Raw genomic sequence first — 55,526 nt, forward strand, 5'->3', positions numbered from 1 at the left:
CCAGCCACGGCCCCAGGGTAAAAACGAGCCCCCTACTCGCGGAGAAACCGCAGGTAGGGGGCTTGTTTTGGTCGAACTACTTCTTCTTGCCCTGGTTCTTCACTGCCTCGATAGCCGCCTTGGCCGCGTCCGGGTCGAGGTAGGTGCCGCCCGGCTTCAGGGGGCGGAAGTCGGCGTCCAGCTCGTAGGCGAGCGGGATGCCGGTCGGGATGTTGAGGCCCGAGATGGCGTCGTCGGAGATGCCGTCCAGGTGCTTCACCAGGCCGCGGAGGCTGTTGCCGTGGGCGGCGACCAGGACGGTCTTGCCGTCGAGGAGGTCCGGGACGATGCCGTCGTACCAGTACGGCAGCATGCGCTCGACGACGTCCTTGAGGCACTCCGTGCGCGGGCGCAGCTCCGGCGGGATCGTCGCGTAGCGCGGGTCGGCGCTCTGCGAGAACTCGGTGCCGTCCTCGAGTGCGGGCGGCGGGGTGTCGTACGAACGGCGCCAGAGCATGAACTGCTCCTCGCCGAACTCGGCGAGCGTCTGGGCCTTGTCCTTGCCCTGGAGGGCGCCGTAGTGGCGCTCGTTCAGCCGCCAGGAGCGGTGCACGGGGATCCAGTGGCGGTCCGCGGCTTCCAGCCCGAGCTGGGCGGTGCGGATCGCGCGCTTCTGGAGGGAGGTGTGCACGACGTCGGGGAGCAGGCCGGCGTCCTTGAGCAGCTCACCGCCGCGGACCGCCTCCTTCTCGCCCTTGTCGGTGAGGTCTACGTCCACCCATCCGGTGAACAGGTTCTTCGCGTTCCATTCGCTCTCGCCGTGGCGGAGGAGGATCAGCTTGTACGGTGCGTCGGCCATGGGTCCGAGCGTAATCGAACCCGTGCGGCCTTTGCGCGCTCGGTCACAGGGCGGACACGGGGCGGGGAGGCGAACCGACGATTGACGGGCGGCGTCAATCGAGTGGCGGTCGGCGATTCCGCTTTCGTAATGTTCGGACAGTGGTCGGGCCGCTTACATGGCCCGGGCGCGCCGAATCCGTACGCGTACGCCCCGGGGGGAACTTCCTATGTCTGTCGCCGGTCTCAGAAAGGCGGCACACGAGACGGTCGCCGGTCTCCCCAGGGAGTTCTGGTGGCTGTGGACCAGCACACTGGTCAACCGTCTCGGGGCCTTCGTCGCCACCTTCATGGCTCTCTACCTGACCCTGGACCGGGGCTACTCGGCCTCGTACGCCGGTCTCGTCGCCTCCCTCCACGGGCTCGGCGGGGTCGTGTCGTCGCTGGGGGCGGGGGTGATGACCGACCGGCTCGGCCGACGGCCGACCATGCTGATCGCCCAGCTCTCCACAGCCGTGTCCGTGGCCGTGCTCGGCTTCATGGTCCATCCGCTGGCGATCGCGGGCGTGGCCTTCGTCGTGGGCATGGCCAGCAACGCGTCGCGGCCCGCCGTCCAGGCGATGATGGCCGACATCGTCCGGCCGGAGGACCGCGTCCGCGCGTTCTCGCTCAACTACTGGGCCATCAACCTGGGTTTCGCCGTCTCGTCGGCCGGAGCGGGGTTCATCGCCGAGTACAGCTACCTGGCCGGCTTCATGGGCGAGGCCGCACTGACGCTGCTCTGCGCCGTCGTCGTGTTCCTCAGGGTGCCCGAGTCGCGGCCGCAGGAGGCGCCCCGGGCAGCCGGGGCTCCCGCCCCGGACGACGTGCGGCTGAGCACCGTGCTGCGCGACGGGCGCTACATGGGTGTCGTCGGGCTGTCGTTCCTGGTCGCGCTGATCTTCCAGCAGGGGTACGTGGGCCTGCCGGTGGCCATGGGGGCGGACGGGCTGTCCAGCTCCGACTTCGGAACGGCCATAGCGGTCAACGGTGTGCTGATCGTGGCCCTGCAGATCCCCGTGACCCGGTACATCCAGCACCGCGATCCGCGCCGGCTGCTGGTCCTCTCGTCGCTGGTCGCGGGGTACGGCTTCGGGCTGACCGCCTTCGCGGGATCGGTCGGGGTGTACGCGCTGACGGTGTGCGTCTGGACCCTGGCCGAGATCGTCAACGCGCCGACGCAGACGGGCATCGTCGTGCAGCTGTCCCCGGCGCACGGCCGCGGCCGCTACCAGGGCATGTACACGATGTCCTGGTCGGTGGCGGGGCTCGTCGCCCCGCTGATGTCGGGCTTCGTGATCGACCGCTACGGCGCCGCCTGGCTGTGGGGGACCTGTGCGGTCCTCGGCACGGTGGCGGCGCTCGGCTACTGGCTTCTCATGCGGAACCTGGACCTGTCGGAGCCGAAGGCGGCTCCGATCCCGGTGCCGACGCCCGTGGACCGGACGGTGGCCGAGCCCGCGCTCTGAGAGGACACGCACGTCGGCGGTCCGGCGGTCCGGGGGTCCCCTCAGGACGTGCCGTAGTGCCCAGGACATACCGAAGGTGCCCCCGGACGCGCCGAAGGTGCCCCGGACACAACAGGGGTGCCCCGCGCCGGACAGATGTCCGGCGCGGGGCACCCCCGGGGCGGCAGTCGGCCCGGTTCAGCCACCGCACTGGCAGGGCGCACCGGACTGGCAGCCGCACCCGCAGCCCGAGCCGCAGCCGCAGGCCCCCAGCAAGGGCAGATGCACCACTTCGGTCGGGGTCTCCTGCTGGGGTTCGGTCACGGGGGAATCGGCCATGGTCCCTCCTCAGGGGGGTACGACTCGACGGCGTACGGCACATGCGTGGAGCGCACAGCCGACGGCGGGGGGCGTACGGGCATGGCGTGTCGCCCCCGCACCCATTGCATGCCCACCCGGGAGGGCGCATCAACGGCGCACGAGTGCGGGAACGGATGTACGACGGTTGCGGCAAGCGCGCCCTTCCGCGCCCCCGGCCGATGACGGCGTTACGCCCCCTCCACCGATGCCGCCGCCTGGATCTCGTCCGCGTGCTCACCCGTGACCAGGTAGACGACGCGCTTGGCGACCGACACGGCGTGGTCGGCGAAGCGCTCGTAGTAGCGGCCGAGCAGGGTGACGTCTACGGCGGTCTCGATGCCGTGCTTCCAGCGGTCGTCCATCAGGTGCTGGAACAGCGTCCGGTGCAGCAGGTCCATCTCGTCGTCGTCCTGCTCCAGCTGGAGCGCCAGGTCGACGTCCTTAGTGATGATCACCTCCGCGGCCTTCGCCATGAGCCGCTGGGCGAGCTGCCCCATCTCCAGGATGGTGGCGTGCAGGTCGTGAGGCACCGCCGACTCGGGGAAGCGCAGCCGTGCCAGCTTGGCGACGTGCTGGGCGAGGTCGCCGGATCGCTCCAGGTCGGCGCTCATCCGGAGCGAGGTGACCACGATCCGGAGATCGGTGGCGACCGGCTGCTGGCGGGCGAGCAGCGCGATGGCGCGGGCCTCCAGGTTGTGCTGGAGGTCGTCGACCTTCTGGTCGGCGGCGATCACGCTCTCGGCGAGCTTGAGATCGGCGTCGAGCATGGAGGTCGTGGCCCGGCCGATCGCCGAGCCGACCAGCCTGGCCATCTCGACCAGGTCTTCGCCGATCGAGTCGAGTTCCTCGTGATAAGCGTCGCGCATGGAAGTCCCTCTCCAGATCCTTACTGAGGCCGGGGTCCGGTGCCGACCCCCACGCTGCCACGGTGCGGTCCCAACGCGTCGGGATTCGTCCCCCGAAGTGAACCGGCACTTTCCCCTTGGTGAACTCTGGGCGACGAGTGTTCGAGATGGCACCCGGATGGCTGGGAGAGTGTCGGCGCGCCCGCATAACCTTGAGGCATGGACGTGAACGCGGCTGTCGCCGCAGCTGCAGCGATTGCCGGGTTGTGCACCGGTGTGATCGCCATGCTGGCGTTCCGCTGGAGCGAACGCGAGCAGAAGCGCCCCACGCGTACGTCCCTGCGGCCCGACGGCAACGCCGCGCTCCCCCCTGGGGTGGACACGGTCCTCTCCGTGCTCAGCTCGTCCGCCGTCGTGCTCGACGAGAGCGACAGTGTGGTCAAGGCCAGCTCCGCCGCCTACGCGCTGGGCCTGGTCAGGGGCGGACGCCTGTCGGTCGAGCCGATGCTCCACATGGCCAGGGACACCCGGCGTGACGGTGAGATACGACAGGTCGAGCTGGATCTGCCGCGCCGCGGCACGGGCCGCGGCGAGGCGCTCGCCGTCTCCGCCCGGGTCGCACCGCTGGGGTCGCGCCTGGTGCTGCTGCTGGTCGAGGACCTCACGGAGGCCCGCCGCATAGAAGCGGTACGGCGCGACTTCGTCGCCAACGTCAGCCATGAGCTCAAGACCCCGGTCGGCGCGCTCTCCCTGCTCTCCGAGGCCGTCATGGACGCCTCCGACGATCCGGAGGCGGTGCAGCGGTTCGCCGGCCGCATGGAGATCGAGGCGACCCGGCTGACCAATCTCGTCCAGGAGCTCATCGACCTCTCCCGGGTGCAGAACGACGACCCGCTGGAGGACGCCGAGCCGGTGCGGGTCGAGGAGCTGGTCGTCGAGGCCATCGACCGGTGCCGCCAGCAGGCCGGATCGAAGCAGATCACCATGGCTTCGGGCGGCGCCGCGGACCTCTTCGTCTGGGGGAACCGGAGCCAGCTCGCGGCCGCCCTCGGCAACCTCGTGGAGAACGCCGTCAACTACAGTCCGGCGCGCACCCGCGTCGGCATCGCCGCCCGGAAGATGGCCGCGCCCGGCGGGGACCTGATCGAGATAGCCGTGACCGACCAGGGCTTCGGTATCTCCGAGAAGGACCGCGAGCGCGTCTTCGAGCGGTTCTACCGCGTCGACCCGGCCCGCTCACGGGCCACAGGCGGCACCGGTCTCGGTCTCGCCATCGTCAAGCACGTGGCCGCCTCGCACGGCGGGGAGGTCACCGTATGGAGCTCGGAGGGACAGGGCTCCACGTTCACCCTGCGACTGCCCGAGTCGGGCGTCGTACGGGGTCGTACCACCGGCGGACCTCTCGTCGTCAACGGTGCTGTTGACGACGACGGGCCCTTCGGGACCGATTCTTTTGAACCATTTCCTGCCCCGGAGGCCCTTCCGTGACCCGAGTGCTTGTCGTCGAGGATGAGGAATCCTTCAGCGACGCCCTGTCCTACATGCTCCGCAAGGAAGGCTTCGAGGTGGCCATCGCGGCCACCGGCCCCGACGGCCTCGACGAATTCGAGCGCAACGGCGCCGACCTCGTGCTGCTCGACCTGATGCTGCCGGGCCTGCCCGGCACGGAGGTCTGCCGCCAGCTGCGCGTCCGCTCCAACGTCCCGGTGATCATGGTCACCGCCAAGGACAGCGAGATCGACAAGGTCGTGGGCCTGGAAATAGGAGCCGACGACTATGTGACCAAGCCCTTCTCCTCGCGGGAGCTGGTGGCCCGCATCCGCGCGGTCCTGCGCCGCCGCGGCGAACCGGAGGAGGTCACCCCGGCCGCGCTGGAGGCCGGTCCGGTGCGGATGGACGTGGACCGCCACGTCGTCACGGTCTCCGGCGGCAAGGTCGACCTCCCGCTGAAGGAGTTCGACCTCCTCGAGATGCTCCTGCGCAACGCGGGGCGCGTGCTGACGCGCATGCAGCTGATCGACCGGGTCTGGGGCGCGGACTACGTCGGCGACACCAAGACCCTGGACGTCCACGTCAAGCGGCTCCGGGCCAAGATCGAGCCCGACCCCGGAGCGCCGCGCTACCTGGTGACGGTGCGGGGCCTGGGCTACAAGTTCGAGCCGTAAACCGAGAGCTGCCGGCTGCGTGGGGGGCGTCTCCGCCGGAGGCGCCCCCCACGCGCTCAGTGTTCGGCGGCCGCGTCGTCCGAGGGCGTGGCGGAGCCGCTCGGCGTGGCCGAGGGGCTGCCCGACTCGCCCGGCGTCTCGGACGCGGAGCCCGGAGTCTCGGACGCGGAGCCCGACGGTGTGGCCTTGGGCTCGGCCGACGGCAGCGCGCTCGGGCCGAACTTCTCGAAGAAGCTGGTCGCCGGGACGATGGCGGCACCGAGCTCGATGTCGCCCGTCTCGCTGAACGTGAAGGCGACGGTCTGCACGTCGCCGTTCGTCCCTGCGCGGCGGCCGTCCTCGATCACGGCCGAGGCGTTGTTCTTCCCGCCGATGATGACCCGCCCGCCGGCCGGGACCACGAGCGGTCCCTTGCCCTTGGCGGCCTTCAGCTCCACGGTCGTGCCGGTGCCCGGCAGGGCGATCTTCTCGACGGTCTCCGGCTTCGCGCCGTCGTTGAAGAGGGTGGCGGCGATGACCGCCGGGCCCTCGGCGTCCGGCTCGGGCTGGGTGATGATGTTGAGGTTCTGGATCTTGATGGAGTCGACAGCGGTGGCTGCGTTGTCCGGCCGGACCTGAAGCGTCTGTGCGTCGTTGCCGGCACTGCACGCGGACAGGGCGGCGATCGAGAACACGAGGGCAGTGGCGGCGAGGGCGCCGTGTCGAAGGCTGCGGCTCACGGCGGCGGCAACTCCTTGAACGTTCGGACTGCGGACTTCGGACTCTGCGGACAGGAAGGCCCGAGCGGCCGTAAAGCCGCCCTAAGTGTGTGTCAGCGGCCTCAGGTTACCGAGCCGTCGTCGCGGGCCCGCACCCGACCCGCCCCTCGGGCGGGCCGACCTGTGAGCCGGCCGCGGGCCGGTACGCCCCCGTCGGGGCGCCGATGTCCTCCGGCCGCGTCGCAGCCGTCTCCGCGGCCTCGACGATTCGCACGGTGTTCACGAAACACGCGGTGAGCTGTGCCGTTGATCGGCTGGTGATCGATTTCCCGGCGCCGGCGCATTTCCCGCGCATAATCCACCGGGTCACGAGCCGTTGATCAATTTCAATGACCATCGACACTAAGAGCCGTACGGGTGATCGAGATCCGAACGGAGTACGGAAAGTTCACCATCCTGAAACCGGCAAAACGGGACTTTCGGCCCCTTCTGGAGGGCTTCCGGCATGTGTGACGCGTGTGTTTCAGCTCGGCCGTACGCCTGCTCCGACCTGCGAATATCGCCTTCCGGAAGGCTCTCGCAGCACGTTCGTGTTGCAGTTGTCAAGCCCCGAGATATGCCCTGACCTGCGAAAACGCCATTCAGGAGATGCCGTTCTCGTGTTACTCTGGATAGCCACGGAAGGGGTACCTGTCACATGACGTTCAAGGTTGGCGACACCGTGGTCTATCCCCATCACGGGGCCGCGCTGATCGAGGCTATCGAAACTCGCCAGATCAAAGGCGTGGACAAGACCTACTTGGTGCTCAAGGTCGCCCAGGGCGACTTGACGGTTCGTGTACCGGCGGACAATGCGGAGTTCGTCGGTGTGCGCGACGTAGTCGGGCAGGAGGGGCTGGACCGGGTCTTCGAGGTGCTGCGCGCGCCGTACGCCGAAGAGCCGACGAACTGGTCCCGTCGCTACAAGGCAAATCTCGAGAAGCTCGCCTCCGGCGATGTCATCAAGGTCGCCGAAGTGGTGCGTGACCTGTGGCGTCGTGAGCGCGAGCGTGGACTCTCCGCAGGTGAGAAGCGCATGCTCGCCAAGGCCCGCCAGATCCTGGTGAGCGAGCTCGCTCTCGCGGAGAACACGAACGAGGACAAGGCCGAGGCCCTGCTCGACGAGGTTCTCGCGTCCTGAAACCGGACGACACCGGTTGACCGGATGACGCCGGCGAACTGAATCCGGTCGTACGAAATGTGCCGCGGTGCCCGCTGACCAACCGTCTCGACGGTGAGTCGTCGGGCGCTGCGGCATGTTCGGATCCGCGCATGGGTCCGCCCGGAAAGCGATCCGGCACACACCTGTGCCCTCTTCTGCGGCAACCTCCACCGAGCCCTGCGGCTTGGCCGACCGGGGGTCACGGAAGGGGTCCCGGTCAGGTCAAGGCGTCGCGCCCGGCCCTCCCCCGAGCCACGGTCGGGGGCACGCCCAGGCCATACCCATGTCGGCCGTGGAAACAAACCTGCCGAAGCTTCGGAGTGCTACGGATGTCATCGATGTCACCGACGCCTGCTGAACCGAGCCCCTCCCGCACCGCGGCGGTGATCCCCGCAGCGGGCCGCGGTGTCCGGCTCGGCCCCGGTACCCCGAAGGCGCTGCGCGCGCTCGGCGGTACTCCCATGCTGATCCACGCCGTACGGGCCATGGCCGCGTCCCGCGCCGTCTCCCTCGTCGTCGTGGTCGCGCCCCCGGACGGCGCGCCCGAGGTGAAGAACCTCATCGACGGTCACGCGCTGCCCGAGCGCACCGACTACGTGGTCGTCCCCGGCGGTGCGACACGCCAGGAGTCCGTGAGCCTCGGCCTCGACGCCCTGCCGGACGACATCACCGTCGTGCTCGTCCACGACGCGGCACGGCCCCTGGTGCCGGTCGACACCGTGGACGCCGTCATCGAAGCCGTACGGGGCGGGGCTCCCGCCGTCGTCCCCGCGCTCCCTCTCGCCGACACGGTCAAGGAGGTGGAGCCGGGCGGGCCGGGCGTACCGGAGCCGGTCCTCTCGACTCCCGTACGGGCGCGGCTGCGGGCGGTGCAGACGCCGCAGGGCTTCGACCGGGACACGCTCGTGCGGGCGCACGAGAGCGTGGCCGTCGACGGTGAGGGTGCGACGGACGACGCGGGCATGGTCGAACGGCTGGGATCGCCGGTCGTCGTCGTGCCCGGACACGAAGAAGCGTTCAAGGTGACCCGGCCCCTGGACCTGGTGCTGGCAGAGGCAGTTCTCGCACGGCGGAGGGCCAACGATGGATTCTGAGGCAGTCGAGCAGCGGCCGGCTCCCGTGATTCCGCTCGTCGGCATCGGGACCGACATCCACGCCTTCGAGGAGGGCCGGGAGCTCTGGTGCGCCGGGCTGCTGTGGGAGGGCGAGGGCCCCGGCCTGGCCGGGCACTCCGACGCGGACGTGGTGGCCCACGCCGCCTGCAACGCGTTGTTCTCGGCCGCCGGGCTCGGTGACCTGGGGCAGCACTTCGGTACCGGCCGCCCGGAGTGGTCGGGCGCCTCCGGTGTGACTCTGCTGACCGAGGCCGCCCGGATCGTACGGGCCGCGGGGTACGAGGTCGGCAACGTCGCCGTGCAAGTCGTCGGTCTGCGGCCGAAGATCGGCAAGCGGCGCGACGAGGCACAGAAGGTGTTGTCCGACGCGGTCGGCGCGCCGGTCTCGCTCTCCGCCGCCACCTCGGACGGGCTCGGGTTCACCGGCCGGGGCGAGGGCATCGCGGGCATCGCGACCGCGCTGGTCCACCGCGTCTCCGGCTGACGCGCGGGCCCGCCCGCCGGGGAGCGGCAGCGCCGTCCCGGCGGGCGGCCGTACGGAGCCCCGCCGCCTTATTGCACATCACTCGCACGTACGCTGATGTGGCAAGTGGTGTGCCGTACGGGGCCGAGGGCGAGGGTGAGTGTCAGTGGTGAGCGCGACCGCCGGGGCGACGAGGATGCCGGACGCGCCGGCCGGTGCCGACGGGTACGTCCTGCGGACCGCCACCGCGGAGGACGTCGGGGGCGCCCGGGCCGTCATGCTGGACACCGTCTACCACGACCTGCGCTCGGGCTACGTGCCCCGCTGGCACGCCGACATCATCGACCTCGAGGGTGCCTACCTGCGCCCCGCGCGCTGCACGCTCCTGGTCGTCGTGCTCGGTGACGAGGTCGTGGCGACGGGCGCGGTGCGGGACCGGGGTCCGCAGGCGCCACCCAATCCGCAGTGGGTCGCGGACCGCTTCCCCTCCGGCTCGACGGCCCAGCTGTGCCGGATCTACGTACGTCCCGCGCACCGTCGTCACGGCCTGGCCCGCGCGTTGGTACGGGAGCTCGGGGACTTCGCCGCAGGGGCGGGCGGCTACACCTCGCTCTACCTGCACACCGATCCGGCCGTGCCGGGCGCCGAGCCGTTCTGGCGTTCGCTCGCCCATGAGGTCTGCGACGAGCGTGCGCTGCCGGACGGTGGCCAGGGCATCGTCCACTTCGAGCTGCCGATGCCTGCTCTCCCCGGATCCTCCACCCCGAATATCAGATGATAATCGTTTTCATATAGGGTCTCCGTCATGCCTACGTCCCGAACCCGCCGCTCCTCGCTGCCGGTCGTCGCCGCCGCCCTGCTGCTCCCGCTCGCCGCCTGTTCCTCGTCGAGCGGCTCCGGAGCGTCCGGCGACGCGCAGCGGCTCCGGGTCGTCATGGCCTTCCCGCCCGCCCAGGCCATGTCGCCGTACGGGGACGACGCGGTCACCCTGAGCAGGCTCTCCGTCATCGAGGGCCTCACCACCCTGGACAGGAACGGCGCCGCCGAGCCCGCGCTCGCCGCGTCCTGGAAGCAGGAAAACCCCACCACCTGGACGTTCACCCTCCGCAAGACCGTGTTCCAGGACGGTGCGAAGGTCGACGCCGCCGCTGTCGTCCGGTCGCTCACCGCGGCGGGCAAGGCGTCCCCGCTGCCCCGGGTCCTGTCGGACACGACCCTGAAGGCGACAGCGGTGACGGGCGGGCGCGCGGACGCTGTACGCATCGTCACCGGGGCGGCGGACCCGCTGCTGCCGCAGCGGCTCGCCAACCCCTCGCTCGCGATCCTGTCCGCCGGCGCCTACAGGAACGGCAAGGTGAACCCCGCGGGGCACGCCACCGGCCCGTTCACCCTGACCGACGTCAAGGGCGCGGTCGCCGCCACCCTCCAGCGCAACGCCGACTACTGGGGTGACAGGGCGAAGGCCCCGGGCGTCGACGTCACGTTCGCCGCGGACGGCACCGCCCGCGCCAACGCGCTGCGGACCGGGGCCGTGGACGTCGCGGAGTACGTACCGATCTCCCAGGCCTCCCTGCTCGGCGACTCGTTCGTCCATGAGTTCCCCTCCGCCCGGACGAACGGCCTTTCGCTCAACACCGGACACGGCGTCTTCGCCGACCCGGCCATGCGCGCCGCCGCCCGCGAGGCCATCGACTCCGGGGCTCTGGTCGACGGGGTGTACGAGGGCCGGGCGGACACCGCGAAGGGGCTTCTCGGGCCCGGCATCCCGTGGGCCGCCGAGAAGCGCACGGCGCCCACCGGACGCACCCCCGCCGCGAGTCGCGCGGAGGTGGCCAAGACGAAGGAGATCGTCCTCGCCACCTACACCAACCGGCCCGAGCTCCCCGAGGTGGCGACGCTCGTCCAGCAGCAGCTCCAGAAGCGAGGCTTCACCGTCAAGCAGGTGGTCCGCGACTACGCGCAGATGGAGGCCGACGCCCTCGCCGGGAAGTACGACGCGTTCATACAGGCCCGCAACACCCTGCTGGACACCGCCGACCCCGTCTCGTACCTCTCCTCCGACTTCACCTGCGACGGCAGCTTCAACATCTCCCAGCTGTGCGACAGGAACGTCGACGCGGCCGTGGACAAGGCCGCCTCCCTGCGTGCCACCGATGCCCGCCACGGCGCCGAGATGACCGCCGAGGCCGCCGTCCTCGGTGCCGACGCCCTCGTGCCGCTCGTCCACGAGCGCTTCGTGCAGGGCTACGACGACGCCCGCGTCGAAGGCGTCGCACTCGACCCGATGGAGCGCACCCTCGTCACCGCCGACACCCGCGTCGGGTGACCGCGTGAAGTACCTGGCCGGACGGCTCGGCGCGCTCCTGGCCGTCGTCGCCGTCATCGGCCTGCTGCCCGGGCTGACCCGCACCGACCCGGCCCTGACGATCCTGCACGCCCGCTACGCCGACCGTCCGCCCACCCCGGCCGTGCTCGACGCGATCCGAGCCGAGACCGGGCTCGACGGCGGGGCGCTGCACGTCCTCGGCGCCTGGGCCTCCGGACTCCCGCGCGGCGACCTGGGGGAGTCCTGGGTCTCCGGGCAGCCGGTCGGCCCCGACGTGACGTCCGCGCTCGGTGTCTCCCTCACCCTCATGGGGGCCTCGCTCGCCGTCGCCGTCCTCCTGGCGCTCGCGCTCGTCGCCGGCACCCTCCGGCGGGGTGCCGGGCGGAGGCTTGTCACCACCCGGGCGGGCGTCGGCGCGGCCGTGCTCGCCGCGCTGCCGGAGTTCCTCCTCGCCGCGGTCCTGGCGACGGTCCTCTCCGTGCAGCTGGGCTGGTTCCCCGCGCTCGGCTGGGGCGAGGCCGGCCAGGCCGTCCTCCCCGCCCTGGCCATGGGCCTCCCGGCTGGCGCGCTGCTCGGGCGGCTGCTCGACGACGCCCTCCCCGCCGCGTTCGCCGAACCCTGGGCGCGCGCCGCCACCGCGCACGGGATGCCCGCCCGCCGGATCGCGGCCCACGCCCTCGGCCGCGCCCTGCCCGCACTGCTGCCGCAGCTCGGCCTCGTCGTCGTCGGGCTGACCGGTGGCGCGGTCGCCGTCGAGGCGCTCTACGCCGTACCCGGGCTCGGTGGAACCGCCCTGGCCGCCGCCGTCGCCCAGGACCTGCCCGTACTCCAGGCCTGCGTGCTGCTCCTGCTGCTCCTCGGAGTCGCCGCCGGACTCGCGGCCCGGCTCGCGTCCAGGGCCCTGCTCGGCCCCGCCCGCACCGACGGCGCGCTGCCCCCGCTCGTCGCGCCCTCCCTTCCCGTCCGGCGCGCGGTGGCCGTCGCCGCCGTGCTCCTGGCGGCGCTCCTCCTCGCCGTCACCGTCGCGGGGCTGCTGCGCGACCCGCTGCACGCCGACGCCGCCGCCCGCCTCGTGCCGCCCTCGGCGACCCATCCGCTGGGCACCGACTCGCTGGGCCGCGACGTGCTCGCCCGGCTCGGCCACGGGGCGGCCACCACCGCCGTCACGGCGGTCGGCGTCGGCGCCGTCACCCTGCTCCTCGGACTGCTCGCCGGGGCGGCCCGCGCCGGGGCCCTCACCGAGACCGCCAACGCCCTGCCCGCCGTACTGGCCGGCCTCGTCGTCGCGGGCGTCGTGGGCCCCGGCCCCTGGAGTGCCGCGGCGGCCGTCGCGGCCGTCGCCTGGGCCCCGCTCGCCGCCCACACCTCGGCGCTGTACTCCCAGGAACGGTCCGCCCCGCACGTCGCCGTCGCCCGCGCCCTCGGCGCCGGGTCCTGGCACCGGATGCGCCGCCACGTCCTGCCGGGCGTCGTACCACCGGTGGTCCGCCACGCGGTCCTGCGCATCCCGGCCATCGCCCTGGCGCTCGCCTCCCTGGGCTTTCTCGGCCTCGGGACCCCCGCCCCCGCGCCGGAGTGGGGGCGCATGCTGTCGGAGAACATGCCCTACGCCGAGCGCGCCCCCTGGGCCGTCCTCGCCCCCGCCGCAGCACTGGCGGCCCTCGGCGCCCTCGCGGTGCTCACCTCGGCGGCCGTACGCGGCAGGGGGCGCGGGTGACGACGGCCCGGGCGGGCACCAGGCCCGGCGCCGCCCCGGACCTCAAGCCCTACCTCCGCCTCCTGACAGTCACCCAGTTCGCCTTCAACACCGGTTTCTACGCGGTCCTGCCCTACCTCGCGGCCCACCTCGGCGACGGACTCGGGATGGCGGGGTGGCTCGTCGGGCTCGTGCTCGGCCTGCGCACCTTCAGTCAGCAGGGCCTCTTCGTCGTCGGCGGCGCCCTCACCGACCGCTACGGCCCCCGGCCGGTCGTCCTCGCCGGCTGCGTCCTGCGTATCGCCGGCTTCTGCTGGCTCGCCGTGGCGGGCTCCACCGCCACCGTCATCGGCGCCGTCCTCCTCATCGGCTTCGCCGCCGCCCTCTTCTCGCCCGCCGTCGAATCCGAGACCGCCAGGACCGCCGTCGCTCACGAGAGGGGGACGGGGACGCCGCGCGCCCAGGTGCTCGCCGTGTTCTCCGCCGCCGGCCAGGCCGGGGCGTTCCTCGGCCCCCTGCTGGGGAGCGTGCTGCTGCTCCTGGGCGGCGGCTTCCGGACGGCGTGCCTCGCCGGGGCCGTGGTCTTCGTCGGCGTACTCGCGGGACACGCCCGCCTCATGCCCCACCGGCCGCGCCGCGTCAGGCCCGCGAAGGCGGGCACCGACCGCCCCGCGCGCCTCTTCGCCAACAGGCCGTTCCTCGTGCTCTGCCTCGTCTTCAGCACCTACCTCGTCTCCTACAACCAGCTCTATCTCGCCCTCCCGGAGGAGGTGGAGCGGGCCACCGGCTCGCAGGGCGCGCTCGGCGGGCTCTTCGCTCTCTCCTCCCTCCTCGTCGTCGTCGCCCAGCTGCCGCTGACGCGCTGGTCCGCCCGGCGCATCGCGCCCCGGACCGCCCTCGTCACGGGCCTCGCCGTCGTCTCCGCCGGCTTCGCCGCAGTGCCCCTCGCACCGGACGGGCCCGCCGGCCTGCTCCCGGCCGCCTCCCTCGTCGTGCTGCTCACGCTGGGCCAGATGCTGCTGGTCCCTGCCGTCCGGGGGCTCGTACCGGACCTGGTGGACGATCAGCGGCTGGGGCTCGCCACCGGTGCGCTCTCCTCGGTCTCCGGTCTCGCCGTCCTCGTGGGCAGCGCCGCCACCGGAACCCTCCTCGACACGCCCGGCCCCGTCCTGTGGACGGTGCTCGCCGCCGTCCCTCTGGCCGGCGCGGCGCTCGCCCTCACCCTGGCCGGCGGACAGCGCACGCCGGAGCCCGCCACCACCGTCACCGATTAGTTGTGACACGTTTTCCACAGGGGGCGCTGGGCACTGGTGCGGGCCCACTACCCTTGAGGCGTGACTATTCGCCTGTACGACACCGACGCCCGGCAGATCCGTGACTTCGTCCCGCTCACAGCGGGTTGTGTCTCGATCTACCTCTGTGGCGCGACTGTCCAGGCCGCCCCGCACATCGGGCACATCAGGTCCGGTCTGAACTTCGACATCATGCGCCGCTGGTTCGAGCACCGCGGCTACGACGTGACGTTCATCCGGAATGTCACCGACATCGACGACAAGATCATCAAGAAGTCCGCCGAGCAGGGCCGCCCCTGGTGGGCCATCGGCTACGAGAACGAGCGCGCGTTCAACGCGGGCTACGACGCCCTGGGATGCCTCCCGCCCACGTACGAGCCGCGGGCCACCGGCCACATCACCGAGATGATCGAGATGATGCGCGGCCTCATCGAGCGCGGCCACGCCTACGAGGCCGACGGCAACGTCTACTTCGACGTCCGCTCGTACGAGGGATATCTGGAGCTCTCCAACCAGGACCTCGACGACCTGCGCCAGCCCTCCGGCGACAACGAGACCGGCAAGCGCGACAAGCGTGACTTCGCCATGTGGAAGTCGGTGAAGCCCGGTGAGCCCAGCTGGGAGACCCCGTGGGGCCGCGGCCGTCCCGGCTGGCACCTGGAGTGCTCCGCGATGGCGCACAAGTACCTCGGCACCGCCTTCGACATCCACGGCGGCGGGATCGACCTGATCTTCCCGCACCACGAGAACGAGATCGCCCAGGCCAAGGCCTTCGGCGACGAGTTCGCGAAGTACTGGGTGCACAACGGCTGGGTCACCATGTCCGGCGAGAAGATGTCGAAGTCCCTCGGCAACTCCGTGCTGGTCAGCGAGATGGTCAAGGCCTGGCGCCCGATCGTCCTGCGCTACTACCTGGGCACCCCGCACTACCGGTCGATGATCGAGTACAGCGAGGACGCCCTGCGCGAGGCCGAGTCCGCGTTCGCGCGGATCGAGGGCTTCGTCCAGCGTGTCGTGGAGAAGACCGGGGGGCCGGTCGAGGCCGCCGCCGAGGTGCCGCCCGCGTTCGCCGAGGCCATGGACGACGACCTCGGTGTCCCGCAGGCGCTGGCGATCGTCCACACCACGGTCCGGCAGGGCAATTCCGCCCTGGCCGCCGACGACAAGGAAGCCGCCGTCGCCCGCCTCGCCGAGGTCCGCGCGATGCTCGGCGTCCTCGGCCTGGACCCGCTCGACCCGCACTGGGCCGGCGAGGGCGACCGCGGCGAGGACCTGCACGGGGTCGTCGACACCCTCGTGCGGCTCGTGCTCGACCAGCGCCAGTCGGCCCGGGCGCGCAAGGACTGGCCCGCCGCCGACGCCATCCGCGACCAGCTCAACCAGTCCGGCCTCGTCATCGAGGACAGCCCCAGCGGACCCCGGTGGACGCTCGGACCGCGCTGAGCGGACTTCGCACCATGCGTGAGCAGCGCAAATGTGCCGCCCGGCCGTCCGGGCGGCACACTTTCACTTGACGACGTTTTTCTGAAGCAACGAAACAGGTAGGTCATGGCCGGGAACAGCCAGCGCAGGAACCGCCGCACGTCCAACAAGAAGGGCATGCAGGTCGGCAGCGGCGGTAACCGACGCCGTGCTCTCGAAGGCAAGGGACCGACGCCGCCCGCCTCCGCCCGCAAGGGACACAAGAAGAACAGGGTGGCGAACGCACAGGCCAAGCAGGCCCTGTCCCGCCGCCCCGCCCCGCGCCGCGGTGGCGCCAAGGGCACGTCGGAGATGGTCGTGGGCCGTAACCCGGTCTTCGAGGCACTGCGTGACGGCGTGCCCGCCACCACCCTCTACGTCCAGCAGTACATCGACAACGACGAGCGGGTCCGCGAGGCCCTCCAGCTCGCCGGCGAGCGCGGCAACATCAACCTGATGGAGGCGCCGCGCCCCGAGCTCGACCGGATGACGAACGGCCTGAACCACCAGGGTCTCGTCCTCCAGGTCCCGCCGTACGAGTACGCGCACCCGGAGGACCTGACGGCCGCCGCGTACGACAACAACGAGGACCCGCTGATCGTCGCCCTCGACGGCGTCACGGACCCCCGCAACCTCGGTGCGATCGTCCGTTCCGTATCCGCCTTCGGCGGCCACGGCGTGGTCGTCCCGGAGCGCCGGGCGGCGGGTATGACAGCCGGAGCGTGGAAGTCCTCGGCGGGCACCGCCGCGCGTACGCCCGTCTCCCGTGTCACGAACCTGACCCGGGCCCTGGAGGGCTACCAGAAGGCCGGCCTCACCGTGGTCGGCCTCGCCGCCGACGGCGAGCACACCGTCGAGGACCTGCAGGAGCTCGCGGGCCCCGTCGTCATCGTCATCGGCAGTGAGGGCAAGGGCCTGGGCCGCCTCGTCGGCGAGACCTGCGACTACCGGGTCCGGATCTCCATGCCGGGCGGCGCCGAATCGCTGAACGCGGGCGTCGCCGCGGGCATCGTCCTCTACGAGGTGGCCCGCCGCAGGGCGTGAACCCCCTGAGACCGTAGGGACCCGGAGCCCCGGGTCCCTGCGCCGACCCGCGGGAGCGCACGACCGGCGTGCCCTTCTCCCGGGGCCGCCCCCCCCCCGGCGCGCCCGCTGCGCGGGATCCGCCCGGCGGAGTGCCGCACCGGCCGGGCGGCGTACGTCACCTGTCTGCGGGGTGCCGTACGCGATGCGGCACCCGGCCTCCGCACCCGCTCATGCCCGAGGGGACACCGACGGCGCGGAACCGAAGGCCGGCCGGGTCCCCCTCGGACCTCCGGGGCCCCGGCGCAACGCCTTCCCGGCCCCGTAGAACCCCGCCGGCCGCCTCCGTCAGCATGCCCGGAGTACACGGACTCGCCCGGTGTGGAGGGATGTTGACGGGTCTCGGACACTTCGGACGCGTCAAGGCAGTGTCCTAATCACACATCACTCGGTTAGATGAGTGTGGACACCAGAACGCCTCGGTTCGACGACCAACCCGCCCTGAGCATGACGAAGGTGGACAGCGACCCCGCGCAGGTCATCGTCAGCCACGCCAGCTTCCGGGTGCAGCTCGCCCCGGGCCAGCGCACCCGTCTGCGCCCCGTGGGCTCCGCCGGACCGCTCAGGATCCCCGCCATGGGCGGAGCGGGGGGCCGCAGGCGGGCTCCCGTCGTCTGGAGCGGCAGGTCCGAGCCCGGGGACCCCGGAGCGACCGGACTCCTGCAGGCCGTACGGAACTCCACCGCCGGCCATCTCGACGCGCGCCCCGGTGGCGACTTCGGTTCGGGCTACGACGACGGGGGCGGCGGCACCCAGGTCATCCCGCGCCTCGACGAGACCCAGCCCAACCCCGTGCTCGTCGCCCCGCAACGGCCAGGAGGCGGGCGCTCCGGGCCGCTGCTGCCGCCCATGCGGCAGGCCGTCGGCGCCTACGACTCCTCCGAGCCCCCGGCCCACGCGCACGACCTCACCTACGACGATCACGGCGCCGAGGAGCAGAGCGGCGCCTCCGGCGGAGAGCGGCGCCACGCCAACGACACCGTCCGGCACGCCTACTACCCCGGCCGCCGGATGAACCTCGGCGTCGTCCTGCTCCCGCTCCGCGTGATCCTCGGCTTCCTCTCCATCTACGCCGGCATGGGCAAGCTCTGCGACCCCGCCTACTTCGACGGCGGCGACCGCGGCTCCATGGTCAAGTGGCTGACCTCGCTGCACCCCTGGGCCGCCGCCGAGCCCCTGCGCGACTTCGCGCTCTCGCACCCCGTGGCCGCCGGTCTCTCCGTCGCCTTCCTCCAGATCGTCGTCGGCGTCCTCACCGTCCTCGGCCTGTGGCAGCGGGTCGCCGCGGCCTTCGGTGTCCTGCTCTCCGCCGCCATCCTGGTGACGGTCAGCTGGCGCACCGCCGCCGCCTACAACACCCCGGACATCATCCTGCTGGCCGCGTGGAGCCCTCTCGTCATCGCGGGCGCCCCCGTCTACTCCCTCGACGGACGCCTCGCGGGTGAGGCCTGGCGCACGCTCGGGCCGCGCTCCGAGATCTGGGACCTCCGCCGCCGGGTGCTGCGCCGCGGGACCGTGGTCGCCACGGTCGTCGTCGGTCTGACCCTGCTGGTCGGCTCCATGCTCGGCGGGGCCGTCCGCTCCACCGAGGTCGTCACCGTGCCGGGCCCCGACAGCTATCCGACCAACCAGCTGCCCGGTTCCCCGCTCCCCGGCGAGACGAAGGGCAAGAAGCGCAAGCCCTCCATGACTCCGGAGAACCGCACGCCCGAGACGTCCCCCTCCAGTGCCCCCGGCACCCCGTCGGCCGAGGAGTCCACCCCCGGCTCCGAGTCCTCACGCGACTCCGGCCCGACGGCAGGGGCGAGCACGGGCGCGCCCAGCCAGACCCAGGGCACCGGCCAGGCACCCCCGCAGGAGCCGGCCCCGCAGGAGCCCCCGTCCGGCGACACGGGCCCCAGCTCGTCCGGTTCCGAGGGCTCGGGCGGCACCACCGGCGGGTCGGACGGCGGCGGTTCCAGTGGCGGCTCGGACGGTGGTTCGTCCTCCGGCGGAGCCGGACAGAACCCCATCGGCGGCCTGCTGGGCTGACGCAGCCGCCTCACACCGCGAGGGCGGCCACCGGACATCCGGTGGCCGCCCTCGCGTACGTGCGTGAGCCGGCTCAGCCGCCCGCGTGGGCGCCCAGCTCCTTCGCCGCCTCCGTGAGGTCCTTCGCGGTGTCGATCGCCCGCCAGTACGCCCCGTGCGGCAGCGGGAAGCCGGCCAGCCGGCGCTCGCGGGCCAGCCGGGGGAACGTGGTCCGCTCGTGGTCGCCGCGGTCCGGCAGCATCGTGGTGAACGCGGGCGCGAAGACGTACACGCCCGCGTTGATCAGATACGGCGACGGCGGCGACTCGATGAAGTCGGTGATGTGCCCGAACGCGTCCGTCTCCACCGCGCCCCACGGGATCCGCGGCCGGGCCAGCGCAAGTGTCGCCGTGGCGTCCCGCTCGGCGTGGAAGGCGGCCATCTCCCGCAGCGAGAAGCGGGTCCAGATGTCGCCGTTGGTCGCGTACCAGGGCTCCGACGGCTCGGGCAGCCGCGTCGCGGCATGCTTGAGACCGCCGCCCCGGCCCAGAGGCTCGGTCTCGACGACGGTCGTGACGCGCAACGGAAGATCGGCCGAGTCCAGCCACTCCTGCAGCACATCGGCAAGATGGCCGCACGAGATCACGGCGTCGGTGACGCCCTCGGCGGCCAGCCAGGACAGCTGATGGCCGATGATCGGGGTCCCGGTCCCCGGGATCTCGACCATCGGCTTGGGGCGGTCATCGGTGTACGGGCGCAGCCGTGAGCCCTGACCACCCGCCAGGATCACGGCCTGCGTCGGATACGTATGCATGCCAGGCACGATATGCCGTGCCCGGACGCACCCGGCTCAGCTGAACTGTGCGACGCCCGAGGCGAACGAGGTGTCGCAGACCGGCCGGGAGAAGCGGTGGGCGCGGGTCGGCCCGTACTGGTCGACGGCGGCCTTGCCGAGCGCCCTGGCGATCGACATGCAGTGCTTCGCCAGCGAGGGGCGTCCCTCGACGGTGCGCTGGAGGCTCGTCAGTGCGACACCCGGGTCCTTCTCGCGGAGCTCCAGCATGAGCTTGTCACGCAGGACGTCCTGGGGGGCCCGGGCCTTCGCCTGCTTGGAGACGGTCTCCGAGGCGGCGGTCAGCAACTGGGTCTCTGTGTCCTGCCCCGACCACTGCACGCGGGTGACCGCGAGGGTCCCGGACAGCACCATGACGACGGGCAGTACGAGGGCGAGGGTTCGGCCGATGCGGCGCGCGGTGTGGGTCACGCAGGCGAGCGTAGCGGGCAGTGACCGCTCGGCGACATTTCGTCACCCCTGCGGGGGATGGTTCGAGTGGCCTTTTCGAATCGGGCGTTGACGCGCCGGGGCGAATTGACCGGAGTGCCAGGGTATTTGACGCCCGCAGGATCCGAAACCCGATCCTGCCCGCGACACGCGAACGGCCCCGCGTCCAGGGGACGCGGGGCCGTGGCGGCGGGATCAGGTGGATCCGACAGGCTGGGCGATCAGCCGGTCAGGCGCTCACCGGTCGACGTCGCGAAGACGTGCAGCTCGTCCGGGCGCGGCACGACGTGCAGCTCGGTGCCCTTCTCCGGGACGGCGCGGCCACCGACGCGGACGACCAGGTCCTTGTGCTCGCCACCGACCTGCGCGGCACCGTAGACGAAGCCGTCGGCGCCGAGCTCCTCGACGACGTTGACGGAGACGGCCAGGCCGGCCGGGGCGTCGGAGGAGGCCTTGGACAGGCCGGTCGCGGCGGCGCCGCCGTGCTCGACGATGTCGAAGTGCTCGGGGCGGATGCCGACGGTGACGGTGCGGTCACCGCGGTCGGCGGCGGCGGAGAGCGCCTCGCGGGAGACCGGGACGACGCTGTTGCCGAACTTCACGCCGCCGTCGGTGATCGGGACCTCGATCAGGTTCATCGCCGGGGAGCCGATGAAGCCGGCGACGAAGAGGTTCGCCGGGCGGTCGTACATGTTGCGCGGCGAGTCGACCTGCTGGAGGAGGCCGTCCTTGAGGACCGCGACGCGGTCACCCATGGTGAGGGCCTCGACCTGGTCGTGGGTGACGTACACGGTGGTGATGCCGAGGCGGCGCTGCAGCGAGGCGATCTGCGTACGCGTCGACACGCGGAGCTTGGCGTCGAGGTTCGACAGCGGCTCGTCCATGAGGAAGACCTGCGGCTCACGCACGATGGCGCGGCCCATCGCCACACGCTGGCGCTGACCACCGGAGAGCGCCTTCGGCTTGCGGTCCAGGTAGTCGGTGAGGTCCAGCATCTTGGCGGCCTCTTCGACCTTCGCCCGGATCTCCGTCTTGTTGATCCCGGCGATCTTCAGTGCGAAGCCCATGTTGTCCGCGACGGACATGTGCGGGTAGAGCGCGTAGTTCTGGAACACCATGGCGATGTCCCGGTCCTTCGGGGGCAGGTGCGTGACGTCGCGGTCACCGATGCGGATGGCGCCGCCGTTGACGTCCTCGAGACCCGCGAGCATGCGCAGGGAGGTCGACTTGCCACAACCGGAAGGACCGACGAGGACGAGGAACTCGCCGTCCTCGATGTCGATCTCGAGCTGGTCCACAGCCGGCTTCGTGGAGCCGGGGTAGACGCGGGACGCCTTGTCGAACGTGACACTGGCCATGGCGATTCTTCTCCTCCACCGGCAGGAACGTGCCGGACGATCCGAGTAAGGGAGTGGTGTGGTCCACTGGAGTGAACCTGAGGTGACGCTACCTGGCGTTTTCGGATCTGTCAGTAGGTCCGAGGCCCCGAATATCGGGCAGGATCCGGCCCGGCTCCGGTTAGACTGCTCCAGCACGCCTCCTTAGCTCAGTCCGGCCAGAGCAACGCACTTGTAATGCGTAGGTCGTCGGTTCGAATCCGACAGGAGGCTCCACGAAACCCCAGGTCAGACGGCTTCTGACCTGGGGTTTTCTGCTGCTGTCCAACTGCGTGACAGCCGCGACGCGAGGTCCAGGGCGAACGCGCCTCGCTTCAGTACCTCCGACCGCTGCTTCGATCGTCCCAAAAGGCTTCTGCAGTGTCCCCACCCGGCCACAGCGCCTCGCACGCCTTTACAATCCGTCGCGTCGTTCGGGTGCACGGGAGGTGTGCCCGGGGTGGAGGGGGACTCGACATGAGAACGAACCGTGCTCTGACCGGGCGCAGATGGAGAGCCGCTGCCCTTCTGGTCGCCGGTCTGATCGGCGGCACGTTGCTGCCGGCCACTCCAGCGGCCGCCGTGCACGGGGCGGTACCCGGTGACTTCAACGGCGACGGCTACCGTGACGCCGTCCTGCCCGCCCCCGGCGCCGACGTGGCGGGCAAGGAGGCGGCTGGTGCGGTCGTCGTGATGTACGGGGCGAAGTCGGGACTGTCGACGACCTCGCGGAAGATCATTACGCAGAACACCGCCGGCGTGCCGGGTACCGCCGAGGCGTACGACCGGTTCGGTGCCGCCACCGCCACGGCGGACCTGAACCGCGACGGTTACACGGACCTGATCGTCTCGTCGCCCTACGAGGGCACGGTCCAGGGGATCGATGCCGGGGCAGTGACGGTGCTGTGGGGGAGCAGCGCCGGTCTCACTACAGGCACCAACCTGCCGACACCGGAGAGCGATCCGCTGTACTACGGCCTGGACCTGGCTGCTGTCAGCGCCGGCCCGGGAGTGAAGACCGAAGTCCTGGTGGGCGGCTGGCACGGGACCGTCCGCTTCGCCGGCCCCTTCAGTCGCACCGGATCGTTCGGCAACGCGGCCGTGCCGGCGGACATGTCCTCGGGCGAGTCAGTGGCGCTCGGCGACCTCAACGGGGACGGAGCCCAGGACCATGTGAACGTTACCTATCGCTACGGTGGCCTCTCCGGTGGCGTGGTCTTCGTGAACTCCGAGAACCACGTGTACAAGCCCGGTGTGTCACCCGGTCTCCGGAAGGGCAACGGTCTCATCTCCGCAACCGGCGACCTCAACGGCGATGGATTCGCCGATCTCGTGGTCGGCGACCCGGACGAACCCGAAGTCGCCGGGGTCGACGGTGTGCTGGGCGGTCGCATCCTGGTCTGGTACGGCTCGGCGCTCGGCATCGCGGCCGACGCGGCACCCGTCCAGATCACGCAGGACACCGCCGGCGTCCCCGGCGGAGGTGAGAAGTACGACGCCTTCGGCGGCGCTTTGGCGGTTGCCGACCTCAACCGTGACGGGCTCGCCGACATCGTGGTCGGGGCGCCGTACGAATCCATCGGCACGGTCGGCCGGGCCGGGCAGGTGACCGTCGTCCCCGGACGGCGCACGGGCGCCCTCGGCACCGGGGCGTACGCATTCACCCAGGACACAGCAGGTGTCCCCGGCGGCTCAGAGGTCGACGACTTCTTCGGCACGACGGTCGCCGCAGGTGACGTGAACAAGGACGGCAAAGCCGAGTTGTTCGTCGGAGCTGCCGGCGAGAACAACTCCACGGGCGCCGTTTGGGTCCTCCCCGGCGGCACCTCCGGACCGACAGCCGCGGGCAGCCGCATGTTCACCGCGTCCTCCGTCGGCCTCACCCAGCAAAGCGCCACCCTCCTGGGCGGCAACGGGCTGCTCTGGGTGATCTGACACGCCATACGGATGGCAGACCCCCCATGCCCGTACCGCCCGTATTGCCCGGACGACGCCACAGGTCAGGTGCGGAGCGCTCACACGATCCGACAACGTGTCATGCGTAGGTCGTCGGTTCGAATCCGGCGGGGGCTCCACGAAACCCCAGGTCACGACTGCCGTGACCTGGGGTTTTCTGTTCGGGGACAAGAGGCCGCCCGCGGCGTCGTGCCCCTGAGTGGCGTCAGGTCGGCAGGGTCGTCCGTGGGGCGCCCTGCGTCACCTCGCCCGCCGCCCTGCGGGTCGCTCCGGCGAAGACGTGCAGGGCGCGGGTGGCGCTCCCGGCCCGCCACACCAGGCCGTATCCGACGGGCTCCGCGTCGACGAAGGGCAGGTACACGATGCCCGGGCGCGTGTAGTACGTCCTCGTGTGCGCGGCCGTGAGCAGGGCGCCCCTGCCGCCCGCGACCAGCATCAGCGCCTCCTGCATCTGGGTCACGGCCGGCCCGCGTTCGATCGGCCGTCCTCCTGGCGTGTGTGTGGGGACGTGCTGCTCCAGCCAGTAGTCCGGCAGCTCGCCCTCGATCGTGAGCAGAGGTACGCGGGCGAGGTCCTCCATCGACACCGAGTCCCGCGCGGCGAGCGGGTGCGCCGAGGAGACGGCGAGGACGCGTTCCTCCGCGAGGAGCGCCGGGCCGCCGCTGAGGTCGCCCTCGCGCACCGGGTACTCCTGGAGCTGGATGTCGAACGCGCCGCTGCGCAGTTGTCCGAACGGATCGGTCAGCGGGACCTCGCAGATCTCCACGGCGAGGCCGGGGTGGCTGACCCGCAGGGCTTCCGCCGCCTTGAGCGCGATCTCGCCGGTCAGCGGGTTGGAGAACCCGACGTGCAGCACGGTGTCGATGCCGCGCGCGGTGGCGACGGCACGGGCGAGGGCGGCTTCCATCGCGCGGTGGTGCGGTTCGAGGTCCGCGCGCAGTTGTGCGCCCAGGGAGGTGAGGGCGACGCGGCGGCTGGTGCGTACGAACAACGGCGCGCCGACGCGCCGTTCCAGGCGCTGCACCAGCTGGCTCACCCGCGCGCGGGAGAGCCGCATCCGGTCGGCCGTGCGGCCGAAGTGCAGCTCGTCGGCGAGCAGCAGGAAGCACTCGATCTCGTCGCGTTCCATCAGATCCCCCAGATGAACCGGATCGGTAAGCCTGACTGAACGAACGTGCAGATCTTCGCCGTTGTTCCGCTCAGGTGCCCTGGCCGATGGTGGAGGAGCCCCCGCCGGAGGCCCTCGGCACCGGCGGCAGCACCCCTTCCACCACCCCGTTCTCCCTTGGAGCTGAACCGACATGAGTGAGCAGAAAGCAGCGGTCGTCACCCCGCTCGGTGCCCGTGACTGGGGCGTGCTGCTCGTCCTGTGCGGCGCGATCTTCCTGGAAGGCATCGATGTGGCCATGCTCAATGTGGCCCTGCCCTCCATCCGCGCCGATCTCGGCCTGTCCACCGGCTCGTTGCAGTGGGTCATGAGCGCGTACGTCCTCGGATACGGCGGCTTCATGCTGGTCGGCGGGCGGGCCGCCGACCTCTTCGGGCGGCGCCGGATGTTCGTCCTCTGGCTCGCCGTCTTCCTGGTCTTCTCCGGGCTCGGCGGATTCGCCACCGAGGGATGGATGCTCATCACGGCCCGGTTCGTCACGGGAGTCGCGGCCGCCTTCATGACCCCGGCCGGTCTCTCCATCATCACCACCGGCTTCGAGGAGGGCCCGCGCCGCAACAAGGCCCTGCTCGTCTACTCCGGCACCGCGGCGGGCGGATTCTCGATCGGGCTGGTCGTGGGAGGCCTGCTCGCCTCCGTCGACTGGCGCTGGGTGTTCTTCGCCCCGGTCGTGCTCTCGGCCCTGATCCTGCTCGCCGCGCTCGTCCTCGTACCCGAATCCCCGCGGCCCGACCGTGCCGGCGGGCGCCTCGACCTCGCCGGCGGCCTCACCATCACCGCGGCGATCCTGCTGCTGGTCGTCGGCGTCGAACGCGCCGGTCACACGTCGCTCGCCTGGACCCTCGGCACAGTCGTGGCGGGTCTCGCCGCCCTCGCCGCGTTCGTCGTGATCGAACGCCGCTCACCGGCCCCCCTGGTACGCCTCGGCATCTTCCGCAGCGGTGCTCTGGTCCGCGCCAACGTGGTCGGACTGCTCTTCGCGGCGGGCTTCTTCGGCTTCCAGTTCCTGGTCGTCCTCTATCTCCAGGAGCTGCGCGGCTGGTCCGCGCTGGAGACCAGCTTCGCGATGATCGTCATCGGGATCGACGCGATCCTCTCTCCGGTCCTCGTGCCCGGGCTGGTCGCCCGCTTCGGCAACGCCAGGCTGATCGTCGGCGGGCTGCTCCTCGCGTCCCTGTCGTACGCCCTCTTCGTGCCCGTCGGCGCCGACTGGACGTATGCGGCCATGGTCCCGAGCCTGCTGCTGCTCGGCGTCGCCTTCTCGCTGGCCTACGGTCCGCTCACGATCGTCGCCACCGAGGGCGTGAAGGAGGAGGAACAGGGCCTGGCCGGCGGGCTGCTCTACACCTCGTTCCAGTTCGGTGCGGCGCTGGGCCTCTCGGCGGCCGCGACCGTCAACGTCGCCGCCACCGCGTCGGATTCACCCGGCGCGTTGCTCGACGGATACCGGGCGGCGCTCTGGGTGCCCCTCGTCGCGGCTCTGCTCGCGACGCTCGTCAGCGGTTCCGGACTGCGCCGCCGCCGGTCCGCCGGTGGCCACGTGATCGTCGCGGGTGAACCGCCGGCCGAAGACCGTACGTCTGACGCTCGTACGTCCGATGCTCGTACGCCTGACGACCGTACGTCCGGACTGCCTGCCGCCCCCTGACATCCGGGGCGCCGGCACCCGGGCTCAGGTGCTCGGTGGCGCGTCGGCGTCCCGGCCGGGTGCCCCGTCGAAGTCCTCCTCGGCCCGGCGCTGGATCTCGTCGGCGTCGGCCAGGAGCCGGTCGACCCGTTCGGGGCCTCCTGGGACGGCGGGCGGTGCGTCGGTGAGGGTGTCGTACAGGTAGCGGCAGGCCTCCGCCTCGGTGTCGAAGCGCGCGATCACCTCGTCCGTGCCCCGCTGGCGCAGGAGAACCGGCCACGCATCCCCCTCCCGGCGCAGGACGTAGTAGGCGTCCAGCTGGAGCGCCACGGGGTGGACGCCCGGAATCTCGTACAGCGCGTCCGGGACGCCCTCGCGGCGGAGGCGCTCGGTGAGCTCGGTCGTGTCCATCGCCCGGGTTCCCCCTGTGTGTACGGCGTCCGGGCGGGCCCCGGCCGTGCATGCGTCCGGGCGGGCCCCGGCAGTGCCGGAACCCGCCCGGGAGAGTGCGGCCGAGATCAGTTCAGGGCTTCGAGCTTCTGGGCGGTGACCAGTTCGGAGACCCGCGGGTCCGTCTTGTACTGGATGCCCAGACCGGGCTGCCCGAACCAGGGCCGGATGCGTCCGGCCTGCACGGTGAACGCTTCCTTGACCCGGTACAGGCGGTAGCTGTACGGGTAGTCGTCGGTGTACCTGTCGAGGTTGCTCGGCGGGATGGCCCGCTTGGCGTACGGCGTTCCGGCGGGGGCGAGGAAGTTGCCGCGCCCGCTGCCGAACAGGTCGACCAGCTGCCCCACCCTGAGCGTCAGCGACTTCTTCACGGGGTTGCCCGCGCGGTCGAGGACGAAGCCGTCGTTGTCCGGGTACCACCAACCGGACTCGGCCGTCACGGGGTTGGTCTGCCAGTAGCACCCGAGGAACCAGTACGCCGAGGTCGGGCCCGTACGGTCGTAGCCGCGCAGCATCGCGCCGATGGCACCGGTCCTCGGCAGGACCCGGGGGCCGAGCCGCCAGTCGTCGAGGTAGTACTGCTCCAGCGCCGGGTTGGGCGCTCCGCTCGTCCCCCTCGTCCGGCCGTCGGTCGGGCAGTGGGCGCCGGGCCGGACCGTGCCACCGGTGTCGGCGTGGGCGGCCGGCACCGGGCCGACGAGGAGGAGGAGCGAGGCGATCGCGCTCCAGGCGATGTTCCGCAGCACCCGCATAGAAAGTCGGTCCCTTCTCATTGCCCGCACCGGCCGGAGTCGGCACACGGGCGTCGAGGTCGCGCGAAGGCGCCCCGGGAGAGGGTCGCCGTGGTGTGGTGACCGTCAGTCAATGGGGAGTGGGAGCACACGCGAAGGCAGGGTTGCGCGCCGTCACCCGCACGGAGTCGCCTTTTCTCCTGATTGGGCTAGGGCCTCTCGTTTCGGACCGTGCCGGATCAGGGAGCGGGGCCCGGCGCCGCGCCCCGCGTCCGTGGAGTCCCGGGACGAGGTCCGTCAGTGGCGTCCCGAGATGCGGTCCGCCACCTCCGCGATGCGGTCGGTGGCGAGGTGTGGCGAGGCGGCCTCGCGGCGGTCGGCTGCGCGGTAGGCGGCGTAGAGGGTGTGGACGCCCAGCCAGCGGAAGGGTTCGGGCTCCCAGCGGCGGACCCGGTGGCCGACCCAGGGGAGTGCGGTCAGGTCCGTGGGACCGGCCTGGCCGGAGTCCTGCTGGATCAGGTCGCGCAGGGTACGGGCCGCGAGGTTGGCGGTGGCGACGCCCGAGCCGACGTAGCCGCCGGCCCAGCCGAGGCCGGTGCTGCGGTCCAGGGTGACGGTGGCGCACCAGTCGCGGGGGACGCCGAGCACTCCGGACCAGGCGTGGTCGATGCGGGTGCCCGCGGTGGTGGGGAAGAAGCGGACGAGCAGGTCGCGCAGGGCCTCGACGGTCTCCGGCCGGGTGCGTCCGTCGTTGTCGGTCCCCGAGCCGTACCGGTAGGGGGCGCCGCGGCCGCCGAGGGCGATGCGGTCGTCGGCGGTGCGCTGGGCGTACATGTAGGCGTGGGCCATGTCGCCGAGGGTCTCGCGGCCGTCCCAGCCGATGGTGTCCCAGAGGGCCTTGGGCAGGGGCTCGGTGACGATCATGGAGGAGTTCATCGGGAGCCAGGTGCGGCGGTGGCCCTTGAGGCCCGCGGTGAAGCCCTCGGTGCAGCGCAGCACGTAGGGGGCGCGGACCGTGCCGTACGGGGTGACGGCGTGCTTGGGCTTGATCTCGGTGACGGGGGTCGACTCGTGGATCGTGACGCCGAGGGCTTCTACGGTGTCGGCGAGCCCCTTGACCAGCTTGGCCGGGTGGAGGCGCGCGCCGTGCGGGGTCCAGCTGGAGCCGACGGCTCCGCTGACGCGGACGCGTTCGGCCGTCTCGCGGGCGCCGCGCAGGACGCGGTCGGTCTCGCCGAAGGCGATCTCGACGGAGTGGTAGTCCTTGAGGCGGGCGAGCTGGGAAGGGGTGTGGGCGACCTCCAGGACGCCGCCGTGGTGGATGTCGGCGTCGATGCCCTCCTCGCCGGCGACACGGATGACCTCGCCGACGGTGTCGTTCATGGCCTGCTGGAGACGGACGGCGGCGTCGTGGCCGTGCAGCTTGGCGTAGCGGTCGCGGCCCGCGATGCCGTTGTACAGCCAGCCGCCGTTGCGGCCGGAGGCGCCGTACCCGCAGAACTTGGCTTCCAGCACGGTGATGTTGAGGAAGGGGACGGCCTTCTTGAGGTAGTACGCCGTCCAGAGCCCGGTGTAGCCGCCGCCGACGATGCACACGTCGGCCGAGGCGTCGCCGGGCAGGGGTTCGCGTGGGGCGGGGGTGCCCTCGTTCGCGTACCAGAACGAAATGCCGCCGTTGACGGTGTTCATGTGTCCCCTGCTTGTCCGTGTGCAGCCCAGTCGCTGGAGGGACGGTACCCCTAGGCTCGCGGTGTGATCGACGTACCGGACGACCTGACGGTGAATCTGAGGGCGCACGGCGGCGCTGCGGGGGACGCGTTCGCACGCGCGTTGCCCGGGCTGGCCGGGGGGTTCCTGGAGGAGTGGGGGCTGCGCCCGGACGGGGACGCGATGTCCGGGATGTGCGCGCTGGTGCTTCCGGTGGTGCGGGAGACCGACGGCCGCCGGGCGGCGCTGAAGCTTCAGATGGTGGACGAGGAGACGGCGGGGGAGCCCGTCGCGCTGCGGATCTGGGGCGCGGCCGGAGCCGGGACGGTGGCCCTGCTGGAGCATGACGCGACGACCGGGGCGATGCTGCTGGAACGGCTCGACGAGCGGCGGCCGTTGACCGGGGTCCTGGATGCGCGGGCGGCGGTGCGGGTGCTGGCGGATTCGCTCGCCCGACTGGGGGGAGTGCCCGCTCCGCCGGGGATGCGGAGCCTGGGGGACACGGCCGCGCGGATGCTGGAGGCGGCGCCCGCGGTGGCCCCGGGAGTGGCGGACGAGGGGGAGCGGCGACTGCTGCTGGACTGTGCCGCGGCGGTGCGGGAGGTGGCGGGGGAACCGGGCGACCGGCTGCTGCACTGGGACCTCCACTACGACAACATCCTGGCCGGGCGCGCGGAGGAGGGCCGGGCGGACGAGTGGGTGGTGCTGGATCCGAAGCCGCTCGCCGGCGACCCCGGGTTCGAGCTGTTCCCCGCCCTGGACAACAGGTTCGACGCTGCCGAGGTGCTGTGGAGGTTCGATCTGCTGTCCGGGGTGCTGGGGCTGGACCGGGAGCGGGCGCGCGCCTGGACACTGGGCCGGGTCCTGCAGAACGGTCTGTGGGGGGTCCGGGGCGGATGGCGGCTGGCTCCGCACCACGCGGAGATCGCCCGGCGGTTGCTGGGGCGGTACTGAGCGGCGGGGGGCCGGCCCTGCTGTCTAGGCTGCCCCCATGATTCGCGTAGCCACCCCTGAAGATGTTCCCGCCGTCCACGCCATGGTGCGAGAGCTCGCCGAGTACGAGAAGGCGCTCGACGAGGCGAACGCCACCGAGAAGCAGCTGCACGAGGCCCTGTTCGGCGAACGGCCGGCCGCGTACGCGCACATCGCGGTGTCGGACGACGACGGCGAAGTGGTCGGGTTCGCGCTGTGGTTCCTCAACTTCTCGACGTGGCGCGGGGTGCACGGTGTGTACCTGGAGGACCTGTACGTGCGCCCGGAACGGCGTGGCGGCGGTCACGGGAAGGCGCTGCTGACGGAGCTGGCGCGGATCTGTGTGGAGCGCGGTTACGGGCGCCTGGAGTGGTCGGTGCTGGACTGGAACGCCCCGTCCATCGCGTTCTACGAGTCGCTGGGCGCGCGGCCCCAGGACGAGTGGACGGTGTACCGGCTGACGGACGGGGCGCTGGCGGAGCTCGGGGCGGTCTGAGGCGGCTGCCCGAGGAGGCGGCCTGGGAAGGCTGCCCTAGGACTTCCGTCACGGGACGAGGACGACCCTGCCCATCGTGCCCCGGGTCTCCAGGGCGGTGGGCGGCCGTGGCTCCGGCCGGCGGGAAGACGTGCCGGCCGGTGCTCCCCACCCTGCGACCTCAGGCGCACTTGAGGTCAAGGGGCCCCTGTCGTGCGGGGAGCGGTCCGCGGGGTCCCGCCGAGGAGCTTCACCGCGAGGACCGCCGCTTCGATGCCGCTGTTGAACGCGACCTCGCTGAGGAGGCCGGGGGCGGCGACCTGGTCGCCCGCGAGCAGGATCCCTTCGCCGCGGTCGACGGCGGGCCGGTCGCGCCAGGTCGTGCCGGGCTTGTCGACGGCGCCGGTGCGGCCGGATGCGAGGGCTTCGCGGCGCCAGGTGGTGCGGTCGCGCCAGCCGGGGAAGCCGAGGTCGAGAAGGTGCTCGGCGCGGCGGACCGCGTCGGCGCGAGGGGTGCCGGGGGCGAGGGGGATCTGGGCCTGGACGAGCTGCTCGCCCGAGGGGGCGAGCGTCGGGTCCTGGGCGGTGAAGCGTTCGATCCAGCCCGGGGCGTCGAGGTCGGAGACGACGAACGGGTCGCCGCGTCGGGTCCGCAGAGCCAGGTCGAGCAGGGCGGTCCTGCCGCTGTCCCAGGTCAGCGCCGGGTCCTCCAGGAGAGTGCGGGCCGCGTCCAGATGGGTGGCCACGATCACCGGCCCGTCCGCCCGGAGGCCGGCCAGGTCGCGCGGGCCGACGCGGGCGCCGGTTCTGATGCGTACGCCGAGGTCCCAGGCCCGGGAGGCCATCCGGTCGACGAGCCGTGCCCAGCCGCCGACGGGGTAGCGGGCCTCGGGCGGCAGTGCGGTGGCGCGGCGCAGCCGTTCCTGGACGAAGGCGGCGGAGAGCGATCCGGCGTCATGGTGGAAGAGGGCCACACCCATGTAGTGCGCCGCCGCGCGGGCGCCCGCCGCGCCCACCTGGCCGGTGGCCCAGCTCCGGAAGTCGGTGTCGACGGGTGCCCGGCGGGGGCTGCGCCCGGCGAGGCGCAGCAGGGCGAGGGGCGGTGTCCTGCGCAGGGCGCCGCCGCGGTGGAAGAGGAAGCGGGTGCCTTCGAGGGGCGGCACGGAGGCGAACGGGCCGAGGAGCCCGCGCTGTTCGAGCCAGGTCCAGTGCGGGCCGCGGCGGTACAGGGCGTGCGGTCCCTCGTTGGTGAGGTAACGCCCTTCCGAGGTCCTGGCCCGTCCGCCGAGGGTGTGGTGGGCCTCGTGGAGCGTGACCCGGGCCCGGGACTCGGCGGCGGTGATGGCGGCGGTCAGTCCGGCGAGGCCGCCGCCGACGACGTGGATCTGCTGCATGGCTGGGTCTCCTCGCGGTGGGCGCTTCTGCACGGTGGACGGTTCGGCGGGCCCGTTCTGTGACACCGGTCCGCGGCGATGTCAGTGGCGTGCGTCACGATGGGGGGCATGGCACGTACAGGCAACAGGAGCGGCAGGGGCGCGGGCGCGAAGGACGGGGTGGCCCGGGCGCGGCGTCCGGAGGTCCGGCTTCCGCCGCTGGTGGAGTACGACGCGGAGGGCCTGGAGCCGGACGGGGACTACGACGGTGTGCGGTTCGAGGGGACGGACCTCGCCGACGCGTCGGGCCCCGGCGCGCGCTTCATGGACTGCGAGCTGCGCGGGTGTGCGCTGGACCGCGCGGAGCTGGTGCGGTCCAGATTCATCGACTCGGTGCTGACGGGCGTGCGCGGTGTGGGCACCGATCTCGCGGGGGCGTCGCTGCGCGACGTGGAGATCGTGGACGCACGGCTGGGCGGTGTGCAGCTGCACGGTGCGGTGCTGGAGCGGGTGCTCGTGCGGGGCGGGAAGATCGATTACCTGAATCTCCGCAAGGCGCGGCTGAAGGACGTCGTGTTCGAGGGCTGTGTGCTCTCGGAGCCGGATTTCGGGGAGGCGCAGCTGGTCCGGGTGGAGTTCCGGGACTGTGTGCTGAAGCGGGCCGACTTCAGTGCCGTGCGGATGGACTCCGTCGACCTGCGGACGGTCGCCGAGCTCGACATCGCGCGGGGCGTGGAGCGGCTGGCGGGTGCGGTGATCAGCCCGTCGCAGCTGATGGAGCTGGCTCCGGCCTTCGCCGCGCAGATCGGGGTGCGGGTGGAGGTGTGACCCCGGATCCGGGCGCCGTCAGAGGCGGGGGAAGCGGGCCTGGAGGTCCCAGACGACCGGGTTGTCGGCGAGGCCTTCGTGCATGTCGGCCAGGTCGGCGATCAGGTCGTGCAGGAAGTCGCGTGCCTCGCGGCGGAGCAGGGAGTGGCTGAAGGTGAGCGGGGGCTCGTCGCCGGGCATCCAGTCGGCCTCGACGTCCACCCAGCCGAAGCGGCGCTCGAAGAGCATGCGGTCCGACGATTCGGTGAAGTCGAGCTCGGCGAACTGCTGGCGGTGCGAGCGGTTGCCCCGGGGGTCGCGGTCGATCTGCTCGACGATGTCGCAGAGCGCCCAGGCGAAGTCGAGCACGGGGACCCATCCCCAGGCTGTGGACACTTCGCGGTCGGCCTTGGTGTCGGCGAGGTAGACGTCCCCGGAGAACAGGTCGTGCCGCAGGGCGCGGACGTCCGCGCGGCGGTAGTCGGTCTGCGGGGGGTCCGGGAAACGCCGGGAGAGGGAGTAGCCGATGTCGAGCACGGTTCGATGGTGTCATGCCCCGCGAGGGCCCGGCGCCGGATGGCGGTGGGCGTCCGCCGCCCCGAGCGGTGGCGGGGCGGCCGTCGGCTACGGGAGGAGCCGTTGTTCGTTGGCGACGGCGACCGCTCCCGCCCGGGTGTCCACGCCGAGCTTCTCGTAGATCCGGCCCAGGTGGGTCTTGACGGTCGCCTCGCTGATGAAGAGGGCGCGGGCGATGTCCCGGTTGCCGAGCCCCTGTGACAGCTGGCCCAGGATGTCGAGTTCGCGTTCGGTCAGGGTGGGCCTGGGGCTGCGCATCCGGGCCATGACACGGCTGGCGACGGGCGGGGAGAGCGTGGTGCGGCCCTGGGCGGCGGCCCGGATCGCGCCGAAGAGCTCCTCCGGGCGTTCGGCCTTCAGCAGGTAGCCGGTGGCTCCCGCCTCGATGGCCCGGGTGATGTCGGCGTCGGTGTCGTACGTGGTGAGGACGAGGACGTTGACGCTGCCGGTCCCGGCCGAGGCGATGCGGCGGGTGGCTTCGACGCCGTCGATCCCGGGGCCCAGCTGGAGATCCATCAGGACGACGTCGGGGGCCAGCCGGGCGGCCAGGGCGACGGCCTCCTCGCCGCTGCCCGCCTCGCCGACGACCTCGATGTCGGGCTCGCCGCCGAGGAGGGCGAGCAGCCCGGCCCGTACGACGGCGTGGTCGTCGCAGAGCAGGATCCGTACGGGCGGAGTCATGCGCGTTCCTCCAGGGCGGGTGGGGCGGCGGTGTGGGACAGGGGGACGGCGGCGGACAGGACCGTGCCCTCGCCCGGTGCGGATTCGACGGTCAGGGTGCCGCCGAGCTGCTGGAGCCGTGCCCGCATCGCCGGCAGTCCGTGGCCGCGCACGCCCTCGGGCGGGCGGGGCGCGGGCCGGCCCGGGCCGAAGCCCCGGCCGTTGTCGGCGATGTCGAGGACGACCCGGTCGTCGAGGTGGGTCAGGGTCAGCGCGGCGACGGTGGCCTCCGCATGCTCGGTGACGTTCGCGAGGGCGCCCTGGGCGATCCGCAGCAGCGCCGACTGCACCCGGTCGGGCAGGGGCGCGGCAGGGACGCCCTCCACATGGCAGCGGACGGTGAGGCCGCCGCGTGCCTGGGCCGTCTCCCGGTCGGCGAGCGCGTGCAGTGCCGCCTCCAGCCCGCCGCCCTCCGCCAGGTCGGCGGGGGCGAGATCGTGCACGAAGCGGCGGGCCTCGGCGAGATTCCGCTCGGCGATGCCGGTCGCGGTCAGGACGTGGCGGCGGGCGGTGGCCGGATCGGTGTCCCAGGAGCGGTCGGCCGCCTGGAGCAGCATCTGCTGGCTGGACAGGCCCTGGGCCAGGGTGTCGTGGATCTCCATGGACAGCCGCTGGCGTTCGGCGAGGGTGCCTTCCCGGCGTTCGGTGGCGGCCAGTTCCCGCCGGGTGCGCAGCAGGTCGTCGATCAGCTCGCGCTGGCGTGCGGCCAGGTCCCGTTGGCGTACGGTCTGGCGCTGCATGTGGACGAACACGGCGGTGGCGACGGCGGCGACCGCGGGCGGGGCCAGGACGAGATTCGGGTCGAAGCCCGAGGCGAGCCGCAGCTGCGCGGCGACGACGAACAGGGTGAGCAGGGCGACGAGTGCCAGGGCGGCGCGCGGCGGCAGGATCCGCAGGCCCGTGTAGAAGAGCGGGACGGCGCACCACGCGAAGCTCGGAGCCAGGACGACCAGGACCATCCACACCACGACCAGGACACCGAGCCAGGTCAGCCTGCGTGGTGTCGGACGGGAGCCGAGCACCGGGCCGAGGAGGTAGAGCACGGCGAGCACGGCCGACAGCGCGATGATCCAGGGCGTGCGGGTCTCGCCGGGATGGCGCATCAGGAAGCGCGCGAGCGAGGCACCGAGCAGCAGGAAGAACGCGGCGTGCATGAGGAGGGCCAGCCACCGGGCGTCGGGGTCGCCGGTCGCGCCCGCCCCGTCCGCACGCGACGTCGGCTCCGTGACGCCCGGCCCGTCGTCGGCACCGAGGGCGTCCGTGGTGCCCGGCCCGTCGTCGGTGGTGCGGGCGTCCGCGGCCCCCGGCTCGCCCGTGGGGCTCCGGCGGCCCGTCGTCCCCGGCCCGTCCGCCGACGCGGGCCGCTCCGGGTCCGGCCCGGTTCCGTTCCGCCGCACCTCGTACCCCGCGCTCCCTCGACCGTTGACCTGCTGCCGTAAGACGCCGCTGCTGACCTGCGCGGACACCTCATGGTCACCCCTCGGGGCCACCTCCGCATCAACCGATCGGCTGACGGAGCGGTCGGCCGACGTGGGTGCCGCTTGCATCCGGTACGCCGACGGTACGGGCCCGGATCCGGCCGGAGGATCGATAGCGGAAGCCGAACGGTTCGAGCCCGAGCCGAGAACACCCGAGGAGCCCACCATGAAGAAGATGTCGCTGCGCACCCGAGTCCTGACCGGCGCCGTCGCCGCCGCGGCCCTGGGTGCCGGAACCTTCGGCGCGATGTCCGCGAACGCGTCCACCCCGGCCGCCGCGCCCGCCGCCGCCGTGAAGGCCGACACCGCGGACCGCAACCTCCAGGAGTCCACCCACCTGACCGTCGCGGCCGCCACCAAGGCCGCGCAGGCCGCTCTGGACGCCGCGAAGAAGGAGAACCAGCGCGTCTCGGTCGCCGTGGTCGACCGCAACGGCAACACCGTGGTCACCCTGCGCGGCGACGGTGCCGGCCCGCAGTCCCCCGAGTCCGCCGTGAAGAAGGCGTACACCGCCGTCTCCTGGAACGCGCCGACCTCCGAGCTGGTCAAGCGCCTGGAGCAGGCCCCGAACCTGAAGGACATCCCCGGCACCCTGTTCCTGGCGGGCGGGTCGCCCGTGCAGGTCAAGGGCGCACCGGTGGCCGGTGTCGGCGTCGCGGGAGCCCCGAGCGGTGACCTCGACGAGAAGTTCGCCGCGGCGGGTGTCGCGGCCGTCTCCAAGTAGCCGACGTCTCCGAATAGCGGCCGTCTCCGAGTAGCCGCCGTCTCCGAGTGGCGGAGCAGGCGCAGGGCACCGGCGTGGACGCCACCCCGCCGGGAACGGCGGAGGGGCGCCGCCGGTGCCCGCACGCGTACCTAGGATCGACGGCGTGGACCACCCCTCAGTGGCGGCGGCACGCCGCACCGCGCGCGGCGCCGCCCTGCTGCCGGCCGTGCTCGCCCTCGTCGCGGGCTGCACGGCGGGACTCGGCGGGAGTGTGGGCACACCGGGAGCGGCCGGGGTGCGCGACCCGTACTTCCCGCGCCTCGGCAACGGCGGCTACGACGTCACGCACTACGACCTGGCCCTGGACGTCGATGCCACGGCCGAGCGGCTGAGCGCGACGGCCGTGATCACCGCCCGGGCGACCCAGGACCTCAGCGCGTTCCATCTGGATCTGACCGGGCTGGAGGTCCGGTCGGTGAACGTCGAGGGCCGGCCCGCGGCGGTGAACCGGGCGGGTTCGGAGCTGACGCTGCGTCCGGACCGCGCGGTCGCCGACCGCCTCCGCACGGGCAGGACCTTCCGCACGGTCGTGCGCTACACGGGCGCGCCCCGCACCGTGACCGACGCGGACGGTTCGCGGGAGGGCTGGCTGAGGACCGCGGACGGGGCGGTGGCGCTGGGGGAGCCGGCCGGCTCGATGGCCTGGTTCCCCGGGAACCACCACCCGGGCGACAAGGCGGCCTACGACGTCAGGGTCACCGTCCCCGAGGGGCGGAGCGCCGTCTCCAACGGCGAGCTGGTGTCCCGTCGTACGTCCGGAGGGCGCACGGCCTTCCACTGGCGCGTCCGCGAGCCCATGGCGAGCTATCTCGCGACCGTCGCGGTCGGCCGCTACGCGGTGCGGCGGACGGTCACGGAGGACGGCCTGCCGGTGATCACCGCCGTCGACCCGGCGGTGGCCGCGGCGAGCGCAGGGGTGCCGGACCGGATCGCGGAGATCGTCGCGTGGGGTGAGAAGCGGTTCGGCCCTTACCCCTTCTCCTCGGCCGGGGCGGTCGTGGGCCGGCGGGGCGACGCCGGATACGCGCTGGAGACCCAGAACCGGCCCTTCTTCCCCGGCCCGCCGGACACCGGGCTGCTCGTCCACGAGCTCGCCCACCAGTGGTTCGGCGATTCGGTCACGCCGGCGAGCTGGCGGGACATGTGGCTCAACGAGGGCTTCGCGACGTACGCGGAGTGGCTCTGGAGCGAGGACCACGACGGCGTCCCCGTGGAGGAGAGCTTCGGGAAGGCGTACGCCGACGACGCGAACTGGGCCTTCCCCGCGTCCCGTCCACCCGGCGCCGCCGACCTGTCCCGGCCTCCGGTGTACGGGCGTGGCGCCATGGTGGTCCACCGCATCCGGCAGGAGATGGACGACGACGAGGCCTTCTTCGGCCTCGTCAGGGGCTGGCTCTCGGCGCACCGGCACGGCAACGCGTCGACGGCGGACTTCACCGCGTACGCCGACAGGGTGTCCGGCGCGGATCTGGCGGAGGTCTGGGAGCACTGGCTCGACGGCGGGAGCCGGCCGGCCGGAGGCTGACCGGCTCCCGGTGGTTCTCCCGACTACTTGACGTTGACGCCGTTCCAGGCGGCGTCGACAGCGGTGCGTTCGGTGCTGCCGGCCCCGAACAGGTCGGTGGCCGCCTTCTCGGTCGCGACGCGCGCTCCCGCGTAGTCGGTGCTCGACGTCATGTAGACGGAGAGCGCCTTGTACCAGATCTGGTAGGCCTTCTGGCGGCCGATGCCGGTGACCGTGGACCCGTCGGAGGTCGGGGAGTCGTAGTCGACACCGTCGATGGTCTTGGCACCGCTTCCCTCGGCCAGCAGGTAGAAGAAGTGGTTGGCGACGCCGGACGAGTAGTGCACGTCGAGGTCGCCGACGCCGGCGTCCCAGTAGTCCGCCGAGCCGCCGTCCTTGCTCGGCTTGTCCATGTAGCGCAGGGGTGTTCCGTCGCCGTTGATGTCGATCTTCTCGCCGATGAGGTAGTCACCGGGGTCGGTGGTGCTGCCGGCGAAGAACTCGACGGAGGAGCCGAATATGTCGCTGGTGGCCTCGTTGAGGCCGCCGGACTCACCCGCGTAGTCGAGGTTGGCGGTGGCCGCGGTCAGTCCGTGGCTCATCTCGTGGCCGGCGACGTCGATCGCGGTGAGGGCGCTCTTGTCGTCGGCCCCGTCGCCGTAGGTCATGCAGAAGCAGCTGTCGTCCCAGAAGGCGTTGACGTAGCCGGTGCCGAAGTGGACGCGGGAGTACGCGGCCTTGCCGTCGCCGGCTATGCCGTCGCGGCCCAGCTCGGACTTGTAGAAGTCCCAGGTCTTCGCCGCGCCGTAGTGGGCGTCGACCGCCGCGGTCTGGCGGTCGCCCCCGGTGCCGTCGCCCCAGGTGTCGTCGGCGTCGGTGACGAGGTCGCCGGTGCCGGTCTGGCCCTGCTGGAGGTCGTACGTCTTGTGGCCGCCCCGGTCGCCGTCGGTCAGCTCGAAGCCCGAACCGCCCTGGGTGGTCGAGAGCGTGACCTTGCCGCTGTACTGGCTGTTGCCGGTGCCGGTCTCCACGGCCTCGAAGCTGTGCAGCTTCTTGCCCGTCGTGGCGTCCGTGATGATGTGCAGCCTGCTCGGCGTGCCGTCCTTCCGAACACCGGTCTTCACGGTCTCGAAGGCGAGGGCGGGCTTTCCGCCGCCCGCCCAGACGACGGTGCGCGCGCTCGCCGCCGCCTTCAGCTTCGGCTGTGTGGACGGTACGGCGATGCGGGCCTCGGTGGCCTTGTCCACACCCTTCGGCGTGCCGTCGGCGGCGGTGTGGGTGACGAGGTCGCCGCCGAGGACCGGCAGTCCGGCGTAGGTGCGCTCGTAGCGGGTGTGCACGGTGCCGTGGGCGTCCTTGATCACGTCACGGGCGATCAGTTTCTCCTGGCTGCCGAGCCCGAGGGACTCGGCGGCGGCCGGGGCGCCGGTCTGGGCGGCCCGCAGGGCCGTGCCGCGCACGGCCGCCGTGTTCGCGCCGAGGGCCGTGGCTCCGGCGGTGGCCCGGGAGGAGGTGGCGGTGTCATCGGCGGTGTGGGGACCTGCCGTGGCCGTACCGGTCTGGACGCCTACGACGACCATCGCGGCGACTGCGGCCAGGGCGGCGGCGCGACGGGTGTTCATGTGGGGGGTCATGCCTTCTCCGTTGCTCGTTCCTGTGGGGGGTACGAGCGGAGAGCGTGCCATCGAATGAACGAATTTGACGGGACGCCGACAATTGCCTCACAACTTTTTGACCAGTTCTTGTCCGACTGGGGTGCACGCGTGTCCGTTATGCGGCGTGAACGCACGGGAGCCCCCGGCCGACCGGAGTCGGGCGGGGGCTCCTGTGGGAACGCCGTGACGTCAGAGGTTGACGCCGAAGTCCTGGGCGATGCCGCGCAGGCCCGAGGCGTAGCCCTGGCCGACCGCGCGGAACTTCCACTCGGCGCCGTTGCGGTAGAGCTCGCCGAAGACCATGGCGGTCTCGGTGGCGGCGTCCTCGCTCAGGTCGTAGCGGGCGATCTCGGTGCCGCCGGCCTGGTTGATGATGCGGATGAAGGCGTTCCGCACCTGGCCGAAGTTCTGGCTGCGCGTCTCGGCGTCGTAGATGGAGACCGGGAAGACGATCTTGTCGATGTCCGCCGGGAGGCCCGCGAGGTTGACGTTGATCTGCTCGTCGTCGCCCTCGCCCTGGCCGGTGACGTTGTCGCCGGTGTGGACGATGGTCTGGTCCGGCGTCGCCTTGTTGTTGAAGAAGACGAAGTGACCGTCGGAGTAGACCTTGCCGGCGGTGTTGACCGCGATCGCCGAGGCGTCGAGGTCGAAGTCGGTGCCGGTGGTGGTGCGGACGTCCCAGCCGAGGCCGACCGTGACGGCGGTCAGGCCCGGGGCCTCCTTGGTGAGCGAGACGTTGCCGCCCTTGGACAGGCTTACAGCCATGGGAAGTCCCTTTCCTCGTCGTGTGCGGGCTTCGTGCCATCACGAAAGCTACCGTCACCCGTCCTAACGCAGACAAGAGACCACGAGGTTCCTGTTCGCTTTACTTTCTTTGCCGAACTTCTGGCCGAACGCTCGCAAAACAAGGTGACGAACCGGTCGTGCGGCAGGGAACATGGGTGTCATGTCCGGGCCCTATGTCATCCGCGGTTCGGTCTCCCTGCCGGAGGCCGAGCTCATGTGGCGTTTCTCGCGGTCCTCCGGGCCCGGCGGGCAGCACGTCAACACGAGCGACTCCCAGGTGGAGCTCCGCTTCGACCTCGCGGCGACCGACTCCCTGCCCGAGGTGTGGAAGGCGCGGGCCGTCGAGCGGCTGGCGGGCCGGCTGGTCGGCGGTGTGGTGTCCGTCCGCGCGTCGGAGCACCGCTCCCAGTGGCGGAACCGCGAGACGGCCGCCGTGCGGCTCGCCGCACTGCTGGCGGAGGCCACGGCGCCGCCGCCCAGGCCCCGGCTGAAGAAGAAGATTCCGCGCGGCATCAACGAGCGGCGCCTGCGCGAGAAGAAGCAGCGCGGCGACACGAAACGCGGGCGCTCGGGCCGCGACTGGTAGCGGCCGGTCCGCCTGCGGCCGACCCACCCGCGGCCGGTCCGCCTGCGACCCACCCGCGGCCGGTCCGCCCACGGCCGGCGTGGGGATCCGGGCCCCGGGTCAGCCCAGCTGCCTGTAGCGGCCCTTGAAGTACGTCAGCGGCTCGCCGTCCGCGCTGGGGAGCGACGCCGTCAGGACCCGGCCGATCACCAGCGTGTGGTCACCGGCCAGGACGCGCTGCTCGGTCCTGCACTCCAGGGTGGCCAGCGCACCGCCCACCAGGGGGGCGCCGGCGATCTCGCCCCGTGTGCAGGGGATGTCCTCGAACAGCAGCCGGTCGCTGATCCGGCCCTTCATGGCGAACCGCCCGGCGATGTGGCGCTGGCCCTCCGTCAGCACCGAGACCGCCCACAGCGGCTGTTCGGCCAGCAGGTCGTCCATCCGTGAGTCGTTGCGCAGGCTCACCATGACCAGCGGCGGATCCAGTGAGACCGACATGAAGGCGGTCGCCGTCATCCCGACGTCCTCGCCCCGCCCGTGCTCGTCGAGCGGTGGCTCCTGGGCGGTGATCAGCACCACGCCCGCGGCCAGTCGGGACAGGGCGGCACGGAATTCGTCGTTGCTCACCCCTTCAGCATGGGGGACGGCTTCGGGGCGCCGGGCGGCGGGAGTCTTCTGCAGCACACCGGGCACGCTAGTGCCGCGGGAGGCGGCGTCGCATCGGGCCAGGGGACCAGCCGGGTCCTAGGACCCGGGAACCAGACGGCCGGATTTGCGTTCGGTACATCACAGCGGTCCCCGGAGGTGCCTCCGGAAGCCTTCACCATCTGTTGTGACTTGAGTCACAGAGAGCAATTTCTGTTGACCCTGTGTACCGGGTGCACAGCTCACTGTGATTCAGTGGCCGTGACACTGCAACAAGTACGTCGATATGAAACCTGGAGTTGCTGTCGAGGTCTCAGGGAGTGCGAGCGATGGAGGCCGAGTCGGAGCCGTACGTCCGTCTTGCGACCATGCGGCAGCTGCACCAGGCCGTCGCTGATCTCAACACGGCTCGGAGCCTGGCGGACACGCTGCAGTCCGTGGCCGACGGCATCGTCACCGGCCTCGGTTACGAGCTGGGCTGTGTGAACCTCGTCCGCCCCGACGGCGACCTCGTCGTCGCCGCGTTCGCCGGCAACAGCGCCGCGGAATCCCTGATCACCGGCCGTATCGGCTCCCGTGAGTCCTGGGAGCGCAGGCTGTCGATGGGGGAGGCCTGGGACGAGCTCCGGTTCATACCCCACACCGAGGGCTGGGTCCTCCTCGACGACGACGTACCCCAGTGGCACACCGAGGGCCCGGAGCCCCGCTTCGAGGACGAATGGCACCCACTGGACCGCCTCTACGCCCCCATGTACGCCTCCGGCGGAGGTCTGGACCTCCTGGGGGTCATCTCGGTCGACAGGCCTCGTAACGGCCGCCGCCCCGGCGCCTGGGGCCGTGAGGCCCTCCAGATGTACGCATCCCAGGCGGCCATTGCGATCAGTAACGCCCGGCTCCGAGCAAACATGCAGCGCGCACTGGTCAGGCTGGAGCGCGAGCAACAGGCGCTGCGGGCCAGTGAGGAATCCTTCCGCCAGGCCTTCGAGTACGCGCCCAGCGGCATGGCCATCGCGGAGATGGGGGGCGACCAGCACGGCAGGCTGCTGCGCACCAACGACGCACTCTGCCGGCTGCTGGGGCGCCCCGCCTCCGTCCTGCGCCGCTACTCCTTCGCCGACCTCGTCCACCCCGAGGACATAGGCACCCTGCTCCGCACCTCCGCCGAGGGAGGGCGCGCGGAGCTGCGGCTCGGGCGCAGGGACGGCACGTACCTCTGGGTCTCGCTGCGCAACTCCGTGGTCGCCGACACCACCGACGGCCCGCGTTTCCTGCTCACCCACGTCGAGGACATCGAGGAGCGCAAGCGCAACGAGCTGAACCTCGCGCACCGCGCCTCGCACGACGCGCTCACCGGTCTGCCCAACAGCGCCGAGCTGCGCTCCCGGCTCGGCGCGCGGCTGTGTGAGAGGCCTCACTCGATCACCTCCTCGGCGATCGAGGCGCTGGACGCGGCGTACGGGGATGTCGACAGCGCGGTGCACGGCTACCGGGCCGACGGCTACGAGGCCGAGGTCGCGCCGGGTGTCGGCCCCTACGACCACCATGTGCACATCGTGGCGCCCGACCCGGACCGCGACGACGGGACGAAGGGGCTCGCGGTGCTCTTCTGCGACCTCGACGGCTTCAAGTCGATCAACGACCGCTTCGGGCACCACGCGGGTGACGCGGTTCTCATCGAGGTCGCCCGGCGGCTCACGACCTGCGTACGGGACGGTGACACGGTCGCGCGGCTCGGGGGTGACGAATTCGTCGTCCTCGCGGACGGTCTCGGGGCGGCAGATGCCGCGGATCTGGCCGTACGCTTGCGTAACGCCATCATTCCGCCCATCCGGGTGGACGGCCGGGCAGTCAGGGTCGGGGCGAGTTTCGGTATCGGCTGGGCCGAGTGCGGCATGACCGAGGAAGAGGTCCTGCACTCCGCCGACCAGCGGATGTACGTGGAGAAGCGGTCCCGTTCGAAGGTTCACCGCAGAGCCGGCTGACGTTCACGCCCTGGCTCTCCCCGTATACCGCCCGGTTTTCCGGGGGGCCGAGGGCAATTCGACGCGTGCCTCGTTCGGGGTAGGCTCGGCCGGTCGGCGACGGCTGGCGACATGGTGAGGAGTGACCCAGGGATGACGGCCGGAAACAACGGCGCGAGCAAGCCCGAGGACGACGATCCGTTCGGCTATCTGTACGAGGACGGCAGGGCGGCGGGCGCACAGCCGCCCGGGCAGGGTGGTTACGGCTACCCCGGTCCGTCCTCTCAGCCCGGCGTGCCCAGAACGTCGTACAACCAGGTGCGGACGGTCGGTGAGCGCCAGTACGGGCAGGTCCCGCAGCAGGGCTACGGCCAGCAGGCCCCGCCGCAGTACGGCCAGCAGCCCCAGCAGTACGGCCAGCCGAACCCGCAGTACGCGGCGCCGGAGACCTACCCCGGCGGCGCGCCCACCGCGCAGTCCGCGTCCGTGGGATACGGCGGCGGCAGGGGCTCGGGCGGGGGCCGTGGAGGACCCAACACCAAGGCGCTGCTGATCGCGGCGGTCGCCGTGGTCGCGGTCGTGCTCATCGGCATCGGCGCCGCCCTGATGACGGGTGACGACAGCGACGGCAAGAAGGACGAGGCCGGTTCGTCGGCGGGTCCGGCCGACGAGGTCCAGGAGTCCCCGAAGCCGGAGAAGTCCACGAAGCCGTCCAAGGAGCCCGTCGACCTGCCCGAGCAGGACGCGGCGACGCTGTCGCTCGGCGGTACGGCCTCGCTGGACAGCACCGTCAAGGGCGCCAAGAGCGCCAACGGCCAGTACATCAGCCTCAACGAGGTCGGCCGGTCCGCGACCTGGACGGTCGACGTGCCCCGGAGCGGCGCGTACACGCTGTTCGTGACGTACGGCGTGCCGGGCAAGGACGCCAAGACGTCCCTGACCGTCAACGCCGAGGCGCCCCGGTCCATCAACATGAAGAACTTCGCGCATGCCGCGGAAGGCGACCTGGAGAAGGGCTGGACCAGGACGTTCGCGTACGTCCAGCTCGAGAAGGGGTCGAACTCGCTGATGCTCTCGTGCAACGAGGGCGACTCGTGCGACGCCAACCTCGACCAGCTGTCGCTGAAGTCGGGCCACGTCAAGAACTAGCCCGCGCCCAGCAGTCCTTCACCGTCGTCCCGGTCCTCGCGCACAGCGGGCCGGGACGCGGTGCTTCCAGGGCCCGCCGGCCGACAGCTCACGCGGCCGGTGCGTGCTCCTCGACGGTGACGCGTCCCAGCAGCTCCTCGTAGGCCGCGCGGTCGAACTCCCCGGCCGCCGGGGCCATGACGGTCGCCGCCGACAGGGCGGTCGCGCGCGCCAGCCGGTCCTGCCAGCCCAGCCCCTCGGTGAGGGCGGACAGCAGTCCGGCCACCGCGGAGTCACCCGCACCCGTGGGGTTGCCCCGCACGGTGGCCGGCGGCGACGCCCGCCAGGTGCCGTCCGGGGTGACGGCGAGGAGGCCGTCGGCCCCGAGCGACGCGACGACGCTGTGCGCGCCGCGGCGGCGGGCGTCGCGGGTGGCGCGCAGGGGTTCGCGGGCGCCGGTGAGCCGGGCCAGCTCGTCGGCGTTCGGCTTGACGAGGTCGGGGCGGGCGGCGATGCCGCGGCGCAGGGGTTCGCCGTCGGTGTCCAGGAGCACGGGTACGCCGGCGGAGCGGGCGAGGCGGATCAGGTCCGCGTACGCGCCGACGTGGATACCGGGCGGCAGGCTGCCGCAGAGGGCGACGGCCTCGGCGCCGGGGAGCAGCTCCCCGAACGTGCCGAGGAAGGCCGCCCATTCGCCGGAGCCGATGTGCGGGCCCGGCTCGTTCAGCTGGGTGGTGTCGCCGGTGGAGCGGTCGACGACGGCGAGGGTGCGGCGGGTGTTCCCCGCGACGGTGACGAGGGCGTCCGTCGGGCGGTGCGGGAGCGCGTCGAGGAGTTCGCGCAGTACGGCTCCGGTGGCGCCGCCCGCGAAGCCGGTGACCACGGTGTCGTGGCCGAGCGCGGAGAGCACCCGGGCCACGTTGACGCCCTTGCCGCCGGGGCGTTCGGTCACTTCGTGGACGCGGTGGCTGCTGTGCGGGACGAGGGCGGGGACGGCGTAGGTCAGGTCGAGTGCCGCGTTCAGCGTGACGGTCAGTATCACCCGTACCGGCCCCCGGTTCCTTCGTAGTCCGTCCGCGCGCCGTCTCCCCGCAGCGCTGTCCCCGGTGATCATGCCAAAGAGACGGCGGCCGTCCCAGGCCCCCGGGACAACCGCCGTCTCTTCGTTACGTGTTCAACCGCCCGTTGGCCGTCAGACGGCAGAGGGCTTCACGATCCACTCGCCCCGGCGCATGACGCCCTTGAGGGCGAAGTCCGCGTCCAGGACCACGAGGTCGGCGTCCTTGCCCGGGTCCAGCGAGCCGACCCTGTCGTACAGGCCCAGGAGCCGGGCCGGGTTGGCCGAGATGGACCGGACGACGTCGTCGACGGGGATCCTGTCGACCGTCACGGCCCTGCGGAACGCGGTGTCCAGGGTGAGGGTGGAGCCCGCGATCGAGCCGCCCTCGACCAGCCGCGCGACGCCGTCCTTGACCTCGACCGCGAGCGGTCCGAGCTCGTAGTGGCCGTCGCCCGCACCGGCCGCGTCCATGGCGTCGGTGATCAGCGCGACCCGGTCGGCGCCCGCGTGGTGGTAGGCGAGCTCCAGGGCGGCGGGGTGCAGGTGCGTGCCGTCGTTGATCAGCTCGACGGTGACGCGCTCGTCCTCCAGGAGTGCCGCGATCGGGCCGGGTGCGCGGTGGCCGATGGCGGGCATCGCGTTGAAGAGGTGCGTGGCGACGGTGGCGCCCGCGTCGATGGCCTCGACGGTCTGCTCGTACGTCGCGTCCGTGTGGCCGACGGCGGCGATCACCCCGTGCTCGACGAGCAGCCGGACGGACTCGATGCCGCCCGGGAGTTCGGTGGCGAGGGTGACCATCTTGGCGCTGCCGCGCGCCGCGTCGAGCAGCTTGCGGACCTCTGCGGGGTCGGGGTCGCGGAGCAGCCCCTCGCTGTGGGCGCCCTTGCGGCAGGGGGAGATGAAGGGGCCCTCGAAGTGGACCCCGGCGAGCTCGCCCTGTTCGACCAGTTCGGAGAGGAGTCCGGCCTGGCGGGCCAGGAAGTCCATCTCGCCGGTGACGGTGGAGGCGACGACGGTCGTCGTGCCGTGCTCGCGGTGTGCCCGCACTCCGGCCAGGACGTCCTCGGCGGTGCCGGTGGCGAAGGACGCGCCGCCGCCGCCGTGGTTGTGGATGTCCACGAATCCGGGGACCACCCAGTGGCCCGAGAGGTCGACGGTCCGGGCGCCCTCCGGCGTGCTGCCGGCGATCCGGGTGCCCTCGACGATCACCCGGCCGTTCTCGACGGTCCCGGTGGGAAGCACCACCCGGGCACCTGCGAGAACCGTGCTGTCTGCGCGTCCGGCCATCAGGCGGATACCTCCGTGGAGAGTAGATCCCAGGCGAGCAGCCCTGCGCCCAGGCATCCGGCGGTGTCCCCGAGGGCCGCCGGGACGATGTGAGGCAGCTTCTGGAACGTGACCCGTTCCTCGACAGCCGCACGCAGTGGTGTGAACAAGGTTTCCCCCGCCTCGGCAAGACCGCCACCGATGATGAGTGTGCGGGGGTCCAGCAGAGTGAGGGCGGTGACCAGGCCGGCGGCGAGCGCGTCGACGGCGTCCGCCCATACGCGCAGGGCCGCCGGGTCGCCCGAGGCGACGGCCTTCGCACAGTCCGCGGCGTCCGCGTCGGGGTCGCCGGACGCGGTGGCCCACGCCCTGGACACCGCGGAGGCCGAGGCGAGGGTCTCCAGGCAGCCGCGCTGTCCGCAGCCGCAGTCCGGGCCGTCCGGGCGGACCACGACGTGGCCGATCTCGCCCGCGTAGCCGTGGGCGCCCGCCTCGATGGTGCCCCCGATGCCTATGGCGCCGGCGATCCCGGTGCCGAGCGGCACGAACAGGAAGCGGTCCGCGCCCCGGCCGGCACCGATCCGGCCTTCGGCGAGGCCGCCGGTCCTGACGTCGTGTCCGAGGGCGACGGGGATGCCGCCGAGCCGTTCGCCGATCAGCTTCCGCAGGGGTACGTCGCGCCAGCCCAGGTTGGCGGCGTAGACGGCGATCCCGCGTTCCGCGTCGATGATGCCGGGCACGGCGACGCCCGCGGCCACGGCGCCTTCGCCGAGGTGCTCCTCGCCGTACGCGTACAGATCCGCGGCGAAGCCCAGGATCGTCTCCACGACGGCTTCGGCGCCGCGGTCCCTGCCGGTGGCCCGGCGCGCCTCGTGGAGCAGGGTGCCGTCGGCCCCGACCAGAGCGGCCTTCATTCCTGTGCCGCCCACATCGAGGGCGATGACGTGTCTCACGGAAGACAGTTTCGCCCGACGACCCCTAAAAGGTCTAGTCCACTATCGCAGTTTGTTGCGCACCCATACAAAACGGCCCTGCTAGATTGCCGAATCGATACACCGGTGGTGTAGACCTCCGTGCGGACGTGAGGCAGGATCGCGGGTTCATCGCCGGAGCGATGACTTCCGCGTCGATCAATGTGGGGATGGACAGGGCTGTGCAGCGGCGCTTTGTGGGTCTGACCGCGGCGGTGGCCGCACTCGGTATGGCAGCGACGTTGTCGGGGTGTGGTTCGGACACCGGTTCCGGCGACGTCACCCTGCGGATGGTCGCAGCCGACTACGGCACCGGAGCGGAGAACAGCTCCCAGAAGTACTGGGACGACGTCGCCGGGAAGTTCGAGAAGGACAACCCCGGGATCAAGGTCGAGGTCAGCGTCTACTCCTGGAAGGACGTCGACCGCAAGGTCGCCGAGATGGTGAAGGCCGGCAAGGCCCCCGACATCGCGCAGATCGGCGCGTACGCCGACTATGCCGAGGCGGGCAAGCTCTACACGGCCGACGAGATGATAGCCATCCGCACCGGGTCCAACTTCCTGCCCTCACTCACCGACGCGGGCCAGGTCGACGGCAATCTCTACGGCCTGCCGTTCGTGGCCAGCACCCGGCTGATGTTCTACAACAAGGGCCTCTTCGCCAAGGCGGGCCTCGGCGCCCCGCAGACCTGGGACGACATCCAGGACGACGCCACCGCGCTGAAGCAGCGCGGCGTGAAGTACCCCTTCGCCCTGCCGCTCGGCCAGGAGGAGTCCCAGGCCGAGACCCTGATGTGGCTGCTCAGCGGGGGCGGGGGCTACACGGACGAGGTCGGCAGCTACGACATCGACTCCGTGGCCAACATCGCGACCTTCCGGTGGCTGAAGGACAACCTCGTCGGCAAGGGCCTCACCGGCCCCGTCGCCCCCGGCAAGCTCGACCGGGCGAAGGCGTTCGACGCGTTCACCAAGGGCGAGGTGGGCATGCTCAACGGCCACCCCACCCTGATGCAGGAGGCCGAGAAGAAGGGCGTCGACGTGGGCATGGTCCCGCTGCCCGGGATCGACGGGCCGACCAAGGGCTCCATGGGTGTGGCCGACTGGATGATGGGCTTCAAGCAGAACGGCCACCGGACACAGATAGGCAAGTTCCTCGACTTCGCCTACAACGACGACAACGTGATGGCCTTCGCCGACCAGTACGACCTGCTCCCCGTGACCAGCAGCGCCTCCGTCGCCATGGAGGCCGACAGCAAGCACAAGTCGCTGCACGAGTTCCTGACGGCGCTGCCGAATTCGCAGCTGCCCCCCTTCGGCAAGACCTCGTGGGCGCAGGTCAGCGAGACGGTCAAGGAGAAGATCGGCTCCGCGGTCGAGCCCGGCGGCAACCCGGAGGGCGTGCTCGTGGAGATCGCGTCCCTGGCCCGGCAGTCGGAGAGCGCGGAGTAGGTAGGTTGGTTGATATGACCGCCCGCCCCCCTGATCCCGCCGACTCCGCCGCGCCGCTCTCCGACCAGGACCGCGCGGTCCTGGCCGTGGAGCGGCGCTCCTGGCCGGGCCCCGGTGCCAAGGAGCGGGCGATCCGGGAGGAGCTGGGCATCTCCCCGGTCCGCTACTACCAGCTGCTCAACGCGTTGCTGGACGACCGCCGCGCGCTGGAGGAGGACCCGGTCACGGTCAACCGCCTGCGCCGGGTCCGGGACGCGAGGCGCGGCCGCCGCTGAGGCCGGGCCCGGGGCGCCGGGCCCCCGGGGCCGGAAGCCGCGAGGCAGGGCGTCCCCCCGGCACCGGCCCCCGGCACCGGAACCCGCGCGGCACGGCGGCCCGCCAGCTACGCTCACCCGCATGGGCAACCCGGCACATCCCCTCCCGACCCCGTCCACCCAGGCCGGCCGCGAAGGCCTCGCGGCGCTCCTCGCCCGCCCCGCCCGCGCGGTGGTCGCGTTGGACTTCGACGGCACACTGGCCGAGATCGTCCCGGACCCGGAACAGTCCCGCGCCCACCCCGACGTCGTCCCGGCCCTCTCCGCACTCGCGCCCCGGATCGCGGCCGTCGCGGTGATCACCGGCCGGCCGGCCGACACCGCCGTGCGGTACGGCGGCTTCGCCGGAGCGCCCGGCCTGGACCACCTCGTCGTCCTCGGGCACTACGGCGCCGAGCGCTGGGACGCCGTCACCGCCACCGTCCACGCCCCGGCCCCGGATCCCGGAGTGGAAGCCGTGCGGGCGGAGCTCCCCGCCGTCCTGGAGGAGGCGGGCGCCGGCGGTGCCTGGATCGAGGAGAAGGGCGGCCGCGCGGTCGCCGTCCACACCCGCCGCGCCGCCGACCCTCAGGCCGCCTTCGAAGCCCTCCGCGCCCCGCTCGCCGGCCTCGCCGCGCGCCACGGCCTGATCGTCGAACCGGGCCGCCTGGTCCTGGAGCTGCGCCCGCCGGGCATGGACAAGGGCGTCGCGCTGGAGGAGTACGTGAGGACGACAGGCGCCGAGACGGTGCTGTACGCCGGCGACGACCTCGGCGACCTCGCCGCGTACGCCGCGGTGGAGAAGCTCCGCACCGAGGGTGTCACGGGCCTGCTGGTCTGCAGCGGCACCGAGGTCCCCGAACTCGCCGAACGGGCCGACCTGTTGCTCCCGGGCCCGGCGGCGGTGGCCGACCTGCTCTCGGTACTCGCCCAGCAGCTCACACCTGCCCGCCCGTAGCGCCTCCCGTCCGGATCGCGCCGGGTCCGGTCCGGACGACGGGAGTCACTGATTCCGCAGGGCGTCCAGCTGGTCCAGGAACCACTGCTGCGGGGGCAGTGCCGTCGCGGCGGCGGCCAGTCGCTTCGTGCGGGCGCTCCGCTCGTCGGCGTCCATGGTCAGCGCCTCGTGCAGCGCCGCAGCCGTGGCCGACACGTCGTACGGGTTCACCACGATCGCGTCCTCGCCGAGCTCCTCGTACGCCCCCGCCTCCCGGGAGAGCACCAGCGCGCAGCCGTGGTCGGAGACGACCGGGACCTCCTTGGCGACCAGGTTCATGCCGTCGCGGATCGGGTTGACCAGCGCCACGTCGGCCAGCCGGTACGCGGCGAGGGAGCGGGCGAAGTCGTCGTCGACGTGGAGGATGACCGGGGTCCAGCTCTCCGTGCCGTACTCCGCGTTGACGGCGTCGGCGATCCGCTGGACCTCCGCCGTGTAGTCGCGGTAGACCGCGAGGTCCTGCCGTGACGGGTAGGCGAAGGCGACGTGCACCACGCGCCCGCGCCACTCGGGGCGCTCCTCCAGGAGCGCCCGGTACGCGTGCAGACCGCGGACGATGTTCTTGGAGAGCTCGGTGCGGTCCACCCGCACGATCGTGCGCCGGTCCGCGCCCACCTGCTCCCGCAGGATCTCCATGCGCTCGTCCACGTCGTCCTCGCGGGAGCGGCGGCGGAGGAAGTCCGCGTCGGCGCCCAGCCCGTGCACCCCGATCCGGGTGTGGCCGGTGCCGCCGAGGATCTCCGTGCAGCAGCCGATGAAGGCGTCCGCCCAGCGGCGGGTCAGGAACGCGGCGCGGTCGGCGCCCAGGATGCCCCTGAGCAGCTGCTCGCCGATGTCGTCGGGCAGCAGCCTGAAGTAGTCGACGGGGGCCCAGGGGGTGTGCGAGAAGTGCCCGATGCGCAGGTCGGGGCGGAGCTCGCGCAGTATGCCGGGGACCAGCGAGAGGTGGTAGTCCTGCACGAGGACCGCGGCGCCCTCGGCAGCCTCCTCGGCGAGCGCCTCGGCGAAGGCCCGGTTGTAGGTCTCGTAGGAGGCCCACTGGCGGCGGAACTCCGCGTCGAAGACGGGCTCCACGGGCGTCTGGTAGATCATGTGGTGGACGAACCAGAGCACCGAGTTCGCGATGCCGTTGTACGCGTCGGCGTGGACCCCGGCGTCGATGTCGAGCATCCGGACGCCGGGCTCGGAGACGCCCTGCCGGACGGCCTCGCGGTCGCCGTCGCTGAGGGCCGCGCACACCCACAGCTTGTCGTCGACGGCGCTGAGGCCGGAGACGAGCCCGCCACCGCCCCGCTTCGAGTCGAGCGTGCCGTCCTCCCGCAGGGCGTACGACACCGGGCCGCGATTGGACGCGACGAGGACCTGGGCAGCGTGCTCGGAGACCATGTACCCGAACCTAGCCCGTCCGGGAAGCCTCCAAACGTGAAGCGGGTGTGGAGCCGTGCGGGAAGAACCGTTACGCCGCGTCGCGCGAGGCGTACTCCGCGATCTCCCGCATCGGTGGCCGTTCCTCCGTGTCCACCGCGTGGGTACGCGGGACGAAACCGCCGGGGCCCCGCTCGAACTGGGTGATCTCCGGCCGGACGAGCGGTCCCCGGGACAGCCGCAGCTGCGCCGTGCGGTAGATCGCCGCCGCCATCCGGCCGAGGGCCTGGCCGTCCTGGTGGCGGTGTTTGCGCACGCCGACGTCCACCTGGGCCAGCGCGTCCAGGCCCACCGTGTGCAGTGCGTCGACGAGCAGGCCCAGCTCCACTCCGTAACCGACGGGGAAGGGCAGCTGCTCCAGCAGGGAGCGCCGGACCGCGTACTCGCCGCCCAGGGGCTGGACGAAGCCGGCCAGCCGGGGCCAGTGGAGGTTGAGCAGCGGGCGGGCCACCAGCTCGGTCACCCGGCCGCCCTGACCTGCTGCTTCGCCGAGCGGCCGGTCGTACATGGCCTTGACGAAGTGTACCGAGGGGTCGGTCAGCAGCGGCCCGACGATCCCGGAGACGAAGTCCGCGGAGAAGTCCTTGAGGTCCGCGTCGACGAAGCAGACGATCTCGCCGCTGGTCACCAGCAGCGAGCGCCACAGGACCTCGCCCTTGCCGGGCAGGGCGGGGATCCGGGAGAGGATCGCGTCCCGGTGCACGACCCGCGCGCCGGCCCGCCGCGCCTGCTCGGCGGTGGCGTCGGTGGATCCGGAGTCGATCACCACCAGTTCGTCCACGAGCTGGACCTTCTCCATCAGCTCGCGCCGGATCTCGGCGACGATCGCGCCGACGGTCGCCTCCTCGTTCAGCGCGGGCAGGACGACGCTCACCCGGGAACGGTGCGGATCCCTCGCCCGCGCGGCCGTGAGGCGGTCCAGCGGGCGGTCGGCAGCTGACCAGGAACGCCTGGTCAGCCAGCGTTCCACCTCTTCCAGCACGGTCGATACTCCCTGTATGTGATCCATCTCGCGGTTCGGACGACTATCTCAACCGTCCGGTGCTTCGGTTACAGTCTTGAACAACGCGGATGACCCTCGCATGTCGGGGTCGGTCCGCGAATAAACGCCCGGATCCATGGTCCGGTGCCACAGCGCTCATCCAGAGGGACTGAGGGAACGGCCCGTTGAAGTCCCGGCAACCCTCCTGCCGACCGCGAGGTCACGGTGGGGAAGGTGCCAATTCCGTCTTGTGGCGAAATACGTCGCAAGGAAGATGAGGAGAAAGGGCCTCCGCCATCATGGCCGTCCAGACAGTTGCAGCAAACACCGATTCTTCCGCCGTGGACCTCGGTCCCGCCGCGGCGCTTTCCTGCCGCGAATGCGGCGAGCGGTTCGAACTCGGCCCCATTTTCGCCTGCGCGTCCTGTTTCGGGCCGCTCGAAGTGGCTTACGACCTGCCGAGCGGCTCCCCCGAAGAGCTGAAGAAGCGCATCGCCGAGGGTCCGAACAACATCTGGCGCTACGCGCCGCTGCTGCCGGTCCCCTCCGACGTCGCGGACAAGCCCAACATCAACCCCGGCTTCACCAAGCTGGTCAAGGCCGACAACCTCGCCCGCGAGCTGGGCGTGACCGGCGGCCTGTACGTCAAGGACGACTCCGGCAACCCGACGCACTCCTTCAAGGACCGTGTCGTCGCCATCGCCGTCGAGGCCGCCCGCGCCTTCGGATTCACCACCCTCTCCTGCTCCTCCACCGGCAACCTCGCCGGTGCCGTGGGTGCCGCCGCCGCCCGCGCCGGCTTCCGCTCGTGCGTGTTCATCCCGCACGACCTGGAGCAGGGCAAGGTCGTCATGGCCGCGGTGTACGGCGGCGAGCTGGTCGGCATCGAGGGCAATTACGACGACGTCAACCGCTTCTGCTCGGAGCTCATCGGCGACCCGCTCGGCGAGGGCTGGGGCTTCGTCAACGTCAACCTGCGGCCGTACTACGGCGAGGGTTCCAAGACCCTGGCGTACGAGATCTGCGAGCAGCTCGGCTGGCAGCTGCCCGACCAGCTGGTCATCCCGATCGCGTCCGGCTCGCAGCTCACGAAGATCGACAAGGGGCTGCAGGAGCTGATCAAGCTCGGCCTCGTCGAGGACAAGCCGTACAAGATCTTCGGCGCCCAGGCCGAGGGCTGCTCCCCGGTCTCCACCGCCTTCAAGGCCGGTCACGACGTCGTGCGGCCCCAGAAGCCGAAGACCATCGCCAAGTCCCTGGCGATCGGCAACCCGGCCGACGGCCCGTACGTCCTGGACATCGCCCGGCGCACCGGCGGTGCCGTCGAGGACGTCAACGACGAGCAGGTCGTCGACGCGATCAAGCTGCTGGCCCGCACCGAGGGCATCTTCGCGGAGACGGCGGGCGGGGTGACGGTCGGCGTGACGAAGAAGCTGATCGACGCCGGTCTGCTCGACCCGTCCCTGACCACCGTCGTCCTGAACACCGGCGACGGCCTGAAGACGCTCGACGCGGTCGCCCCCACGACCGGCCTGTCGGCGACGATCCGGCCCAGCCTGGACGCGTTCCGCGACGCGGGCCTCGCCGCCGCCAACTGACCACCCGAGACCGAAGGAAGGCACCCACATGAGCGTCAAGGTCCGTATCCCCACCATCCTCCGCACCTACACGGACGGTCAGGCCGAGGTCTCGGCCGAGGGCGCGATCCTCTCCGAGGTCATCGCGTCCCTGGAGCAGAACCACCCGGGCATCGGCGCCCGCGTCCTCGACGACCAGGGCAAGCTGCGCCGCTTCGTCAACGTGTACGTCAACGACGACGACGTGCGCTTCGAGGGTGGCCTGGACGCCGTCACACCGGACGGCGCCGGCGTCTCGATCATCCCGGCCGTCGCCGGAGGCTGACCGCCGCAGGCATACGGGCCCGCTCGGCGGCCCGATTCCACAGAGTGAGCAGAATGCCCCCCTCCGCGAGAGAAGCGGAGGGGGGCATTCTGCATGGTTGAGCGCGGTACAGTTGGGGAAGTCCCCGCAGCTGCCCTCGCCGCCCGCATATGAGAATGCGCCTGGCCGCGACAAGAAGTAGCCAAAGTACGTGAACCCCTTGAGGCATAAGTGGCCTTTGTCAGGCCCGACTTGCCCTGGAATCCCCTGAATTCCGCCTATCCGTGCGGTCGCGTGCGCCCAGAATTCTCGTCCGATTGACCTGTTGCAGAGGGCAGTTGGGCAGATACATTCGGCCGCGGTCGACGCGTTCCGGCGCACGCCACCCTCTCCTGTCGGAGGGTGAGTTTGACCCGGGCCCGCGAAGTGCGGTGCTCGTGCAAGGGCCAGTAATAGGGGAGTTAGGCATGGCTCAGG

Annotated in this window: 52 protein-coding genes, 1 tRNA gene and 1 riboswitch (1 of these 54 running past the window's edge); of the genes, 30 read left to right on the plus strand and 23 right to left on the minus strand. The window is 71.8% G+C overall.

Going from position 1 to position 55,526, the window contains the following annotated elements; all coding sequences use genetic code 11:
• Nucleotides 1-76 precede the first annotated feature (76 nt).
• Entirely contained in the window at nt 77-838 is a 762-nt protein-coding gene (locus ACFUNE_RS12870; protein WP_147958379.1) for a phosphoglyceromutase, read from the minus strand.
• 208 nt (nt 839-1,046) lie between these two features.
• Here ACFUNE_RS12870 and ACFUNE_RS12875 point away from each other — a divergent pair, with 208 nt between their 5' ends.
• Nucleotides 1,047-2,324 (plus strand): MDR family MFS transporter, encoded by a 1,278-nt coding sequence (locus ACFUNE_RS12875; RefSeq protein WP_383565735.1) that lies wholly within the window; start codon nt 1,047-1,049, stop codon nt 2,322-2,324.
• A gap of 177 nt (nt 2,325-2,501) precedes the next feature.
• Here ACFUNE_RS12875 and ACFUNE_RS12880 read toward each other — a convergent pair whose 3' ends face one another.
• Together ACFUNE_RS12880 and phoU are read right to left on the minus strand one after the other, a co-directional pair.
• Nucleotides 2,502-2,642 carry a hypothetical protein gene (locus ACFUNE_RS12880; protein ID WP_351272918.1) on the minus strand — a complete coding sequence of 47 codons (141 nt, stop codon included), beginning with the start codon at nt 2,640-2,642 and terminating at the stop codon, nt 2,502-2,504.
• Between the two features lie 209 nt (nt 2,643-2,851).
• A complete protein-coding gene (phoU, locus tag ACFUNE_RS12885; RefSeq protein WP_383565738.1) occupies nt 2,852-3,529 on the minus strand; it encodes a phosphate signaling complex protein PhoU in 678 nt (225 codons plus the stop codon).
• Nucleotides 3,530-3,727: 198 nt separating this feature from the next.
• Here phoU and ACFUNE_RS12890 point away from each other — a divergent pair, with 198 nt between their 5' ends.
• Nucleotides 3,728-4,996: a sensor histidine kinase gene (locus tag ACFUNE_RS12890; protein ID WP_383565740.1), complete on the plus strand. Its 1,269-nt coding sequence runs from the start codon at nt 3,728-3,730 to the stop codon at nt 4,994-4,996.
• A complete protein-coding gene (locus tag ACFUNE_RS12895) occupies nt 4,993-5,673 on the plus strand; it encodes a response regulator transcription factor (RefSeq protein WP_014047499.1) in 681 nt (226 codons plus the stop codon). The genes ACFUNE_RS12890 and ACFUNE_RS12895 overlap by 4 nt, the downstream gene beginning before the upstream one ends.
• A 56-nt stretch (nt 5,674-5,729) precedes the next feature.
• On the opposite strand, the gene ACFUNE_RS12900 is transcribed toward ACFUNE_RS12895, so the two are convergent.
• Nucleotides 5,730-6,392, minus strand: a complete 663-nt coding sequence (locus tag ACFUNE_RS12900) for a DUF461 domain-containing protein (RefSeq protein WP_383565742.1) — start codon at nt 6,390-6,392, stop codon at nt 5,730-5,732.
• Nucleotides 6,393-7,068: 676 nt separating this feature from the next.
• Between ACFUNE_RS12900 and ACFUNE_RS12905 the strand changes: the two genes are divergently transcribed.
• The 10 genes from ACFUNE_RS12905 (at nt 7,069) to ACFUNE_RS12950 (ending at nt 19,039) form a co-directional block, all read left to right on the plus strand.
• Nucleotides 7,069-7,551: a CarD family transcriptional regulator gene (locus ACFUNE_RS12905; RefSeq protein ID WP_006380568.1), complete on the plus strand. Its 483-nt coding sequence runs from the start codon at nt 7,069-7,071 to the stop codon at nt 7,549-7,551.
• Between the two features lie 350 nt (nt 7,552-7,901).
• Nucleotides 7,902-8,666: a 2-C-methyl-D-erythritol 4-phosphate cytidylyltransferase gene (ispD, locus tag ACFUNE_RS12910; protein ID WP_383565744.1), complete on the plus strand. Its 765-nt coding sequence runs from the start codon at nt 7,902-7,904 to the stop codon at nt 8,664-8,666.
• A complete protein-coding gene (gene ispF / locus ACFUNE_RS12915) occupies nt 8,656-9,171 on the plus strand; it encodes a 2-C-methyl-D-erythritol 2,4-cyclodiphosphate synthase (RefSeq protein ID WP_383565746.1) in 516 nt (171 codons plus the stop codon). Before ispD ends, ispF begins: the two co-directional genes overlap by 11 nt.
• A gap of 175 nt (nt 9,172-9,346) precedes the next feature.
• Entirely contained in the window at nt 9,347-9,928 is a 582-nt protein-coding gene (locus ACFUNE_RS12920) for a GNAT family N-acetyltransferase (protein WP_383566705.1), read from the plus strand.
• A gap of 27 nt (nt 9,929-9,955) precedes the next feature.
• Nucleotides 9,956-11,476: an ABC transporter substrate-binding protein gene (locus ACFUNE_RS12925; RefSeq protein WP_383565748.1), complete on the plus strand. Its 1,521-nt coding sequence runs from the start codon at nt 9,956-9,958 to the stop codon at nt 11,474-11,476.
• Between the two features lie 4 nt (nt 11,477-11,480).
• Nucleotides 11,481-13,193 (plus strand): ABC transporter permease subunit, encoded by a 1,713-nt coding sequence (locus ACFUNE_RS12930; protein ID WP_383565750.1) that lies wholly within the window; start codon nt 11,481-11,483, stop codon nt 13,191-13,193.
• Nucleotides 13,190-14,446, plus strand: a complete 1,257-nt coding sequence (locus ACFUNE_RS12935; RefSeq protein WP_383565752.1) for an MFS transporter — start codon at nt 13,190-13,192, stop codon at nt 14,444-14,446. The genes ACFUNE_RS12930 and ACFUNE_RS12935 overlap by 4 nt, the downstream gene beginning before the upstream one ends.
• A 60-nt stretch (nt 14,447-14,506) precedes the next feature.
• Nucleotides 14,507-15,907, plus strand: coding sequence for a cysteine--tRNA ligase (gene cysS, locus ACFUNE_RS12940; RefSeq protein WP_383565754.1), 1,401 nt, complete (start codon nt 14,507-14,509; stop codon nt 15,905-15,907).
• A 105-nt stretch (nt 15,908-16,012) separates the two neighbouring features.
• A complete protein-coding gene (rlmB, locus tag ACFUNE_RS12945) occupies nt 16,013-16,969 on the plus strand; it encodes a 23S rRNA (guanosine(2251)-2'-O)-methyltransferase RlmB (protein ID WP_383565756.1) in 957 nt (318 codons plus the stop codon).
• 435 nt (nt 16,970-17,404) lie between these two features.
• A complete protein-coding gene (locus ACFUNE_RS12950; RefSeq protein WP_383565758.1) occupies nt 17,405-19,039 on the plus strand; it encodes a DoxX family membrane protein in 1,635 nt (544 codons plus the stop codon).
• A gap of 73 nt (nt 19,040-19,112) precedes the next feature.
• Here ACFUNE_RS12950 and ACFUNE_RS12955 read toward each other — a convergent pair whose 3' ends face one another.
• The 3 genes from ACFUNE_RS12955 to ACFUNE_RS12965 form a co-directional block, all read right to left on the minus strand.
• The gene (locus tag ACFUNE_RS12955; protein ID WP_383565760.1) at nt 19,113-19,832 is read right to left on the minus strand and encodes an NDP-sugar synthase; all 720 of its coding nucleotides are present in this window, start codon (nt 19,830-19,832) and stop codon (nt 19,113-19,115) included.
• A 36-nt stretch (nt 19,833-19,868) separates the two neighbouring features.
• On the minus strand, nt 19,869-20,282 hold the full coding sequence (locus ACFUNE_RS12960) for a hypothetical protein (RefSeq protein ID WP_383565762.1): 414 nt from the start codon (nt 20,280-20,282) through the stop codon (nt 19,869-19,871).
• A gap of 239 nt (nt 20,283-20,521) precedes the next feature.
• Nucleotides 20,522-21,658 (minus strand): ABC transporter ATP-binding protein, encoded by a 1,137-nt coding sequence (locus ACFUNE_RS12965; protein ID WP_383565764.1) that lies wholly within the window; start codon nt 21,656-21,658, stop codon nt 20,522-20,524.
• 177 nt (nt 21,659-21,835) lie between these two features.
• Here ACFUNE_RS12965 and ACFUNE_RS12970 point away from each other — a divergent pair.
• A tRNA-Thr gene (locus tag ACFUNE_RS12970) sits at nt 21,836-21,913 on the plus strand.
• A gap of 240 nt (nt 21,914-22,153) precedes the next feature.
• Nucleotides 22,154-23,611, plus strand: a complete 1,458-nt coding sequence (locus tag ACFUNE_RS12975) for a VCBS repeat-containing protein (RefSeq protein WP_383565766.1) — start codon at nt 22,154-22,156, stop codon at nt 23,609-23,611.
• A gap of 226 nt (nt 23,612-23,837) precedes the next feature.
• On the opposite strand, the gene ACFUNE_RS12980 is transcribed toward ACFUNE_RS12975, so the two are convergent.
• Nucleotides 23,838-24,761, minus strand: coding sequence for a LysR substrate-binding domain-containing protein (locus ACFUNE_RS12980; RefSeq protein WP_383565768.1), 924 nt, complete (start codon nt 24,759-24,761; stop codon nt 23,838-23,840).
• Nucleotides 24,762-24,933: 172 nt separating this feature from the next.
• Between ACFUNE_RS12980 and ACFUNE_RS12985 the strand changes: the two genes are divergently transcribed.
• On the plus strand, nt 24,934-26,448 hold the full coding sequence (locus ACFUNE_RS12985; protein ID WP_383565770.1) for an MFS transporter: 1,515 nt from the start codon (nt 24,934-24,936) through the stop codon (nt 26,446-26,448).
• A 24-nt stretch (nt 26,449-26,472) separates the two neighbouring features.
• Here ACFUNE_RS12985 and ACFUNE_RS12990 read toward each other — a convergent pair whose 3' ends face one another.
• From ACFUNE_RS12990 to ACFUNE_RS13000, 3 genes are all read right to left on the minus strand, one after another.
• On the minus strand, nt 26,473-26,838 hold the full coding sequence (locus tag ACFUNE_RS12990; protein ID WP_383565772.1) for a hypothetical protein: 366 nt from the start codon (nt 26,836-26,838) through the stop codon (nt 26,473-26,475).
• Nucleotides 26,839-26,945: 107 nt separating this feature from the next.
• The gene (locus tag ACFUNE_RS12995; RefSeq protein ID WP_383565774.1) at nt 26,946-27,629 is read right to left on the minus strand and encodes a TNT domain-containing protein; all 684 of its coding nucleotides are present in this window, start codon (nt 27,627-27,629) and stop codon (nt 26,946-26,948) included.
• A gap of 276 nt (nt 27,630-27,905) precedes the next feature.
• The gene (locus ACFUNE_RS13000; RefSeq protein WP_383565776.1) at nt 27,906-29,297 is read right to left on the minus strand and encodes an NAD(P)/FAD-dependent oxidoreductase; all 1,392 of its coding nucleotides are present in this window, start codon (nt 29,295-29,297) and stop codon (nt 27,906-27,908) included.
• Nucleotides 29,298-29,360: 63 nt separating this feature from the next.
• On the opposite strand from ACFUNE_RS13000, the gene ACFUNE_RS13005 reads away from it, so the two are divergent.
• Nucleotides 29,361-30,269: an aminoglycoside phosphotransferase family protein gene (locus ACFUNE_RS13005; protein ID WP_383565778.1), complete on the plus strand. Its 909-nt coding sequence runs from the start codon at nt 29,361-29,363 to the stop codon at nt 30,267-30,269.
• Nucleotides 30,270-30,306: 37 nt separating this feature from the next.
• Nucleotides 30,307-30,783: a GNAT family N-acetyltransferase gene (locus ACFUNE_RS13010; protein WP_383565780.1), complete on the plus strand. Its 477-nt coding sequence runs from the start codon at nt 30,307-30,309 to the stop codon at nt 30,781-30,783.
• Between the two features lie 176 nt (nt 30,784-30,959).
• On the opposite strand, the gene ACFUNE_RS13015 is transcribed toward ACFUNE_RS13010, so the two are convergent.
• The gene (locus tag ACFUNE_RS13015) at nt 30,960-32,156 is read right to left on the minus strand and encodes an NAD(P)-binding protein (protein ID WP_383565782.1); all 1,197 of its coding nucleotides are present in this window, start codon (nt 32,154-32,156) and stop codon (nt 30,960-30,962) included.
• Between the two features lie 99 nt (nt 32,157-32,255).
• On the opposite strand from ACFUNE_RS13015, the gene ACFUNE_RS13020 reads away from it, so the two are divergent.
• Nucleotides 32,256-32,963 (plus strand): pentapeptide repeat-containing protein, encoded by a 708-nt coding sequence (locus tag ACFUNE_RS13020; protein ID WP_383565784.1) that lies wholly within the window; start codon nt 32,256-32,258, stop codon nt 32,961-32,963.
• Between the two features lie 18 nt (nt 32,964-32,981).
• Here the strand turns inward: ACFUNE_RS13020 and ACFUNE_RS13025 are convergent, their stop codons facing one another.
• The 3 genes from ACFUNE_RS13025 to ACFUNE_RS13035 all read right to left on the minus strand — a co-directional run bounded on the left by ACFUNE_RS13025 (nt 32,982) and on the right by ACFUNE_RS13035 (nt 35,635).
• Nucleotides 32,982-33,479 (minus strand): hypothetical protein, encoded by a 498-nt coding sequence (locus ACFUNE_RS13025; protein WP_383565786.1) that lies wholly within the window; start codon nt 33,477-33,479, stop codon nt 32,982-32,984.
• Nucleotides 33,480-33,566: 87 nt separating this feature from the next.
• Nucleotides 33,567-34,199, minus strand: a complete 633-nt coding sequence (locus tag ACFUNE_RS13030) for a response regulator (protein ID WP_383565788.1) — start codon at nt 34,197-34,199, stop codon at nt 33,567-33,569.
• Nucleotides 34,196-35,635: a sensor histidine kinase gene (locus tag ACFUNE_RS13035; protein WP_383565790.1), complete on the minus strand. Its 1,440-nt coding sequence runs from the start codon at nt 35,633-35,635 to the stop codon at nt 34,196-34,198. Before ACFUNE_RS13035 ends, ACFUNE_RS13030 begins: the two co-directional genes overlap by 4 nt.
• Nucleotides 35,636-35,882: 247 nt before the next feature.
• Between ACFUNE_RS13035 and ACFUNE_RS13040 the strand changes: the two genes are divergently transcribed.
• Nucleotides 35,883-36,440: a heme-binding protein gene (locus ACFUNE_RS13040; RefSeq protein ID WP_383565792.1), complete on the plus strand. Its 558-nt coding sequence runs from the start codon at nt 35,883-35,885 to the stop codon at nt 36,438-36,440.
• A gap of 145 nt (nt 36,441-36,585) precedes the next feature.
• A complete protein-coding gene (locus tag ACFUNE_RS13045) occupies nt 36,586-38,007 on the plus strand; it encodes a M1 family metallopeptidase (protein ID WP_383565794.1) in 1,422 nt (473 codons plus the stop codon).
• A gap of 23 nt (nt 38,008-38,030) precedes the next feature.
• Here ACFUNE_RS13045 and ACFUNE_RS13050 read toward each other — a convergent pair whose 3' ends face one another.
• The gene (locus ACFUNE_RS13050; RefSeq protein WP_383565796.1) at nt 38,031-39,620 is read right to left on the minus strand and encodes a M4 family metallopeptidase; all 1,590 of its coding nucleotides are present in this window, start codon (nt 39,618-39,620) and stop codon (nt 38,031-38,033) included.
• 210 nt (nt 39,621-39,830) lie between these two features.
• Nucleotides 39,831-40,406, minus strand: coding sequence for a TerD family protein (locus ACFUNE_RS13055; RefSeq protein WP_307125663.1), 576 nt, complete (start codon nt 40,404-40,406; stop codon nt 39,831-39,833).
• A 172-nt stretch (nt 40,407-40,578) separates the two neighbouring features.
• On the opposite strand from ACFUNE_RS13055, the gene arfB reads away from it, so the two are divergent.
• Nucleotides 40,579-41,013 (plus strand): alternative ribosome rescue aminoacyl-tRNA hydrolase ArfB, encoded by a 435-nt coding sequence (gene arfB, locus ACFUNE_RS13060; protein ID WP_383565798.1) that lies wholly within the window; start codon nt 40,579-40,581, stop codon nt 41,011-41,013.
• 99 nt (nt 41,014-41,112) lie between these two features.
• Here arfB and ACFUNE_RS13065 read toward each other — a convergent pair whose 3' ends face one another.
• The gene (locus ACFUNE_RS13065) at nt 41,113-41,619 is read right to left on the minus strand and encodes a flavin reductase family protein (protein WP_383566708.1); all 507 of its coding nucleotides are present in this window, start codon (nt 41,617-41,619) and stop codon (nt 41,113-41,115) included.
• A 347-nt stretch (nt 41,620-41,966) separates the two neighbouring features.
• Between ACFUNE_RS13065 and cdgB the strand changes: the two genes are divergently transcribed.
• Nucleotides 41,967-43,619: a diguanylate cyclase CdgB gene (gene cdgB / locus ACFUNE_RS13070; RefSeq protein ID WP_383565800.1), complete on the plus strand. Its 1,653-nt coding sequence runs from the start codon at nt 41,967-41,969 to the stop codon at nt 43,617-43,619.
• Nucleotides 43,620-43,751: 132 nt separating this feature from the next.
• Complete coding sequence (locus tag ACFUNE_RS13075; protein ID WP_383565802.1) at nt 43,752-44,747, plus strand: carbohydrate-binding protein; 996 nt, start codon at nt 43,752-43,754, stop codon at nt 44,745-44,747.
• Nucleotides 44,748-44,835: 88 nt separating this feature from the next.
• Here ACFUNE_RS13075 and ACFUNE_RS13080 read toward each other — a convergent pair whose 3' ends face one another.
• The 3 genes from ACFUNE_RS13080 to ACFUNE_RS13090 all read right to left on the minus strand — a co-directional run bounded on the left by ACFUNE_RS13080 (nt 44,836) and on the right by ACFUNE_RS13090 (nt 47,966).
• Nucleotides 44,836-45,768, minus strand: coding sequence for a 1-phosphofructokinase family hexose kinase (locus tag ACFUNE_RS13080; protein ID WP_383565804.1), 933 nt, complete (start codon nt 45,766-45,768; stop codon nt 44,836-44,838).
• Between the two features lie 150 nt (nt 45,769-45,918).
• Entirely contained in the window at nt 45,919-47,073 is a 1,155-nt protein-coding gene (gene nagA / locus ACFUNE_RS13085; RefSeq protein ID WP_383565806.1) for an N-acetylglucosamine-6-phosphate deacetylase, read from the minus strand.
• Nucleotides 47,073-47,966, minus strand: a complete 894-nt coding sequence (locus tag ACFUNE_RS13090) for an ROK family protein (protein ID WP_383566711.1) — start codon at nt 47,964-47,966, stop codon at nt 47,073-47,075. The genes nagA and ACFUNE_RS13090 overlap by 1 nt, the downstream gene beginning before the upstream one ends.
• Nucleotides 47,967-48,193: 227 nt before the next feature.
• On the opposite strand from ACFUNE_RS13090, the gene ACFUNE_RS13095 reads away from it, so the two are divergent.
• The 3 genes from ACFUNE_RS13095 to otsB all read left to right on the plus strand — a co-directional run bounded on the left by ACFUNE_RS13095 (nt 48,194) and on the right by otsB (nt 50,722).
• Nucleotides 48,194-49,471, plus strand: a complete 1,278-nt coding sequence (locus ACFUNE_RS13095) for an ABC transporter substrate-binding protein (RefSeq protein WP_383565808.1) — start codon at nt 48,194-48,196, stop codon at nt 49,469-49,471.
• Between the two features lie 14 nt (nt 49,472-49,485).
• Nucleotides 49,486-49,746 carry a DUF3263 domain-containing protein gene (locus ACFUNE_RS13100; protein WP_383565810.1) on the plus strand — a complete coding sequence of 87 codons (261 nt, stop codon included), beginning with the start codon at nt 49,486-49,488 and terminating at the stop codon, nt 49,744-49,746.
• A 121-nt stretch (nt 49,747-49,867) separates the two neighbouring features.
• The gene (gene otsB, locus ACFUNE_RS13105; RefSeq protein WP_383565812.1) at nt 49,868-50,722 is read left to right on the plus strand and encodes a trehalose-phosphatase; all 855 of its coding nucleotides are present in this window, start codon (nt 49,868-49,870) and stop codon (nt 50,720-50,722) included.
• Between the two features lie 45 nt (nt 50,723-50,767).
• On the opposite strand, the gene ACFUNE_RS13110 is transcribed toward otsB, so the two are convergent.
• Nucleotides 50,768-52,147 carry a trehalose-6-phosphate synthase gene (locus tag ACFUNE_RS13110; protein WP_383565814.1) on the minus strand — a complete coding sequence of 460 codons (1,380 nt, stop codon included), beginning with the start codon at nt 52,145-52,147 and terminating at the stop codon, nt 50,768-50,770.
• Nucleotides 52,148-52,217: 70 nt separating this feature from the next.
• Complete coding sequence (locus ACFUNE_RS13115; protein WP_383566714.1) at nt 52,218-53,168, minus strand: glucosyl-3-phosphoglycerate synthase; 951 nt, start codon at nt 53,166-53,168, stop codon at nt 52,218-52,220.
• Between the two features lie 153 nt (nt 53,169-53,321).
• A riboswitch (SAM riboswitch) is annotated at nt 53,322-53,449 on the plus strand.
• Between the two features lie 18 nt (nt 53,450-53,467).
• Between ACFUNE_RS13115 and thrC the strand changes: the two genes are divergently transcribed.
• The 3 genes from thrC to ACFUNE_RS13130 form a co-directional block, all read left to right on the plus strand.
• Entirely contained in the window at nt 53,468-54,766 is a 1,299-nt protein-coding gene (gene thrC, locus ACFUNE_RS13120; RefSeq protein WP_383565816.1) for a threonine synthase, read from the plus strand.
• A 28-nt stretch (nt 54,767-54,794) separates the two neighbouring features.
• On the plus strand, nt 54,795-55,070 hold the full coding sequence (locus ACFUNE_RS13125) for a MoaD/ThiS family protein (protein WP_383565818.1): 276 nt from the start codon (nt 54,795-54,797) through the stop codon (nt 55,068-55,070).
• Nucleotides 55,071-55,516: 446 nt separating this feature from the next.
• Nucleotides 55,517-55,526: the 5' end (the start) of a cold-shock protein gene (locus ACFUNE_RS13130; RefSeq protein WP_003967346.1), read on the plus strand. The gene runs 197 nt beyond the window's last position; the window shows 10 of its 207 coding nt (coding positions 1-10); the start codon lies at nt 55,517-55,519; its stop codon lies beyond the right edge, outside the window.

It is taken from the genome of Streptomyces sp. NPDC057287 (assembly GCF_042667905.1).
Lineage (GTDB): Bacteria > Actinomycetota > Actinomycetes > Streptomycetales > Streptomycetaceae > Streptomyces.

Excerpts from the sequence above, each read along its gene's own strand:
- ACFUNE_RS12870 (WP_147958379.1), bottom strand. The coding sequence starts at position 838 with ATGGCCGACGCACCGTACAAGCTGATCCTCCTCCGCCACGGCGAGAGC.
- ACFUNE_RS12875 (WP_383565735.1), top strand. The coding sequence starts at position 1,047 with ATGTCTGTCGCCGGTCTCAGAAAGGCGGCACACGAGACGGTCGCCGGT.
- ACFUNE_RS12880 (WP_351272918.1), bottom strand. The coding sequence starts at position 2,642 with ATGGCCGATTCCCCCGTGACCGAACCCCAGCAGGAGACCCCGACCGAA.
- phoU (WP_383565738.1), bottom strand. The coding sequence starts at position 3,529 with ATGCGCGACGCTTATCACGAGGAACTCGACTCGATCGGCGAAGACCTG.
- ACFUNE_RS12890 (WP_383565740.1), top strand. The coding sequence starts at position 3,728 with ATGGACGTGAACGCGGCTGTCGCCGCAGCTGCAGCGATTGCCGGGTTG.
- ACFUNE_RS12905 (WP_006380568.1), top strand. The coding sequence starts at position 7,069 with ATGACGTTCAAGGTTGGCGACACCGTGGTCTATCCCCATCACGGGGCC.
- ispD (WP_383565744.1), top strand. The coding sequence starts at position 7,902 with ATGTCATCGATGTCACCGACGCCTGCTGAACCGAGCCCCTCCCGCACC.
- ispF (WP_383565746.1), top strand. The coding sequence starts at position 8,656 with ATGGATTCTGAGGCAGTCGAGCAGCGGCCGGCTCCCGTGATTCCGCTC.
- ACFUNE_RS12920 (WP_383566705.1), top strand. The coding sequence starts at position 9,347 with ATGCCGGACGCGCCGGCCGGTGCCGACGGGTACGTCCTGCGGACCGCC.
- ACFUNE_RS12925 (WP_383565748.1), top strand. The coding sequence starts at position 9,956 with ATGCCTACGTCCCGAACCCGCCGCTCCTCGCTGCCGGTCGTCGCCGCC.
- rlmB (WP_383565756.1), top strand. The coding sequence starts at position 16,013 with ATGGCCGGGAACAGCCAGCGCAGGAACCGCCGCACGTCCAACAAGAAG.
- ACFUNE_RS12950 (WP_383565758.1), top strand. The coding sequence starts at position 17,405 with ATGAGTGTGGACACCAGAACGCCTCGGTTCGACGACCAACCCGCCCTG.
- ACFUNE_RS12955 (WP_383565760.1), bottom strand. The coding sequence starts at position 19,832 with ATGCATACGTATCCGACGCAGGCCGTGATCCTGGCGGGTGGTCAGGGC.
- ACFUNE_RS12965 (WP_383565764.1), bottom strand. The coding sequence starts at position 21,658 with ATGGCCAGTGTCACGTTCGACAAGGCGTCCCGCGTCTACCCCGGCTCC.
- ACFUNE_RS12975 (WP_383565766.1), top strand. The coding sequence starts at position 22,154 with ATGAGAACGAACCGTGCTCTGACCGGGCGCAGATGGAGAGCCGCTGCC.
- ACFUNE_RS12980 (WP_383565768.1), bottom strand. The coding sequence starts at position 24,761 with ATGGAACGCGACGAGATCGAGTGCTTCCTGCTGCTCGCCGACGAGCTG.
- ACFUNE_RS12985 (WP_383565770.1), top strand. The coding sequence starts at position 24,934 with ATGAGTGAGCAGAAAGCAGCGGTCGTCACCCCGCTCGGTGCCCGTGAC.
- ACFUNE_RS12990 (WP_383565772.1), bottom strand. The coding sequence starts at position 26,838 with ATGGACACGACCGAGCTCACCGAGCGCCTCCGCCGCGAGGGCGTCCCG.
- ACFUNE_RS12995 (WP_383565774.1), bottom strand. The coding sequence starts at position 27,629 with ATGCGGGTGCTGCGGAACATCGCCTGGAGCGCGATCGCCTCGCTCCTC.
- ACFUNE_RS13000 (WP_383565776.1), bottom strand. The coding sequence starts at position 29,297 with ATGAACACCGTCAACGGCGGCATTTCGTTCTGGTACGCGAACGAGGGC.
- ACFUNE_RS13010 (WP_383565780.1), top strand. The coding sequence starts at position 30,307 with ATGATTCGCGTAGCCACCCCTGAAGATGTTCCCGCCGTCCACGCCATG.
- ACFUNE_RS13015 (WP_383565782.1), bottom strand. The coding sequence starts at position 32,156 with ATGCAGCAGATCCACGTCGTCGGCGGCGGCCTCGCCGGACTGACCGCC.
- ACFUNE_RS13020 (WP_383565784.1), top strand. The coding sequence starts at position 32,256 with ATGGGGGGCATGGCACGTACAGGCAACAGGAGCGGCAGGGGCGCGGGC.
- ACFUNE_RS13030 (WP_383565788.1), bottom strand. The coding sequence starts at position 34,199 with ATGACTCCGCCCGTACGGATCCTGCTCTGCGACGACCACGCCGTCGTA.
- ACFUNE_RS13040 (WP_383565792.1), top strand. The coding sequence starts at position 35,883 with ATGAAGAAGATGTCGCTGCGCACCCGAGTCCTGACCGGCGCCGTCGCC.
- ACFUNE_RS13050 (WP_383565796.1), bottom strand. The coding sequence starts at position 39,620 with ATGACCCCCCACATGAACACCCGTCGCGCCGCCGCCCTGGCCGCAGTC.
- ACFUNE_RS13055 (WP_307125663.1), bottom strand. The coding sequence starts at position 40,406 with ATGGCTGTAAGCCTGTCCAAGGGCGGCAACGTCTCGCTCACCAAGGAG.
- arfB (WP_383565798.1), top strand. The coding sequence starts at position 40,579 with ATGGGTGTCATGTCCGGGCCCTATGTCATCCGCGGTTCGGTCTCCCTG.
- cdgB (WP_383565800.1), top strand. The coding sequence starts at position 41,967 with ATGGAGGCCGAGTCGGAGCCGTACGTCCGTCTTGCGACCATGCGGCAG.
- ACFUNE_RS13075 (WP_383565802.1), top strand. The coding sequence starts at position 43,752 with ATGACGGCCGGAAACAACGGCGCGAGCAAGCCCGAGGACGACGATCCG.
- nagA (WP_383565806.1), bottom strand. The coding sequence starts at position 47,073 with ATGGCCGGACGCGCAGACAGCACGGTTCTCGCAGGTGCCCGGGTGGTG.
- ACFUNE_RS13090 (WP_383566711.1), bottom strand. The coding sequence starts at position 47,966 with ATGAAGGCCGCTCTGGTCGGGGCCGACGGCACCCTGCTCCACGAGGCG.
- ACFUNE_RS13095 (WP_383565808.1), top strand. The coding sequence starts at position 48,194 with ATGGACAGGGCTGTGCAGCGGCGCTTTGTGGGTCTGACCGCGGCGGTG.
- ACFUNE_RS13100 (WP_383565810.1), top strand. The coding sequence starts at position 49,486 with ATGACCGCCCGCCCCCCTGATCCCGCCGACTCCGCCGCGCCGCTCTCC.
- otsB (WP_383565812.1), top strand. The coding sequence starts at position 49,868 with ATGGGCAACCCGGCACATCCCCTCCCGACCCCGTCCACCCAGGCCGGC.
- ACFUNE_RS13110 (WP_383565814.1), bottom strand. The coding sequence starts at position 52,147 with ATGGTCTCCGAGCACGCTGCCCAGGTCCTCGTCGCGTCCAATCGCGGC.
- thrC (WP_383565816.1), top strand. The coding sequence starts at position 53,468 with ATGGCCGTCCAGACAGTTGCAGCAAACACCGATTCTTCCGCCGTGGAC.
- ACFUNE_RS13125 (WP_383565818.1), top strand. The coding sequence starts at position 54,795 with ATGAGCGTCAAGGTCCGTATCCCCACCATCCTCCGCACCTACACGGAC.